At 42.6% G+C, this 57671-nt stretch carries 54 protein-coding genes and 2 pseudogenes (2 of these 56 running past the window's edge); 52 read left to right on the forward strand and 4 right to left on the reverse strand.

Annotated elements, in window-relative coordinates:
* The 9 genes and pseudogenes from cobM to G625_RS0102680 all read left to right on the forward strand — a co-directional run.
* Positions 1–666, forward strand: the 3' portion of a protein-coding gene (gene cobM / locus G625_RS0102640; RefSeq protein WP_029199880.1) for a precorrin-4 C(11)-methyltransferase. 108 nt of this gene lie to the left of the window's left edge; 666 of the gene's 774 nt are visible here — the last part of the coding sequence; its start codon lies off the left edge, out of view; the stop codon is at positions 664–666.
* A gap of 179 nt (positions 667–845) precedes the next feature.
* On the forward strand, positions 846–2027 hold the full coding sequence (locus tag G625_RS18035; protein WP_049895620.1) for a cobalt-precorrin 5A hydrolase: 1182 nt from the start codon (positions 846–848) through the stop codon (positions 2025–2027).
* 66 nt (positions 2028–2093) lie between these two features.
* Positions 2094–3278, forward strand: a complete 1185-nt coding sequence (locus tag G625_RS0102650; protein ID WP_029199881.1) for a hypothetical protein — start codon at positions 2094–2096, stop codon at positions 3276–3278.
* A 209-nt stretch (positions 3279–3487) separates the two neighbouring features.
* Complete coding sequence (cobJ, locus tag G625_RS0102655; RefSeq protein WP_029199882.1) at positions 3488–4246, forward strand: precorrin-3B C(17)-methyltransferase; 759 nt, start codon at positions 3488–3490, stop codon at positions 4244–4246.
* A 3-nt stretch (positions 4247–4249) separates the two neighbouring features.
* Positions 4250–5134 carry a precorrin-6A/cobalt-precorrin-6A reductase gene (locus G625_RS0102660; RefSeq protein ID WP_029199883.1) on the forward strand — a complete coding sequence of 295 codons (885 nt, stop codon included), beginning with the start codon at positions 4250–4252 and terminating at the stop codon, positions 5132–5134.
* A gap of 125 nt (positions 5135–5259) precedes the next feature.
* Positions 5260–6582 (forward strand): precorrin-6Y C5,15-methyltransferase (decarboxylating) subunit CbiT, encoded by a 1323-nt coding sequence (gene cbiT, locus G625_RS0102665; protein ID WP_029199884.1) that lies wholly within the window; start codon positions 5260–5262, stop codon positions 6580–6582.
* Between the two features lie 159 nt (positions 6583–6741).
* Complete coding sequence (locus G625_RS0102670; RefSeq protein WP_029199885.1) at positions 6742–9081, forward strand: ABC transporter permease subunit; 2340 nt, start codon at positions 6742–6744, stop codon at positions 9079–9081.
* Positions 9074–9790 (forward strand): annotated as a pseudogene (locus tag G625_RS0102675) (amino acid ABC transporter ATP-binding protein); the annotation flags it as partial. The gene G625_RS0102670 and the pseudogene G625_RS0102675, both read left to right, overlap by 8 nt.
* A 544-nt stretch (positions 9791–10334) precedes the next feature.
* Positions 10335–10937 carry a type I restriction-modification enzyme R subunit C-terminal domain-containing protein gene (locus G625_RS0102680; protein ID WP_029199887.1) on the forward strand — a complete coding sequence of 201 codons (603 nt, stop codon included), beginning with the start codon at positions 10335–10337 and terminating at the stop codon, positions 10935–10937.
* Between the two features lie 45 nt (positions 10938–10982).
* Here G625_RS0102680 and G625_RS0102685 read toward each other — a convergent pair whose 3' ends face one another.
* Positions 10983–11834 (reverse strand): PD-(D/E)XK nuclease family transposase, encoded by an 852-nt coding sequence (locus G625_RS0102685; protein WP_029199888.1) that lies wholly within the window; start codon positions 11832–11834, stop codon positions 10983–10985.
* Between the two features lie 156 nt (positions 11835–11990).
* Between G625_RS0102685 and G625_RS0102690 the strand changes: the two genes are divergently transcribed.
* From G625_RS0102690 to G625_RS0102705, 4 genes are all read left to right on the forward strand, one after another.
* Positions 11991–12266, forward strand: a complete 276-nt coding sequence (locus G625_RS0102690) for a recombinase family protein (protein WP_029199889.1) — start codon at positions 11991–11993, stop codon at positions 12264–12266.
* A 250-nt stretch (positions 12267–12516) separates the two neighbouring features.
* Positions 12517–12711, forward strand: coding sequence for a hypothetical protein (locus tag G625_RS0102695; protein WP_156884997.1), 195 nt, complete (start codon positions 12517–12519; stop codon positions 12709–12711).
* A 74-nt stretch (positions 12712–12785) separates the two neighbouring features.
* Positions 12786–13334, forward strand: coding sequence for a chromate transporter (locus tag G625_RS0102700; protein WP_029199891.1), 549 nt, complete (start codon positions 12786–12788; stop codon positions 13332–13334).
* Between the two features lie 81 nt (positions 13335–13415).
* Complete coding sequence (locus G625_RS0102705) at positions 13416–13964, forward strand: chromate transporter (protein ID WP_029199892.1); 549 nt, start codon at positions 13416–13418, stop codon at positions 13962–13964.
* Positions 13965–13984: 20 nt separating this feature from the next.
* On the opposite strand, the gene G625_RS0102710 is transcribed toward G625_RS0102705, so the two are convergent.
* Positions 13985–14839: a DMT family transporter gene (locus G625_RS0102710; RefSeq protein ID WP_029199893.1), complete on the reverse strand. Its 855-nt coding sequence runs from the start codon at positions 14837–14839 to the stop codon at positions 13985–13987.
* 528 nt (positions 14840–15367) lie between these two features.
* On the opposite strand from G625_RS0102710, the gene G625_RS0102720 reads away from it, so the two are divergent.
* From G625_RS0102720 to G625_RS0102785, 13 genes and pseudogenes are all read left to right on the forward strand, one after another.
* Entirely contained in the window at positions 15368–16123 is a 756-nt protein-coding gene (locus G625_RS0102720; protein WP_330364945.1) for a DUF6429 family protein, read from the forward strand.
* Positions 16124–16143: 20 nt separating this feature from the next.
* On the forward strand, positions 16144–16287 hold the full coding sequence (locus G625_RS23420; RefSeq protein WP_198014830.1) for a DUF488 family protein, N3 subclade: 144 nt from the start codon (positions 16144–16146) through the stop codon (positions 16285–16287).
* Positions 16288–16313: 26 nt separating this feature from the next.
* A pseudogene (locus G625_RS18045) lies at positions 16314–16598 on the forward strand (nucleoside 2-deoxyribosyltransferase); the annotation flags it as partial.
* Positions 16599–16671: 73 nt separating this feature from the next.
* On the forward strand, positions 16672–17364 hold the full coding sequence (locus G625_RS0102735; protein WP_029199895.1) for a hypothetical protein: 693 nt from the start codon (positions 16672–16674) through the stop codon (positions 17362–17364).
* A gap of 297 nt (positions 17365–17661) precedes the next feature.
* Positions 17662–17922 (forward strand): hypothetical protein, encoded by a 261-nt coding sequence (locus G625_RS0102740; RefSeq protein ID WP_029199896.1) that lies wholly within the window; start codon positions 17662–17664, stop codon positions 17920–17922.
* Positions 17923–18008: 86 nt separating this feature from the next.
* On the forward strand, positions 18009–18872 hold the full coding sequence (locus G625_RS20885) for a YdcF family protein (protein ID WP_198014832.1): 864 nt from the start codon (positions 18009–18011) through the stop codon (positions 18870–18872).
* 332 nt (positions 18873–19204) lie between these two features.
* Positions 19205–19357 carry a DUF6429 family protein gene (locus G625_RS22245; RefSeq protein WP_156884999.1) on the forward strand — a complete coding sequence of 51 codons (153 nt, stop codon included), beginning with the start codon at positions 19205–19207 and terminating at the stop codon, positions 19355–19357.
* 240 nt (positions 19358–19597) lie between these two features.
* Positions 19598–19822: a PD-(D/E)XK nuclease domain-containing protein gene (locus G625_RS22945; protein WP_256377616.1), complete on the forward strand. Its 225-nt coding sequence runs from the start codon at positions 19598–19600 to the stop codon at positions 19820–19822.
* 79 nt (positions 19823–19901) lie between these two features.
* Positions 19902–21488, forward strand: coding sequence for an AAA-like domain-containing protein (locus tag G625_RS0102765; protein ID WP_029199898.1), 1587 nt, complete (start codon positions 19902–19904; stop codon positions 21486–21488).
* A gap of 39 nt (positions 21489–21527) precedes the next feature.
* Entirely contained in the window at positions 21528–23198 is a 1671-nt protein-coding gene (locus G625_RS0102770; protein ID WP_029199899.1) for an AAA family ATPase, read from the forward strand.
* A gap of 55 nt (positions 23199–23253) precedes the next feature.
* Positions 23254–26043, forward strand: a complete 2790-nt coding sequence (locus G625_RS20890) for a cobyrinate a,c-diamide synthase (protein WP_049895626.1) — start codon at positions 23254–23256, stop codon at positions 26041–26043.
* 110 nt (positions 26044–26153) lie between these two features.
* Entirely contained in the window at positions 26154–26744 is a 591-nt protein-coding gene (locus tag G625_RS0102780; protein ID WP_029199900.1) for a bifunctional adenosylcobinamide kinase/adenosylcobinamide-phosphate guanylyltransferase, read from the forward strand.
* Positions 26745–26875: 131 nt separating this feature from the next.
* Complete coding sequence (locus G625_RS0102785) at positions 26876–28267, forward strand: hypothetical protein (protein WP_029199901.1); 1392 nt, start codon at positions 26876–26878, stop codon at positions 28265–28267.
* Positions 28268–28424: 157 nt separating this feature from the next.
* Here G625_RS0102785 and G625_RS18070 read toward each other — a convergent pair whose 3' ends face one another.
* Positions 28425–29045 (reverse strand): NUDIX hydrolase, encoded by a 621-nt coding sequence (locus tag G625_RS18070; RefSeq protein WP_049895628.1) that lies wholly within the window; start codon positions 29043–29045, stop codon positions 28425–28427.
* A gap of 263 nt (positions 29046–29308) precedes the next feature.
* Between G625_RS18070 and G625_RS0102795 the strand changes: the two genes are divergently transcribed.
* The 24 genes from G625_RS0102795 to G625_RS0102910 all read left to right on the forward strand — a co-directional run bounded on the left by G625_RS0102795 (position 29309) and on the right by G625_RS0102910 (position 52331).
* Positions 29309–30088 carry an adenosylcobinamide-GDP ribazoletransferase gene (locus tag G625_RS0102795; protein WP_029199902.1) on the forward strand — a complete coding sequence of 260 codons (780 nt, stop codon included), beginning with the start codon at positions 29309–29311 and terminating at the stop codon, positions 30086–30088.
* A 106-nt stretch (positions 30089–30194) separates the two neighbouring features.
* Positions 30195–30605, forward strand: a complete 411-nt coding sequence (locus G625_RS18075; protein ID WP_044931330.1) for a bifunctional adenosylcobinamide kinase/adenosylcobinamide-phosphate guanylyltransferase — start codon at positions 30195–30197, stop codon at positions 30603–30605.
* Between the two features lie 60 nt (positions 30606–30665).
* Positions 30666–31661 carry an adenosylcobinamide-phosphate synthase CbiB gene (cbiB, locus tag G625_RS18080; RefSeq protein WP_044931332.1) on the forward strand — a complete coding sequence of 332 codons (996 nt, stop codon included), beginning with the start codon at positions 30666–30668 and terminating at the stop codon, positions 31659–31661.
* 219 nt (positions 31662–31880) lie between these two features.
* Positions 31881–32060 carry a helix-turn-helix domain-containing protein gene (locus tag G625_RS23425; RefSeq protein ID WP_044931335.1) on the forward strand — a complete coding sequence of 60 codons (180 nt, stop codon included), beginning with the start codon at positions 31881–31883 and terminating at the stop codon, positions 32058–32060.
* Positions 32061–32197: 137 nt separating this feature from the next.
* Positions 32198–32416, forward strand: a complete 219-nt coding sequence (locus G625_RS0102815) for a helix-turn-helix domain-containing protein (protein ID WP_029199904.1) — start codon at positions 32198–32200, stop codon at positions 32414–32416.
* A 14-nt stretch (positions 32417–32430) separates the two neighbouring features.
* Positions 32431–33933, forward strand: coding sequence for an Eco57I restriction-modification methylase domain-containing protein (locus G625_RS0102820; protein WP_029199905.1), 1503 nt, complete (start codon positions 32431–32433; stop codon positions 33931–33933).
* Positions 33926–34843, forward strand: coding sequence for a BsuBI/PstI family type II restriction endonuclease (locus G625_RS0102825; RefSeq protein WP_029199906.1), 918 nt, complete (start codon positions 33926–33928; stop codon positions 34841–34843). The genes G625_RS0102820 and G625_RS0102825 overlap by 8 nt, the downstream gene beginning before the upstream one ends.
* Positions 34844–34847: 4 nt before the next feature.
* Entirely contained in the window at positions 34848–35012 is a 165-nt protein-coding gene (locus G625_RS22250; protein WP_156885000.1) for a hypothetical protein, read from the forward strand.
* A 186-nt stretch (positions 35013–35198) separates the two neighbouring features.
* On the forward strand, positions 35199–36365 hold the full coding sequence (locus G625_RS0102835; RefSeq protein WP_029199907.1) for a pyridoxal phosphate-dependent aminotransferase: 1167 nt from the start codon (positions 35199–35201) through the stop codon (positions 36363–36365).
* A 55-nt stretch (positions 36366–36420) separates the two neighbouring features.
* Positions 36421–37353: a DUF2156 domain-containing protein gene (locus G625_RS0102840; RefSeq protein WP_029199908.1), complete on the forward strand. Its 933-nt coding sequence runs from the start codon at positions 36421–36423 to the stop codon at positions 37351–37353.
* 169 nt (positions 37354–37522) lie between these two features.
* Positions 37523–38191, forward strand: a complete 669-nt coding sequence (locus G625_RS20895; protein WP_198014834.1) for a GNAT family N-acetyltransferase — start codon at positions 37523–37525, stop codon at positions 38189–38191.
* Between the two features lie 104 nt (positions 38192–38295).
* Entirely contained in the window at positions 38296–40074 is a 1779-nt protein-coding gene (locus G625_RS22685; RefSeq protein WP_044931390.1) for a cobyric acid synthase, read from the forward strand.
* Positions 40075–40211: 137 nt separating this feature from the next.
* On the forward strand, positions 40212–40814 hold the full coding sequence (locus G625_RS0102855; protein ID WP_029199911.1) for a cob(I)yrinic acid a,c-diamide adenosyltransferase: 603 nt from the start codon (positions 40212–40214) through the stop codon (positions 40812–40814).
* A gap of 38 nt (positions 40815–40852) precedes the next feature.
* Positions 40853–41686: a precorrin-8X methylmutase gene (locus G625_RS0102860; protein ID WP_084152736.1), complete on the forward strand. Its 834-nt coding sequence runs from the start codon at positions 40853–40855 to the stop codon at positions 41684–41686.
* A gap of 455 nt (positions 41687–42141) precedes the next feature.
* Positions 42142–43689, forward strand: a complete 1548-nt coding sequence (locus G625_RS0102865; protein ID WP_084152729.1) for an AAA family ATPase — start codon at positions 42142–42144, stop codon at positions 43687–43689.
* A gap of 149 nt (positions 43690–43838) precedes the next feature.
* Positions 43839–44267, forward strand: a complete 429-nt coding sequence (locus G625_RS0102870; RefSeq protein ID WP_029199914.1) for a heavy-metal-associated domain-containing protein — start codon at positions 43839–43841, stop codon at positions 44265–44267.
* Between the two features lie 133 nt (positions 44268–44400).
* A complete protein-coding gene (locus G625_RS0102875) occupies positions 44401–45090 on the forward strand; it encodes a hypothetical protein (protein WP_156885001.1) in 690 nt (229 codons plus the stop codon).
* Positions 45091–45203: 113 nt separating this feature from the next.
* The gene (locus tag G625_RS18090) at positions 45204–46046 is read left to right on the forward strand and encodes a Type 1 glutamine amidotransferase-like domain-containing protein (RefSeq protein WP_049895630.1); all 843 of its coding nucleotides are present in this window, start codon (positions 45204–45206) and stop codon (positions 46044–46046) included.
* Positions 46047–46048: 2 nt separating this feature from the next.
* Complete coding sequence (locus tag G625_RS0102885) at positions 46049–46339, forward strand: hypothetical protein (protein WP_198014838.1); 291 nt, start codon at positions 46049–46051, stop codon at positions 46337–46339.
* 86 nt (positions 46340–46425) lie between these two features.
* Positions 46426–47067 carry a hypothetical protein gene (locus G625_RS18095; RefSeq protein WP_044931339.1) on the forward strand — a complete coding sequence of 214 codons (642 nt, stop codon included), beginning with the start codon at positions 46426–46428 and terminating at the stop codon, positions 47065–47067.
* Positions 47068–47091: 24 nt separating this feature from the next.
* On the forward strand, positions 47092–48114 hold the full coding sequence (locus G625_RS0102895) for a LacI family DNA-binding transcriptional regulator (protein WP_029199917.1): 1023 nt from the start codon (positions 47092–47094) through the stop codon (positions 48112–48114).
* Between the two features lie 170 nt (positions 48115–48284).
* The gene (locus tag G625_RS0102900; protein WP_029199918.1) at positions 48285–49961 is read left to right on the forward strand and encodes a glycoside hydrolase family 13 protein; all 1677 of its coding nucleotides are present in this window, start codon (positions 48285–48287) and stop codon (positions 49959–49961) included.
* An 86-nt stretch (positions 49962–50047) separates the two neighbouring features.
* On the forward strand, positions 50048–51412 hold the full coding sequence (locus G625_RS20900) for an alpha/beta hydrolase-fold protein (protein WP_049895633.1): 1365 nt from the start codon (positions 50048–50050) through the stop codon (positions 51410–51412).
* Positions 51413–51623: 211 nt separating this feature from the next.
* Positions 51624–52331 (forward strand): RraA family protein, encoded by a 708-nt coding sequence (locus G625_RS0102910; RefSeq protein WP_029199919.1) that lies wholly within the window; start codon positions 51624–51626, stop codon positions 52329–52331.
* A gap of 86 nt (positions 52332–52417) precedes the next feature.
* Here the strand turns inward: G625_RS0102910 and G625_RS0102915 are convergent, their stop codons facing one another.
* The gene (locus G625_RS0102915) at positions 52418–53584 is read right to left on the reverse strand and encodes a helix-turn-helix transcriptional regulator (protein WP_029199920.1); all 1167 of its coding nucleotides are present in this window, start codon (positions 53582–53584) and stop codon (positions 52418–52420) included.
* Between the two features lie 350 nt (positions 53585–53934).
* Here G625_RS0102915 and G625_RS0102925 point away from each other — a divergent pair, with 350 nt between their 5' ends.
* Complete coding sequence (locus G625_RS0102925; RefSeq protein ID WP_084152731.1) at positions 53935–55503, forward strand: MFS transporter; 1569 nt, start codon at positions 53935–53937, stop codon at positions 55501–55503.
* Positions 55496–57671, forward strand: the 5' portion of a protein-coding gene (locus G625_RS0102930; protein WP_029199922.1) for a glycoside hydrolase family 2 protein. It continues 221 nt past the right edge of the window; 2176 of the gene's 2397 nt are visible here — the first part of the coding sequence; its start codon is at positions 55496–55498; the stop codon falls past the right edge of the window. The genes G625_RS0102925 and G625_RS0102930 overlap by 8 nt, the downstream gene beginning before the upstream one ends.

The raw sequence follows: 57671 nt of genomic DNA on the forward strand, positions 1-57671 counted from the left end.
AATGCTGAGCTCCTTAAAGTTTGCAAAAGTGAGGCAGAGATCTACGATTCCAAGGATATGAATCTTCAGGAGGTGCTGAAGGTTTTCGAGGAAGCGAAGGAAGCAGGGAAAACTGTGGTGAGACTGCACACCGGAGATCCGTCTCTGTATGGTGCAATTCGGGAGCAGATGGACTGGTTAAAGGAGAAGGGAATTGAATATGACATCTGTCCCGGAGTCAGCTCCTTTTCCGGGGCGGCAGCAGCCATCAGAAAAGAATACACACTTCCCGGAGTAACACAGACAGTTATCATTACCAGAGCTGAGGGAAGAACTCCGGTTCCGGATAAGGAAAAGCTTAGTGTTCTGGCGGCTCATCAGGCCACCATGGTACTGTTTTTGTCAGCCACACTTTCAGAAAAGATCCGGGAGGAGCTGATAGCAGGAGGTTATCCTGTGGATACTCCTGCAGCTGTGGTATTCAGGGCTACCTGGCCGGATGAAGAGGTGGTTTGGACAACTTTGGACAAAATTCCTGAGGCATTTCAGAGAGAAGAAGCAAGAAGAGCCGACGGAAATATGAAACAGGCTCTGATAATAGTAGGACGGGCAATTGATGACAAAACGGTCTATGAATATTCAAAGCTTTATGACCGTGAATTTGTTACATGTTATAGAGCCAGATAGATGTGCCTCTATGTGTCAGATATTAAGGCTCAAAAACTGCGTTAATGGATGAGAAAAGATAACCAAAGAATGACTTAAATGAAAATGTGAGTTTTTCAAGTTACGGTCAGAACATCAATCGATGAGTTTGTATACAGGGAAGTTAGTGATTATAGGAAGCCAATTAGATCTGCATCTGTATGTCAGAGATAAACGGCGAAAAACATGCGTTTATAGAGGAGGAGCAGGTGAAGGTTCAGGTAATAGCATTTACTGAAAAAGGATACAGGCTTTCAGAGGAGTTAAAGAACCGCTGGATGGAAGCGGAGAAGGAAGGACAGGGACTTTTCAGAAGAACCGGGACTTGGAGAGCAGAGAAAGGGGATAAAACGGAGGTTTGCCTTCACGCAAAGACAAATGCTTTACCGGAGATTTCTGACGCAAGGGATCTGAATGAAATAGTGGCCGCATGGTTTTCGGAGAATACCGATGCCATCATTTTCGTCGGTTCCACCGGCATTGCAGTTCGTGCGATATCACCATTTTTAGCCCACAAGTCGGAGGATCCTGCGGTACTTGTTATAGATGAAGCCGGGCATTTTGTCATATCCCTTCTCAGCGGACATCTGGGAGGTGCCAATGAGCTTACGTCTTTCGTTTCAGAACTTATTGAGGCTCAGCCTGTGATAACCACTGCGTCAGATCTGGAAGGTGCTTTTTCTGTTGATGTTTTTGCAAAGGAGAATGGCCTTATCATCACTGATTTCGGGGCAGCAAAGGAGGCTTCGGCTAAGGTACTGAGAGGTGAGAAGCTGCGTATATACAGTGACATTGGCATGGAGCATCTGAACATGAGACCCGGTATCGGTGAATATGAGCCGGTGGGGATAAATGACATTGACAAAGCAGATATCATCATAAGCTATCAGAGTAAACTCCTTGATAAGGCTGATCCGGTGGTGAGACCCTTTAATGCCATAGGTCTCAAGCTTATCGCAAAGCGTGTATATGTAGGAATCGGTGCCCGAAAGGGCGTTTCCGAGGAAGATGTTGCGAAGGCATATGATAACTGCCTTAAGTCAGCGGGAATATCCGGAGAAGCAGTCGATGCCCTGGTAAGCATTGACCTGAAAAAAAATGAACAGGGGATACTGACCTTCAGCTATAAGCGGGAGATTCCCTTTGTGACTTATACGGCGGCTGAGCTTAAATCCATGGATGGGGACTTTGCGGCTAGCAGCTTTGTGGAAAGTGTAACAGGGGTGTCCAATGTCTGCGAACGGTCGGCTGCTTATGCCGCGTCGCAAAACGGACAGGAGCGGGTTCTCGTGCACAAGCAGATATACGGAAGTGTGACATTGGCAGTTGCGGTGTCTGTATAATTTATTTAAACTATTATTAGATATTAAGGCTCAAAAACAGCGTTAATAGAAGAGAGGAGAAATATTATGAGAAAGAAAGCAGCATTGGCAGCAGCATTTTGTGTTTTTGCCTTTGGAATGGTCGGATGTCAGAAGCCGGCAACAAATGTTAATACAAATGAGGCTACAACGGCAGCAGTGGAAGAATCCACTACGGCAGCTCCTCAGGAAACTGAAGAGACTTCTCAAGAAACCACAGAAGCTGCGAAGGAAGAGGAAACAACTGCTTCGGAGCCTGATTATCCGACATTGCCCCTTCCGGAATATCATTACAACGGTCCTGAGGACTGGGCAGAGTATGCAGACGGAGTAAGCCATTTCCTTGTTGAAAACAGTTTTGGAGACGTAGCACCGGATTTAACCATATGCGTTCCTATCGTTCTAAAAGCTGATGACAGCGATCCTAAAGACGTGAAGTTATGGGGTGAATTCTATGTAGAAGGTTTCAACCTTGTAAAGACTTCCCTTCTGAATGTAAATGGAGGATCCTTCGGAGGCGTTGCGTATCTTGATACAACAAAAGGAGATCCCATAGTTACAGATTTCGATTTTCTTCAGGATGGTGCCGGCTTTGAGGCTTCTTTGGATGAACTTTTCGGTAAAGAAGGTCTGAAGGATGCATATCTTGAAGCCTCAAATGAACGTGACAAGTATCTGGCAGAAGCATTGGCAAACTATATCAACACTAACGGGCTGTACATCACCCAGTATCAGGAGTACGGATGGGCACCGGTTCCGGTTCTTAACGCACCTCCGACAAAGGATGAAGATCAGATCGTTGATTACGAAGGAAGCTACGATTATACAGCAAAGTACGATATGCGTGAAATCTGCTCCTATGAAACCGGTGAGTCGGATATGTTCTGTAATGTTGACAGCAAGGAATGGAATGAATTCCTGATCGTAGTTTATAAAGCGGAGAGTAAAGACATTGACAGTGCCATAACAGAGCTTCGCGCCGGTCTTGCAGACGAGAATGTGGATCTGGAGAGAACAGAAGACGTAACCTTCAAAGATATGGAGGGCTGCACAGTACTAATGACTAAGGGTCCATATAAGGAAGGTGACGCGGTTTATGTAGCTTATTTTGTTCCGAGGGGAGATGATCTCCTTGTAATAAAGATCTCATCTACATACAGTGAAGATGAAAAAATCCAGATGTCTACAGATGCTATCATCGAGGACTTCCTTGGAAATATGGAGCTAAAGTGATATAAAACTGTACTGCAAATCAAGATATACCCCCTTCCGGATAGACAGGCTAAACTACAAAAAGCCTGCTGTCCGGAAGGGGGCATTTTTCTTGAAGACCGTCACTTCCGGTTTCGATAAAGCTGCCGCAAGGGTGTGTAGGGGTTTTTTTGCGGGCCGGATTAGGATAAAATTATAAAATATGAATGATTTGGTTCACGGAGGGTGAAATGGGAACGGTATATGCTGTGGGATTCGGACCCGGAGATGTAAAGTATGAGACATTGGAAGCAAGGGAAGTGCTTTCCGGTGTGGATGTGATAGTAGGGTATAAAACTTATGCGGATATAGTGAGTAAACAGTATCCTGAAAAGGAATTCGTGGTTTCCGGGATGCATGAGGAAGAGGAACGCTGTAAAAAGGCTCTGGAGCTTGCAGTGTCCGGGAAGAATGTTGCCGTTATCTCCTCAGGTGACGCCGAGGTTTACGGTATGGCGGGACTTTTGTACGAGCTGTCGGAAAAGGAAAGCTACTGTGGGGTTCAGGTGAAGAACGTACCGGGTCTTTCTGCAGTTCTCAGTGGAGGAGCAGTTCTGGGAGCTCCTGTCGGGCATGATTTTTGTGTCATCAGTCTTTCGGATCTGTTGACGCCTTGGGAAACCATAGAAAAGAGGCTTAGGGCAGCAGCAGAAGGTGACTTTGTCATAGTGCTTTATAACCCGGTGAGCCACAAGAGGCTGGAGACTTTTAAGAAAGCCTGCGGGATACTCTGCGAAGGGATTCCTTCCGACAGAGTCTGCGGATATGTCAGAAACATAGGAAGGGATGGAATGAAAAGCCGGATCTTTTTGCTGTGCGAACTGGAGAAGCTTGGCGAGGAATCCGAGATTGATATGCTGACTACGGTTTTTATAGGAAATTCAGAAACAAAGATCGTGGAAACACCGGATGGATCCAGGATGGTTACTCCCAGGGGATATAAAGGATAAGAAATGCATATATTTTTATTTGGCGGAACTACCGAGGGACGGAAGATAGCGGAGCATATCGCAGAAGAGAACAGAAAGAGAGAGATTGAGGGGAGAAAAGATTTTCTTGAGACGGAGATTTTTGTTACTACGGACTACGGAGCAGGTCTTCTTCCAAAGGAAAAACATATCACTGTTAATGTAGGAAGATTGAATGCAGAGGAAATGGATGAGCGTTTTGGAACTGCGAAAAGAGCCTACAGGTACCCGATTAGGCCAAAAGTCGGAACAGATAATAATGAACAGATTGTAATTAATGAATTTTCAATAGAAGGGGTTATGAGAGAGATACCGGAAGATAAAGCCGATGGTATTTTAGTGATAGATGCGACTCACCCCTATGCTGCCGTAGCGACAGAAAATATTAACAAAGCCTGCAAGGCCTCCGGAGTCAGATGTATCAGGATAAATAGGCCGAATGCAGACTCAGGTACGGAAAGTTCTGACTTTCTATATTTCGAAAATATAAAAAATGCCGTACGATGGCTCAACTCAACTTTCAAAAATTTTCCGGAGAAACGAAAGCATATATTCATAACAACAGGTTCAAAAGAAATTCAGGAATACACTTCAATACCGGATTATGAGGAGTACTGTTATGTAAGAGCATTACCTACATTTGAGGTTATTGATAAATGCATGAAACTCGGGTTCAGAAGAGACCGGCTGATATTGATGCAGGGTCCCTTCGACGTTGATATGAATCTTGCCCAGCTGAGATATGCCTCTGCCGGATACATTGTTACAAAGGATTCGGGGAAAATAGGAGGATTTTCCGAGAAGTGCGATGCAGCTATAGAATTGGGAGTAAAGGTTCTTGTTATAGGACGACCAAAAGATTTTGATTGAGTCGAGTTATTGACTTGATGACAGTGCATGATTAATAATTTTTGTACAGTTATGTTTTATTCAAATGTAACTGTATAAAATTCAATTTAAAAGAAAGATTAAGAATCGTTTGCGAGGTTAAAAATATGAGAATTGTAAACTTAATCGGTGTTGGTCCGGGAAGTCCGGAGATGATGACAACTCAGGCAATTAAGGCAATAAAAGAGTCTGAGGTTCTGATGGGTGCGGCGAGAGCCCTTAAGACAGCAAAAGACGCGGTTCCTGAGCTGGATATAGAAATCTGTGAGGCTGTGAAAACAGATGATATGGTGGCTTACATAAAGGGTCATCCCGAGAAGAAGGTGATCTCCTGCGTATTTACCGGAGATACCAGCGTTTACAGCGGTGCCATACCACTGAAGAAAGCATTGGAACAAAATATGGGACCGGACGGTGGTGATGACTCAGAGGATGAGGACAGAGCCGAAAACTTCGAGATCAGGAATTTTGCAGGAGTTTCCAGCATCCAGTATTTCCTGAGCAAGCGCTCTGTAAGCATGGCCAATGTTAAGCTGGTAAGTCTTCACGGACGCCATAAGGACATGATTCCGTTGATCCGGGAAAACAAGTACGTGTGTGCACTTCTGGGCAGTGAAGATACGGTTTCAAAGATTTCCCAGGAGCTTGCCCGTTTTGGTTTCGGCTCTGTGAAGATCATAGTCGGAGAGAGGCTGAGCTACCCGGATGAGTGTTTTACCGTTGGAAAGCCCAGGGACATGAAGGGTAAGATGTTTGACCGTCTTGCCATCGCGCTTTTTGAAAATGACAATGCAGAAACTCCTGTCCGTTCCTATGGTATCGGAGACGATCATTTTGAAAGGGCTGATGCAGTACCTCTTACAAAACGTGACGTGAGAGCCCTGAGTCTCTGCCGTCTGGCCATAAAAGAGGACAGCATCATCTATGATATCGGTGCGGGTTCCGGCTCGATGTCCATCGAGGCAGGTCTTGCATGTCCGGAGGGAAAGGTTATCGCCGTTGAACTGAATCAGGAAGCCATAGATACCATCGAAAGAAACAGATATCAGTTCAAGGTTGACAACATCCGTGTAATCCGCGGCAAGGCTCCAGAATGCTTTGAAGAGTTTGAGATGCAGAAGCCGGGAGAGAGAAAGAATGTAGCAGATGAGGGATTGCTGCCTATTCCCGACCGTGTTTTCATCGGAGGCAGCAAGGGAAATCTCCAGAAGATCATAGATTGGGCTGTGAAGGTGAATCCTGATGTAGTCATTGTCATAAATACGGTCACTCTTGAATCGGTTTCAGAGGTTCTGGAGGTCGAGAGAAGACTCACGGATTATAACTTTGAGATGGTGGAGATACAGTCAACCGGTCTTGAAAGACGCGGAAGCTACCACATGCACAGAGCGGAAAATCCTATAACTATTACAAGAATTTCCAGGAGATAAGATCCGACGTGCAGAATTTGCTGACTGATAAGAGTTATCAAACATAGCGGAATATTATAACGGGGTGATCCAAATATGAAGCAGTAGCCATTTTCTCTGCCAATTGGTTTACAACGTTAATGAGGTGTTTGAAAAAATAAAAGGGGATAGGAGCTTGGTATGAAGAGGGGATGTTTTCATAAAGGTGATTTTTTGAAGAATCCGGTTCGTTTCTTGTTGGCAATAGTTTTTCTTTTGACATGTGTGTTTGCAGTAAGCTCATTTGCAGCAGAAGATACGGGGATCTCCGGGCAAACCGGGACAGGTGTTGCTGACTGGCGAAGCTACAACGGAAAACGTATCGGGGTTCTCACCGGAACCCTGTTGGAGGATGTGGCAAAGGAATTTTTTCCTGACAGTGAATATGTTTATATCGACAGTTATCCGGACTGCGGTGCTGCGCTGCTTTCGGGTAAGATAGATGCATTTCTTGCAGATGAGCCCAATGTAAAGACCATGCACTTTGAAGAGCCTGATATCGATTATATTCACGACAGGATAAGAGAGCAGGATGTAAGTTTTGCTTTCCGAAAGAATGATCCCGAAAGCGAAAAGCTGTGTGAAGAGTTCAATGCCTATCTCGCCAGGATAAGGACCAATGGGGTTTTGCAGCTCATGGATGACATCTGGATGGGAGTGGATGAGTACAGAAAAACTGTAGACATGTCAGCACTTACCGGAAAAAACGGGACTATCAGGGTGGTGACCACTGCTACCGATATGCCCTGGTCATACATTAAGGATGGAAAAAATGTAGGTTATGATATCGATCTTCTCGCTCATTTCTGTATGGACAGAGGTTACACTCTGGAAATCGAGGATGTGAGCTTTGCTGCCCGTATTCCTGCACTTCAATCAGGAAGAGGGGTTCTCACTACCGGGATGAATGTCACTCCCGAACGTCAGGAGGAGGTGCTTTTCTGCGATGCGACCTTTAAAAATGGAATCGTACTTGCGGTTCCCTCGGCTGATTTAAAGGGCATAAATCAGGACAAAAAGGATACTTCCACCGGCAAAGAGCCGGAGTTCAGGACATTTGATGAGCTGAAGGGAAGAACTATCTCTATGATCACAGGAGCTCCCTTTGAAAATATGATCCTTTCAAAGGTATCAGATGTCAAGGAGTTCACCTATTTCACCACCATGCCGGATATGATGCTTGCCATAAGGACCGGAAAGACGGATGCCGGGCTTATGAACAATGCAGTTGCGGAGCTTGCTGCCAATAAGGACCCTGAGCTCTGCGTTTTCCCCGAGTCTCTGGGTGATACAGCCTTTGGTCTCGGATTTAAAAAGGGAGATCCGAGACGGGATGAGTGGCAGGCGGCATTTGACAGGATCCCTGCGGAAACCAGGGATGCACTCTGGAAAAAATGGACCGGAGCGGATGACAGCCAAAAAACAGTTCCGGCTCAGGATTGGCCGGGGACGAACGGCACCGTAAATGTAGCCTGCTGTGATGCCCTGGAGCCTATGAGCTATATGGGAGAGGGAGGCGAATGTCTCGGACTCGACATCGAGACCATCCTTCTCATAGCGAAGGAGCTGGATGTTCATGTGGAGTTTACACCCATGGACTTTTCTGCAGTTCTGTCTTCGATCGGCGCAGGCAAGGCGGATATCGGATGCGGATCCATAGTTATTACGGCTGAGCGTAAAGAATCCATGGATTTTTTGGAGTATGCACCGGCGGCGTTTGTTTTCATAGTGAGAACCGCAACCCATGAAGCTCCCGTAAATAATTTCATTGACCGAATCAAAGCTAGCTTTGAAAAGACCTTTGTAAGAGAGAATCGTTACGAACTGTTCATTTCCGGAATTATCACCACCATTCTGATTACGGTTCTGTCGATTATATTCGGAACCGCTTTCGGCTTCCTTGTATATATGGGAACCAGAAATGGCAGCAAAGCGGCCAATGCCCTGGCCGGAGCTTTTGTGTGGCTCATTCAGGGCATGCCTGTTGTGGTTCTTCTTATGATCCTCTACTACATCATTTTTGCCAAGGCCAAGGTTTCGGGAACGGTTGTTGCGGTGATAGCATTTACACTTGTGTTCGGCGCAGGGGTTTTCGGAATGCTGAAAATGGGTGTCGGAGCTGTGGACAAGGGACAATCCGAAGCTGCTCTTTCCTTAGGTTACGGGGATATAAAGGCATTTTTCAGAGTCATTTTCCCACAGGCCATACCACATTTCCTTCCTACCTATAAGGGCGAAGTGGTTGCCCTTGTAAAGGCAACCGCCATCGTAGGTTACATTGCCGTTCAGGATCTGACAAAGATGGGAGACATAGTGAGAGGCCGTACCTACGAGGCATTTTTCCCGCTTATCGCAGTGGCGGTTATCTATTTCATTCTGGGGGCAATGCTTACAGCGGTGGTTGATAAGCTGGAGGTAAACATTAATCCAAAGCTTCGTAAGAAGGAAGATATACTTTCGGGGGTGAAAACTGATGATTGAAGTAAGGAATCTTAAAAAGGAATATGACTCAGTTACTCCTGTGAATGACGTGAGTTTCGATATCAATGACGGGGACGTGATCGCTGTCATCGGACCTTCCGGTACAGGAAAGTCCACACTTATACGATGCATAAATCTTCTGGAGAAGCCGACGGGCGGGAAGATAATATTTAACGGTGAGGACATCACTGCTCCGGGATGTGACGTCAAAAAAGCCAGACAGAAGATAGGGATGGTTTTTCAGTCCTTCAATCTTTTCGGACACCTTACCGTGATCGAGAACCTGATGCTGGCGCCCATGGATCTTCTGGGAAAGAGCAAACAGGAGGCCTACGATAAGGGCATGGAGCTTCTCAGGCGAGTGGGGCTCGGAGACAAGGCTCTGAGCTATCCGGATGAGCTGTCAGGCGGACAGAAACAGCGAGTGGCCATCGCGAGAACTCTGTGTATGGATCCTGAGGTGATACTTCTGGACGAGCCCACCAGTGCCCTGGATCCGACCATGGTATCGGAGGTTCAGTCGGTTATCAGAGACCTTTCCAAGAGCGGAAAGACCATGATGATAGTTACCCATGAGATGAACTTTGCCAGGGCGATATCCAACAGGGTTTTCTATATGGATGAGGGAGGCATTTACGAAGAAGGTACTCCGGAAGAGATTTTTGAGAATCCAAAGAAGGAGCTCACCAGAAGATTCATCAGGAGACTCAAGGTTTTCGAGGCTGAGATCGACAGCAGAAACTATGATTTTATAGGTTTCGGAGCGGAGCTTGACAGATATCTCCTGCAGAATGATGTGAAGTCTTCTGATACGTACCGAATACGCCTCGTGATAGAGGAGGCAGTGCAGCAGATACTGATTCCGAAATATACTGAACCCGACATCCATGTGACAGTGGAGCATTCCATGCAGGACGGCGGTACTGAAATAACTATCTGCTACAGTGGCGAGAGATTTGACCTGAGAGATACCGACAATAAGCTTTCCCTGTCAATGGTTGAAAACACAGCAGAGAAGATAGAATACAGCTTCCGTGAAGGAGAGCCACGACCGAATGAAGTGAAGATCAGGGTCAAGAAGGATTGATGGTGAAGGAAATTCGAGAAAACAATGAACCATAAGCATTATGATGTTGATATAGTCAAACACACAATGACAGAAGAAAATTGAATTTGCTCATAATTGAGGAGATAGCTGAAGAAACTACTTCTGAGTAGATATCACTTAAAAGATTATAGGGACAATAATTATCATGAACGGAAATACTTTATCAAAAATCAAACTAAAACTTAATGCCGAGGGACTAAGCTACAAAAAGGCATCTGATTTTCAAGGGGTGTTATTTACACAGATAGACCCTGAATATGCAGATTATCTGCATAAGGAACAGCTACATCCTTATAGTCAGTATATATACAATAATGATGGTGTATGGAATTGGTGTATCAGCACCTTAAGTTCCGATGCATATGCTCACATAATTGAGCCTATACTAAAGCCTGATTTTCAGCATTTCAAAATAATAAATGGCAACATAGATGTCGACATTAAAGATACTCCTATTGGAAGACTTGTTCGGAAAATTGTTGGTATGGATAGAGCCGACGTGAATGAAGCGTTTAGCAAATTTCTGTCGGATGAAAAACTTAATGTTAATCAGATAAGATTTGTTAATCTCATCGTTGACTACATAGTTGCCAATGGAAATATCGAAGACGACAGGATTCTAATGAATGAGCCATTTAAATCTGTTGGCAGTATGCCGGTATTGTTTAAGGATAATATGAGCACTGCAAGAGATATTTTGAGCATCGTAGAGATTATTAAGTCGAATTCTGAACAGATTGCCTTATAAAAATGATTTTGGGGATTGTTGAAATACAATCCCCTTATTAACTTGTTACTTCTGAAGCTGCTTTGCTATGATTGCACGTTCCTTGCCCTTAATCTCAAGAGCATTCAGTGCCTCTTCAAGACTGCACTTCATATTCTTCATCATGAGCTTGATGTTATTTATTGTTGTCTGCTCGGCTCTTTCATCTGCGACCTTATCAGCTAACTTAGTAAATGATTCACACATAGCATCACGTCCTTCCTCTGTTTCCTTGAAATGCCTGACCCCATCAGCAAGTGGCTTGAAATAAATATTATCAGCTTTCTTGCAATTAAAGTCATGCGCCAGTTTACCAAAATCATCCTTGCCACGATATTTACCGTTCACGTAAATAATATGGGCGCCATCCTCAAATGCCTCGCCTGTTTCTCTAACGGTCTTGTCTACATGATATATCGGCTTATTTGCATTAAACTTATCATGCTGGCAAATAAAGATAACATAGGTATCTTTGATAATTTTGAAATCCTGCCTTTTCTTTAAAAGCCTAGAGTCCATCATACTCTGATGGTATCTTGCTCTCTTTATATGCGAGCCCCCGGTACTTCTTTGAACCTCAACATCAAAACGAACTCCATGATTATCAACCGCAACTATATCAAGTCTTATGTTTCTGCCACCAGCGTATGCGCTCTTGAGTTCCACCTGCCCCTTCACACGCTTAACTTTGATGTCATCTCTTTCAAGAATTATCTTTAAAAGCAGTTCAGCCCCCTCGATATTCCCATCAAAGACCTTACTCATTAAATCATCATCAAAAAGTGTTAAGCCATCTATAGCCTTTTCAAGTTCAGCATTTATCTGTTCACTGAGCTCTGTCGTGGAAACAACTTTTTCTTTATCTTTCTTTTTTGCCATACACACTCCTTCAAGTTAATAATAACACTCTACCACAAGCCTTACAATTATCAAAGAATCGATTTAATGCAAACTTTATAGGTAAATATTGAGGCAGCAAACAGCGACCTCAAGGTCAAAAGCACAATCATCTCTCCGGATAACTGCGCTTTCTTTGTGGCTCCTGAACACGTTCATGTTCTTTCTCCTCGGCAGAGCGCACATACCATCGTAGATGGTCTCTCCAAAGAGGATGAAGATAGCCGAGAGGGGGAGAGTCAGAGCATATCGCATCAGCGTGAGATCATAGAGGGATTCTGCAAAAAGAAAGGATGGAGAGTAGAGGACGTTTATGTTGATGAAGGCTATTCTGGGTCGACTTCCAACAGACCATCATTACAGAGATTATTATCAGACATGGCTGCAGCCAATTCTGTGGCAAAGGCTATGTGATCAAGAATTCTATATAACTTCTACGTAGGAAGTAGCTATTATTCTACCTACTTCCTACACCATAAAAATTTCCATCAAATTAGGTATAACACAGGCGATTACCAGGGATGCGATTAATGAAGGCTATACTTTTTCGGGCAGTTTTTTTGAGAGCTTAAGCCGATATGTGTTACCGAAAGCATTATGCTTAGATGAAGGTGATGATGATGCACAGGCAGGCTATGAGTTCATTTTTTCAAAAATGAGGCGGATGAGAGAGAAGATGCTTGACCAAAATGCCGGGTATGGATACAAGTATACCTGTGATATTTTCTCCGATATAGGCATTAAACCACCGCTCATGCTACTTGGTACAGAAGAAGCAAACCGGATTGCAAATGAAGAAGAGGGTAAAAGGATCAGGGAGTACATGGATGGGTTCTATGGAAAGATTACAGGTGAGTAGGAATATAGGCTTGTTGATTGTCAGGTTTCGATGGTATCATTGTGAATGTTTATCACTAAAAAAGAGGAGCAAAAATGATTGAACTGTTCTTAACCTTTGCAAAAATCGGAAGCTTTACCTTCGGGGGAGGGTACGCCATGATCTCCCTTATCGAAGACATTTGCGTAACAAAAAAGAAATGGATAACTCATGATGAGATGATGAATATGATTGTCATCGCGGAGTCCACCCCGGGCCCCATCGCCATAAACTGCGCCACCTTTGTGGGCTATAAAATAAACGGATTAAAAGGCGCCTTTGCCGCGACACTTGGCGTAATCCTTCCTTCATTTCTGATCATATATATCATCTCCTGTTTTTTAAGCAATTTTATGGAGATAAAAATAGTTGCCGATGCCTTCAGGGGCATCAAGCTTGCAGTGGGTCTTTTGATTTTCGATGCCGGAATAGGAATGCTTTCAAAAATGAAAAAGAAGCCTTTTCCCATCATTATTTTTTCTTCATCAATGCTGCTGATGCTTTGTTCGGAGCTTCTGGGATTTAAGGTCTCCACAGTTATCATGATGATGACGGCGGGTTTGATCGGTCTCATCTGCAACAGTTTACAAAAGGTGAAAAAGTAATGCTTTATGGAACTAAACAACCTTCCGTGTCAGATCCTTTTTACTCACTTATACCTGCACTAAAGAAAGAGAAACCAACCTATGATATATCTTGAACTATTACTGGGATTTCTGCAGATAGGAATATTTGCATTTGGTGGAGCCTATGGTGCAATTCCTCTCATACGTGACGTGGTCATGAACTATGGATGGATCAGCGAGGATCAGCTCACCTATATGATTGCCGTAAGTGAAAGTACACCCGGTCCTATCATGGTGAATATGGCCACCTATATAGGAAGCAGTCAGGCCGGGATATCCGGTGCCCTCATAGCAACTACCGCTGTCGCTTTACCGTCATTTATCATAATACTTATCGTTTCAACCATACTGAAGAATTTTACGGACAATCCGCATTTCCAGGCAGTGCTCAAAGGCATTAAGCCCTGCATCATCGGTATCATCATATCCACAGGGCTTTATATGATCATAAATAACTGCCGTTCCGTAGATGGCCTTAGCTATGTGAATATCCTGATAACACTGATCCTTTTTATGTTTATGCTGCTGCACAAACGCTTCCTGAAGAGGAAGGCTTCCCCCATACACCTTATAATATTTGCGGCAGTACTGGGTATAGTATTTGGATAAACATGATCATCACTGCTTTATTATCTTTGATTGTATAAAAACATCACAACTGCTGCACCGATAATCAGGAAGTATCCCACTACGCTCCAAAGATCCGGGATATCACCGAACAGGAGGAATCCGAAGACTGCTGCCCAGAGCACCTGAGTGTAATCATAGACGGAGATTTCCTTTGAGGGTGCATGACTGTAGGCAGCAGTAACAGAGAACTGTGCTGCCGTTGCGGATGCTCCGGCAAGGAGAAGCATAGAGAGCTGATGCATACTCATAGGATGATAATTTATTGCAATATAGGGCAACACCGAAAGGCAGGAAAATGCAGAGAAAAACAGCACTATAGTTGCGCCCTTTTCTCCCCGGAGCCCCGCCAGCCTTACCAGGGTATATGCAAGACCTGCTGTGATGCCGCCCATAAGTCCCAAAACCGAACCCAAAAGATCCATATTGTCGGGTGAAGGCTTCACCACAAAAAAGCAACCCGTAAATGCTATCAGGATGATCAGAAAGTGTATGGGCTTCAGCTTTTCCTTCAAAATGAAATAAGAAAAAATGAGGACCATGAAGGGCGCCATCTTATTCAGTATCGAAGCATTGGCCAGGGGCAGATGATCCACTGCATAAAAGTTACAGAGTATACCGATGGTTCCGAAAAAGGATCGTCCTAAAAGGACCGGGAGGTTCCTTTTTTGCGGGTGGAAGCCCTCACTGCTTTTTATCAGCATGATAATGGCTACAAACACAGCCACCAGATTTCGGAAGAAGCTTTTCTGTATGCTTGGCACGTCACCCGAGAGACGTACAAATATGTTCATGAGATTAAAGAAAAAAGCGGAAGAACAGATATATAGTATTGCTATTGATTTCTTCTTTTTCATAAGGCCTCCTGTATCGTGAATACCTTATATATTAATCCAGTGATGATCCCCTGACAATTCATAGGAAGGCTGGAAGGATCTTTACTGGAATGACCAAACTTATCAGACAATTAACAGATGATAATCATGGCTACGAATACTCAGATATAGTAATATTATCATTAAAAAGCGAAAAAGATTCTATAATGAACGAAGTAACCAAAATTTCAGGAATACCTATTACACGTGAGAAAAGCAATTCATCTATACTGTTTACAACCGCTAGCAAATTCAAGGGATTGGAAAGCAGGGGTGTTATTATCAAAAACGTACGATGTTAACAGGATTGGGGAATTAAGTAAGAGTTGGGGAAGTATTATCAAATCCTTATAGAAGCAGATTATATAGCAAATGCTACGGAAAACGGGTACAACCGGGAAAACATCGAGAATTTTATGAGTAAAATAATGAAAACAGAAAGCGGAAAAAGACTGGCACAGGACATATTTTGTCTGTAAGAGAAGCCATACTTGAAAGGATAAAGGAAAAATGAGAACACGGGAAGAAGCAATAGATGACATGATACTGGCACTTATGTATCTTACACGTTTTAACGACGGAGAGGGCAGGCCCTTCAATGAACTTGCGTGGAAGAACTATGATTTTGATGCGATGGATAGACTTGATAAGGAAGACCTTATCATTAATCCAAAGAATAGGTATGCATATCTTACGGAGAAAGGCCGTGAGAGGGCAAGGCGGATGCTTTCGGAACTAGGTGTCAAAGAACCGGGGATATATAAACGTTTTGAGTTTTGTGAAATCAAACCTGAGTTATCAGATGAAGTTGTGAAGATCGAACAGATATGCTTCCCTCCAAATGAAGCATGCACCCCGGAACATATGAAGGCACGTATCAAAGTTGCGCCGGATCTGTTTTTGGTGATTAAAGACAGGGAAAATGATGGAAAGATTGTAGGATTCCTGAACGGCATAGCAACAAATGAACGTATATTCAGGGATGAATTTTTCACTGATGAAAGTCTTCATGAGCCTGATGGAGAAACAGTAATGATTATGGGCCTTGACGTCCTTCCGGAGTACAGAAAAATGGGCCTTGCCAGGGAACTTGTATTTAACTATTGCAGGAAAGAACAGGCTCGCGGACGGAAGAGACTTGTACTGACATGTCATAAGGAAAAGATAAAAATGTACAGGAAGTTTGGTTTCTATGACCTGGGAGAGTCTTCATCCAAGTGGGGCGGTGAAAAATGGCATGAGATGGAGATAAGGCTTAATTTCTAGATGAATTGAGGCGACAATGTATGTACAGTATCAAGACTAAGAGAATTTACGAAGCGCCAGAGGAAAACGACGGGATAAGGATACTTGTTGACCGGCTATGGCCAAGGGGAATAAAACTTCTTAGGGAAGATGGTCGTATTTATTTGAGCAAACGAAGTTCTTAAAGTGTTGAAAGACCGAAGAAGAAAAGGGAGAGATGATCTTCGATAAGGACTGCAGCGAGGTTTTGAAAGCAGATATCTTATTCATGAATCTGGATGGCAGAGTTCCTGATGAGGGGGCCTGTGTGGAACTTGGTTTAGCCTATGCCAATGGCAAGCGTTGTTATGGTATCAAAACGGATGCCAGATCTGTAGAACTTGACCTTGATCTCAACCCTATGATCAGTGAATGTTTCATCGAACTGTTTAAGAACTATGATGGAGATGCCCTGGTGGAGGAACTCGAGAAATACCTGTCGGAAAATGAACTGTAGAATAATGAAAACAAAAAATGGAAAAGAATGGCACAGGGCATAGTAATGCCAAGGTGTTAAAGGAGATGTTGTTATGAAAAAGAAATGTATCATGATAATTGCAGCCGCTGTTGCTGCATCGCTTTCTGCATGTGTAGGCAATAGCAGTATCGCAGTACCTGAAGCAACTACCCCGGTAGAATCAACTGTTGCCGAAGCAATCGATGAGCCTTCGACTCAGTCCGGCGCAAATAGGCCTGAGGACGAAACAATACCTGAGGAAAAGATCGATATCGATATAAGTGACTGCAAGGATTTTGATCAGGTTATCGATAAACTCGCAGCTGATATGGGATATGCTGAGATAAAGATGGGTGGTACAGATGTGCTGCTTGTGACTCCCGGAACATTTAAAGGTGATGATCAAGGTACCAGAGCTGCTACTATAGCAGAGGTATACTGGATCGATAAAGATAATAATTTAAAAGATGGTGGGCATGTCAGATCCGGAGGCACTGCGAATCCCCTCACTGCCGCAGGAGATTACATTTATGCCAGCGGACATCATTATGTAAAGAGATATACATTAAAGGATGATAGCCTGATGATCGATCTGGAGGCTTCAGAAAAGTTTGATGAGAAGGGTAATGTCACCTATTACCTCTATTCAGAACTTCGGGATGTTGATGCAGAGGCTAATGGAGAAGTTAAAGACGATTCTGCGCTCAATGATTTAAATAAAGAAATGTGGGAAGCAGATATCATCGGATTTACTGTAAAAAAGTAAGTAACAATAGGTGAAAATGCATTACACAAAAATCCTGATTTTGAGAATATACCGTGCTTCAGATAATGAGCATTATCACCTGGTCATGGCTTTGGGTATTTAGCCCTTTGTGGCTAAGTATGGCTCTATGCTTTATTCTGGTGTTAGTGGCGTTAGTCCATGGTTTAATAATGCGGTGAGTTGTCTGTAGTGATTTGGATAAAGTCTGAATTTGTTATGTAAAAGTTTAAACGAGGAAAATATGATGAAAAGCTATCGTTTTTCAGAGCTAGTGGAAAAAGAAAAAGCATACGGGAAATGCCCCCGGGCAGCACAATCAAACGTATAGAGGAAAGAGCCTACTTCATGCAGGATCATGCCTGGGTAAAGAATAAAAAGCCGAGGCTTATAGAGGATGCCCATCCTCATTTCCATTATGTCTATGGTATTGGCGATAAGGCGCTGGATGTTTCGCAAGCTTACGGTGTAAGTATTGCATATTCGGATATCAGTGATCCCTCTGCAGGTTACCACCTCAGGTATTTGTATACAGGTAAAGATGTCGAGATCCCGGATTGACAGAATGCCATGGTCATCAATTAAGCAAATTCAAGTTTGTAAGAGGCAAGCTCTTGATAAAGTCATCAAATAATAATATGAAACACATGATTAAATATATATTGATGCTCTGCATTGTTTTTTCTCTTTCAGGGTGTGGGAGCAGGAACGATAAAACATCTTACGATCCAAATCTTATAGAAAATATTGTCGAAGAAATGGCAGTGGATTACGGTACCTACGGTGCGGAAGCAAATGACAGGATAGGAAAACTGTTGAAGGATTTGACCGATGCAGACAAAGTTACAGGAGCGCGGTGGAATGAAATCATGGATTTATGGAGTTCCGAGGAGCTTGGTCAGCCACTCCATTACGATATCTTGCCGGATGGTCTGCCCGATACGGATGAACTCTGTATCGTTGTTCTTGGTTTTCAGCTGAATCCTGACGGAACAATGGAAGAGGAACTTGTTAAGCGCCTTACCGTTGCTCTTAACAGTGCAAAAAAGTATCCGAATGCGTATATTGTCTGCACGGGAGGCGGAACAGCTTCCGAAAACGAATCCGCTTCAGAAGCCGGTGAAATGGCGAAGTGGCTTATTGAACAGGGAATTGAGAAAAAGCGTGTCATTGTGGAGGACAATTCCATAACCACTGCTCAGAATGCCATTTTCACCTATGACATTTTGACATCTCTCTACCCGTCAGTAAAGAAACTTGCAATCGTGTCGAGCGACTATCACATTGCGACAGGGGAGTTGCTTTTTAAGGCTGAGTCGATCCTCAGGGCTAATGCTCCGGGTAATGAAAAACTTGAGGTGATCTCCAATGCCGCATGGAAGGCACCTTCCGGATCGCTTTCTACCATGTTTCAGGCAGGAGCGCTTATAGAGCTGTTCGGGGACGTGGAAACGGCTTTCGATATCTATTATGACAATTATGATATCCACGGGCTGCCTCCGCTTCATTGAGATATTATACAGATTAAGCATAGTTAGTATCTGGAGGAAAGATTGTGACAATAGCAGAGGTTTTGAGAAAGATGATTGCTTATTCCAATGGCAACATCCATGACAGTGACCATCTTATCCGCGTATGGACTTATGCAAAAAACCATCGGAGAATTAGAAGGGATTGATAAGGACACACAGTTTATCCTTGAAGTTGCCGCGATCGTCCATGATATTGCATGTCCCATTTGCCGTGAAAAGTATGGAAATACAAACGGAAAACATCAGGAAAAAGACTGGCACAGGACATATTTTGTCTGTAAGAGAAGTCCAGCTTGAAAGGATAAAGGAAAATGAGGACACGGGAAGAAGCCATTGATGACATGATACTGGCACTTATGTATCTTACACGTTTTAATGACGGGGAAGGCAGGCCCTTCAATGAACTTGCGTGGAAGAACTATGATTTTGATGCTATTGAAAGGCTTGATAAGGATACTTGTTGACCGGCTTTGGCCAAGGGGGAATAAAGAAAGAATCAGCGGCAATTAATGCATGGGAAAAGGAAATTGCGCCATCTAATTCGGTTTGTACTATCTTATCATAAAGGCCGGTAGTCCATATCAGGATCCGACAGAGGAACTTCGAATTCAGTACGCAATCAATATGGGTATCGGGGAAACGCTTATTGGAAATGGATTTTTAGTATTTATCCTGGGACTCATTGGAAGAATAACCGCATTTGTATTGGGGCGAAAGATAAAAAGGACAATGCTGTCATCATAGAGTTTAAATCAAAGCGCAGAAGTGAAAAAGGAAATACTCTTGAAGAGCTTTGCGACATGGCATTAAAACAGATAGAAGACAAAAAGTATGAGTCAGAGCTTCTGAGCGCAGGTTATGATAAGGATAAGATAAAGAAGTTCGCTTTTGCGTTTGAAGGCAAGGAGCTTCTGATAAAAGAGGGCTGATACATTTTTAGAATCATATGAGATTGAATAGCTACAAGAATGTGCATAAATAGCATATTCAGGAAAGGATAAAGCTGCGATGAAGTCATTTAATACAAGTGCGGTATGCATACCTGAAAAACACTATATGGTGGATCTCTCCGAGAGGGTGAAGGAAATAAAGAAGATGGTTGATGCAGGTAAGTATTTCACCATCAACAGGGCGAGACAGTATGGAAAGACAACAACGCTCAATGCACTTTCCGGATATTTAATGCCGGAGTATTTGGTATTGAATCTAAGCTTTGCGGCTATCGGTGCCGCAGGTTTTGAAACAGAAGAAGAGTTTGTAAGGGCATTTATTCGTCAGATAAAACGACGAATAAGATCAGGCTTTATAATTCCCGGTGATATCAAAGAACAATTTGAAGATTACATGGCAAGAAAAGTTGATAAAGCTAAGCTTGATGAAATGTTTGATACGTTGCTTGACTGGTGTGATGAGTCTGATAGAAAGATAGTCCTGATCATAGATGAAGTTGATAGTGCAACCAATAATCAGGTATTTTTGGATTTTCTTGCGCAGCTTAGGGACAACTACATAAACAGAGATACTATGGGAATAAAGACATTCCAATCTGTTATCTTTGCAGGTGTCACGGATATTAAGCATTTGAAGAGTAAGATACGCGAAGAGTCTGATGCAAAACAAAACAGTCCGTGGAACATAGCCGCCGATTTCGATATAGACATGAGTCTCTCAGAGGCCGGAATCAGGGGAATGCTTGATGAGTATGAGGGAGACCATCATACGGGCATGGATACAGCGGAAATTGCAAAGCTAATCCATGATTATACAAGCGGATATCCGTTTCTTGTGAGCAGGATATGTGAACTGATTGATACCAGGATATCCCAAAGCATGAGTTTAAATGAAGCCTGGACCGCAAGAGGCATGGATGAAGCTGTTAAACTGATTCTCAGCGAGAAAAATACGCTATTCGAGTCATTGACAAAAAATCTCAATAACTATCCGGACTTAAAGGCATCGATCCGAAGCATCCTGATGGAAGGAACGAGACTGACCTGGAATGTAGATCAGGAAGACATTTCTATGATGCAAATGTACGGACTCATCAAAAATGATCATAACGTTGTGCGGGTGGCAAATCGAATTTTTGAAACGAAACTGTACAATCTGTTTCTTTCAGAAGAAGAATTAAAGAGCAATGTTTTTGCCCGGGAAGGTGATCTGGCCAAAAATCAGTTTATCATGGACGGAAAGCTGAACCTGCGACTGATTCTGGAGAGATTCATCGTGACCTACACAGATATATGTGGACAATTGGTTGACAGATTTAAAGAAAAAGACGGAAGGGAACTGTTCCTTCTGTACCTGAAACCGATCATCAACGGAACAGGAAACTACTATATCGAAGCCCAGACACGAGACATGACAAGAACTGATGTCATAGTGGATTATCTAGGGCAGCAGTACATAATTGAGCTGAAGATCTGGCGTGGTGAAAGATATAATACTGAGGGCGAGAAACAGATACAGGAGTATTTTGATTACTGGCACCTTGATACAGGATATATGCTGAGCTTTAACTTCAATAAAAACAAAGAGCAGGGCGTGAAGCGCGTCGAAATATGTGACAAGGTACTGTTTGAAGGAACGTTGTGAAATGAATCGGAAAAATGAATCGGGAAGAGGTGTAATCAGATGTTAAAGACAGTCGGACTTGGAATACAGGATTATGAAAAGGTCATAACTGAAAATGCTTTTTATGTTGATAAAACCAGGTTTATTTCTGAATGGTGGAAAAGCAGTGATGATGTAACATTGATCACCCGTCCCCGACGTTTCGGAAAAACACTGATGCTGAGCACAGTGGAGAAGTTCTTCTCGGTGAGACAGGGAAACAATGAGGAACTCTTTAAAGGACTAAATGTTTCCGAAGACACAGAGATGATGAAGGAGTGCGGCAAGTGGCCGGTACTCTTCGTTTCCTTTGCCAATGTTAAATCAGATACTTATAAGGGAGCATTACAGCAGTTTAACATAATCTTCAGTAAACTCTTATCTGCCTTGGAATTCATGAAGGGTAAGTTTAGTTCTGCTGATTTGGATTTTTACAATAAGATTTGTATCGACATGGATCCCGGAATAAGCTCAAGCTGCCTTGGGTATTATTGTAAGTGGCTAAGTGATTATTATGGAAAAAAGGTCATTATCCTGATTGATGAATACGATACACCTATGCAGGAAGCCTATGTCAACGGATACTGGGATGAAATCACCGGATTCATGCGGAATATGTTTAATGCGACATTAAAAACAAATCCGAACCTTCAGAAGGCACTTTTGACAGGGATCACAAGAGTCAGCCGGGAGTCATTGTTTTCTGACCTTAACAATCTGAAAATTGTGACGATTTCATCGGAACAGTATGCTGATTCATTTGGCTTTACCGAGAAGGAAGTGTTTGAATCACTTGATGCTTATGGATACGGAGCCGAAAAGGAAAAGGTGAAGGCGTGGTACGATGGGTTTAAGTTCGGAAGTACTGAAGGAATATATAATCCATGGTCCATCATTTCATTTCTTCAGACCGGTAAATACGAGGCTTACTGGGCCAATACAAGCTCCAATTCACTGGTGTCAAAGCTTGTGAAAGAAGGAAGTGTTGAGATAAAGAAGTCCTTCGAAAACCTGCTGCAGGGAGGTAGTATCAAAACAGAAATAGATGAACAGCTTGTATTCGGAGAAATGGACGGAAATGAAAAAGCTGTGTGGAGCCTTCTTTTTGCCAGCGGATATCTGAAGCCGATATCTGTAGAGGGGGAAGGCAGTAAGGCTATATACAGTCTTAAACTTACAAATCATGAAGTTAGGGACAGCTTTGATCTTCTTGTCAGAAGATGGTTCGAAAAATCTGATGCATATTACGGCTATTTCGTAAAGGCTCTTCTTGAAGGAAACATAGACGACATGATGGATACCCTTTCGGAAATCTGTGAGGATATGATAAGTTCCTTTGACGGAAGCGGAAAGTCTGCTCCGGAAAACTTCTACCACGGGCTTGTGATAGGGCTTCTCGTGGAGCTAAGAGGCAGATATGAGATAAAGTCAAACCGTGAAAGCGGTCTCGGCCGTTATGATGTGATGCTGCGCCCGAAAGATAAAAAGGACAATGCTGTCATCATAGAATTTAAATCAAAACGCAGAAGTGAAAAAGGCAAGACTCTTGAAGAGCTTTGCGACATGGCATTAAAACAGATAGAAGAAAAAAAGTATGAGTCTGAACTTCTGAGCGCAGGTTATGATAAGGATAAGATAAAGAAGTTCGCTTTTGCGTTTGAAGGCAAGGAGCTTCTGATAAAAGAGGGCTGATACTTTATCGGATTATATGTAGAACCGGAAAGTATAAGGGATTTATCAAGACTATATGAAACAAAGCATTGTAATTACGGCAGATAAAAGCGGTTCAGGTAAGACCACATTGACCTGTGGTCTTATTTGTGTTCTGAAAAAAAGAGGGCTTAAGGTGCAAAGCTTTAAATGCGGTCCCGACTATATAGATCCGATGTTTCATAGAGAAGTTTTAGGTGTGCCTTCTTCAAATCTTGACAGTTATTTTGTTTCCGGGGAAATGCTGGGAAGACTTTATACCGAAAGGGCTGAGAAGGTGGATATTTCTGTGATTGAAGGAGTCATGGGTTATTATGATGGGCTCGGAGGTGTGTCGACGGAGGGCTCCACCTGGGAGATAGCCGATATTGTCGATAGTCCGACAGTGCTTGTAATGGATTGCAAAGGTGCAAGTGTTTCCTTAGCGGCGCTCATAAGGGGAATGCTGGAGTTTCCGAATCATGCTGCAGGAAAATATGATTCCGGAATTCGCGGCGTTATTTTGAACAGAGTATCCCCGATGTTTTATGAGAGGCTTAAAGGGGTTATTGAGGAGAACTGCCCTGAAATAAAAGTTTTGGGTTACATGCCGGAGATGAAGGACAGAAAGATTCCATCGAGGCATCTGGGACTTATCGAGCCGGGGGATATGGAGGATTTCAATTCATGGATAGAGGCTGTCAGTGAACAGCTTGAAAAAACAGTTGATGTTGACGGTCTTTTGGAGATTGCCGGAACAACGAAATCCGGAAAGCTGACGGAAGAAAAGATTTCTGAGTTTAAGGCTTCTTACTATACCAGCCAAACCTCAAGAGAAGATGATTCAAAGTACAAACTGAATACTAAGATAAAGCTTGGAATAGCCGAGGATGAAGCTTTCAATTTTTACTATCAGGAAAACCGTGAGCTTTTGGAGAATATGGGGGCAGATATAGTGACCTTCAGTCCGTTACATGACGAGAAGCTGCCTGAAGATTTGGATGGAATCATCATCGGAGGCGGATATCCTGAGCTTTATGCGGATGAACTTTCTGCCAATGCTTCCATGAGAGAAGCATTGGCCGCAGTCATAAAAAGCGGGTTGCCGGTTATTGCAGAGTGCGGCGGGTATATGTATCTGAATAACTCGATAAAAGTATCTAAAGAGGAAGCTTTTGATAAAAAGGCGGCTGATAATGAAGATGCCGCCAGGAACAGTACAGAAACAGAAAAAAAACACCATATGTGCGGAGTATTCACCGGAGATGCAGAAAAGAAGGAAAGGCTTGTCCGTTTCGGTTATATTTCCTCAAAGACTAAGGCTGCCGGTCTGTTTGGTGAAGCGGGTACAGTTCTTAAGGGTCATGAGTTCCACAGATATGATTGTGAATATAACGGGGATGGATTCGTGCTGACAAAGCCAAAAGCCGGAAAGCAGAGAAACGTCTTAAATTTTGAAAAGAAGGATGATAGTGTTGGAACCGGAAGTTCCGCTTCATATGAAGGAATATTCTATGGAAAAACCATGTCCTGCGGCTGGCCCCATTTTTACTATTACAGTAATCCGAAAGCGATTTTTAATTTTATGAAATGTTGTGAGAGATATCATTTTGAGCGGGAGGCTCAGAAAAAGTGGGACGGGATAGCGAAGCCTATCGACAGTCTCGGGGTTCTTGAAAAGCAGGTTGTAAAGCTTTGCGGGATGCAGAGAACCCTTACTCCTTCAATAGATAAAAAGGCTCTGGTAGTGCTTTGTGCGGATCATGGCTGTGTGAAAGAAGGGGTGACACAGACTGATAGTTCTGTAACGAGAAAGGTGGCAGACAGCTTTGTAAAGGGGATAACAACCACGGCAATCTTTGCTGAGAAAAACGGAGTTGATGTATATACTATCGATGTGGGGATGGTAGGACCGAGATATAGCGAGGGAGGCGCCGGAGATACCGAAGGTAAGAATAAATATGAATCGGTAAAAAATACTGAAGATAAGTCTGATTCGGAATTCAATCATTATTCAGAAAGACTTTGCCGGGGTAAAATAAACGACAGACGTCTTCAGGACGGCAGCGGAAACATAGCAGTTGAACCTGCCATGAGCCACGAAACCGGTGAAAAGGCATTGCAGCTCGGTATGGACATCGTTCGTGAGCTTAAGGAAGCCGGTTATCAGATCATTTGTACAGGAGAAATGGGAATCGGGAATACCACACCAACGGCAGCATTACTTGCTTATTTCATGGGAAGCAGTGTGGAAGAGGCTGTGGGTCACGGAGCCGGACTCAGTGAAGAAGGGCTAAAGAGAAAGCAAGAGGTAGTAAGACGAGCGCTGGAAAGACTGAAAACAGAATCGGTTCCCGGAAATAGTTATATCGATGATTCAATCAGTAAAGTCGGTTCGAATGACAGTTGTGATAATAATGGTTCAGCAAAAGAGAATCATGGTAATTCCGAAATGCCCGAAATCACCTCGGAAGCAGCGAAAGAAGCATTGTTCCAAATTGGAGGCTTAGAGATAGCTGTCATGGCCGGAATGTTCCTTGGCGGGGTTAAATATGAGGTACCCATAGTGATTGACGGTATCATCTCAACAGCAGCGGCCCTCACCGCCTATATGATGGATGAGAGAGTAGCGGACTATGCATTGGCATCTCATGTATCTAAGGAAAAGCTGTCACGAAAAGCCCTTGAGAAAATGGGCCTGCGTGCCATAATCGATGCTGAAATGTCTCTGGGAGAAGGTTCCGGAGCAGTACTCTTTATGCCCATACTATCTTCTGCGGTAGAAGCCTTTAACCGAATGGGGACCTTTTCTGATATAAAGGTAGAAGCGTACCGGAGATTCCAATGATTCAGGAATGCTGAAGCAGGCATGGTAATATGATTTTATATCCGCAACATAGAAAATGATATAGGGCAGAAATAATGTTATTTAGTGGTTATGACAGAGAGGCTTAAATAATGTACTATTTGGTGACCGGTGGTGCCGGCTCGGGAAAATCTGAATATGCGGAAGAACTGGCGCTTTCACTGGTGGATAAAGACGACCACCTTTATTACATAGCCACCATGTATCCCTACGATGATGAAGAAACGAGAAAGAGGATAGAGAGACACCGGAACCTGAGAGCGGGAAAGGGATTCGTTACCATTGAGCGACCTGTTGAGATATCGAAGGTTTTGGATGAGATAAAAATATCCGGAAGTGTTGCTACAAAGGATAATTCAGTTCAGGATTCGATCAGCTTATCTTATATCTGCCGGTATTTGAAATCTTCAGTAGTTCTTCTCGAGGATCTCACCAACCTTTATGCCAATGAGTGCTATCAAACCAATGGTCATCCGCATGAAATCATTGAACCGCTGAGGGAGCTTTCCGCTAATGTCAAAGCCCTTATCGTTGTCACCAATGAGCTATACTGTGACGGCAATCAGTATCCGGAAGAGACTGTGGGATTCCTGAGAGAGCTGGCATTAATAAACCGGAGCATAGCAAAAGATGCGGATAAAGTTTTTGAAGTTGTGGCAGGTATTCCTGTCGGTGTAAAATAAATGCCTTAAAACAATATGTCAGCATCTGATATATTGGAGAGATTGGGCTTTAAAATGATTTTTTAAGTTAATTTCCTGGTCAACTATAGTTTTGTATCAAACCTATGCTTGCCTGACTCATGGAGGTAAAAATGAATGAGATTGTTCCTGAGAGAATATCACTATACAACATCATCGCAGAACTATGCTCTTATCTGGAGTCTGTCGGTAAAAATCATTTCATCTTCTACAAAAGTCTCTCTGATAAAGAATTAAGGCGTATTGATGATCGTATCGTGAATGATACATTACTCAGTTTGAGTGAGAAAGGAAAGTATCTTCCGGTTTTTGAGCCGGATCTCAGTCCTGAGTACATTGATAAACTCCATAGCTTTAAAGAAAAAATATTCGCAGAAAATGACAAAAACGCTGTCATCAGATTTTTACAGGCACTGGATGAAACGGTTTCGGTGCTTCTTTATGATGAACGTGAAATCCTTGAAGGAAATAAGGTTTCCTCGGAAATCAATACCAACAGAGAATCCACGGGAATAGCCCTGTTTCCAAAGATGAATTGTGTCTGGTCAAGAAAAAACAGGCAGACATTTTCCTATAAACGGATAGACAGTTATCTCAGGTATCTGCTGGTAGTTCAGGATATTCCCGGAATAGAGGCAGAGCATGTATTTATAAAAAAAGGATCATTTCCCATATTCGATAAAACCAAAAAGCTTAATGTTGCAGCTTCACCTCTTAGCGCAAAAACCAATTTTGATCTGAATTATCATGGTTTAGGTGATTATCTGGTTTTTGACGTTAAATATAATGAATCCCGTATAAAGAGTGATAATGCTTTGGTCTGGAAAAAGATCAAAGAAGCGGGGGAACATGGTAGTGAGCTGATAGTTTTCCCGGAGATGCTTGGAAATCCCGTGATGGAGACGTTTATCCGGGATAAATTGAGCACATTGAATGACGGGCAGCTTAAACATATTCCTGCACTTATTGTTTTGCCCTCCTGCAGCGTGGAAGGACTGAATTATTCTCCGGTTTTGGACAGATATGGTCACGAGCTTACAAGACAATGTAAACATAACCCGTTTTTTCATAAGTTAAAACAGGGAGAGTACAGGGAATATCTGAGACCAAATAATAAGATAACCATATTTCATTATGAAGGCTTAGGTCGTTTTGCTGTAATGATATGCAAGGATTTCCTGACCAATGAGTATATGGAACGTATAATGCGTGCATTTATGCTTACCATGATTATATCTCCGGCATATTCAACGGGATCTCATGATTTTAAGCTGTCCCTGGATTTATGTGCACATGATGATTGTAATGTCATCTGGGTCAATACCTGTGCGGCGCTGATACCCGGCAAAGAAGATAATTTCGAAAATATCGGATATATCAGAAAGAGAATAAACAGATACCGGAGTGAAGAGGAGTCTACTTATCGGATGAAATCCTGCAGGAAACTGCGGATGGGTGGATGTGATCATAACTGTATTTATTATGACAGCTTTGGAGCAATATAAAAAAGGACTCCAAAGTTCCGGACGGTTTCCCAAGAAGATAAAAAATCGCCGATCAGAAGAGTTGAGGCTTTTCTGACCGGCGATAATATTTTTGATGATCAGGCACGAAGGATCTTTTGTTTTCTGAAAACATGAAAGGTCAGAAGATATCGTAAATTTATCTCAGTCGTCCCGGTCCGAAGTCATCCTGATACTCATAGAATTTGTTCAGAGAAAGATCTCCGTAAACCCAAAGGAAACAAAAGAGCTGTACTCTTGCAGACATTTTTGCGGTCTTAAGGAGCTCTTTTACATCCTCTTTGCTAAACCATGCTGCATGGATTTTCTCGACGTCCGACTCACTTTCCTGTATTTCGCCGTCAACGATGGCTATAATGCAGGAAGTGGATTCGTTGGAAATACCAATGGCATTAAAGCTGCTTGCCAGACGCACTATACGTTTTACGAAATGAAGACCGGTTTCCTCCAGCAGCTCACGCTTTGCAGCTTCTGTAGGAGTTTCGCCTTCATCCATGAGGCCTGACGGGAAATTATATACCCAGTCACCTACTGCCGGACGGAACTCCCTGTTGAGCAGAATACTATTATGGTCACGGGAAATACCGATTATGCTGACAGTTTTGGTTCCCCAGTTGGAAAGCTCCTCCAATGATGTGATATTCGGATTTCGGCTGGCCATTTCATAAGTAATTTCTTTATGATCACCGGTTTCATAATAGACATCATACCTGTGAAGAAAATTTCCGCCTGCAATGTGCTTAATACCTTTGAACTCCATATTAACCTCCCCATTATTTGATAATGTCACATTGTTTAGTAGTTGGCTGCTTCAGCCTGAAAAAAGTTTCTTTAAGGGTTGAAACAACCGGGATATAAATATCTTTTGATCACGAATCCCAAGGGCTTTACTTGGACTTATACTTCATAATATATATAATAAACTCATATGGCCTAAAAATATACCTAAAAATAAACGGTTTGTTAATTTTTTATCACCGACATATTTATTATGTGTTGAGTTTATAGAGGAGAACCGGTTAAATGACAGATTCATTTATTATCGCTTTTTCAACCTATTCAAGGATCCCCATGCCGAAGGCAGACTGGAATGAAAAGAGCATGAAGTACGCCATGTGCTTTTTTCCTTTGGTCGGGGTGGTAATTGCGTTTCTGGAGCTTTTTATATGGAGGCTGGCAGGATTTCTCCAAACTTATAACATGATTACGGCATTTTTTTTGCTTTTGGTTCCTGTGGCAGTGACAGGAGGCATACATCTTGACGGACTTTTTGATACAGAGGATGCACTTCACAGCTACGGTGACAGAGAGAAGAAGCTCTCCATATTGAAGGATCCTCATGTCGGAGCCTTTGCAGTGATCTTTGGGGTAATGTATATGCATGGAGCCTTTGCACTGGCAACGGAGACAGATATAGAGGCGCTCATTTCTGTGTGTTTCGGTTTTGTGATTTCAAGAGAGCTAAGCGGACTCAGTGTTGTCAGCTTCCCGAAGGCAAAAAAGGACGGAATGGTCAGTGAGTTTTCAGATAGTGCGGATAAGAATGTAAAGACTGTGCTTCTGGCAGAGCTTTTAGTGACGGTTCTTTGTATGTTTTTGTTTTGCATATTTGGGAATATTGAGTTTGCGTATCCGGCAGTGACATTGGCAGCAGCAGCTGTTTCATTTCTGAGATATCGATACAGGATAGTGCCTCAGTTTGGAGGAACCACAGGGGATCTGTGCGGATATTTTCTGTGTAATTGCGAGTTTTTGATTTTACTGGCTAACATACTTGCTTCGAAAATCATAGAGTTTTTTTAGAGCTTAAAGCAGATATGTATGGACTTACGTAAAGCTTTTAGATGAGTATCATTATTTTGCAGAACGAAATTCAGAAATCAGAACGATTCCGGTGCATGGAGGAAATATGGTTCTTATAATAGGCGGTATGTGTCAGGGAAAGCATGACTTTTGTAAAAGCGAATTTCCGGATGCTGAAGTGATAGAGCATTATGAAGAAAGGATTCGTGAGGAACTTGGGAAAGGAAAGGATCCGGTTTCGGAGGCGGAGAAGTGGCTTGATGATATATCAGCCACTATGGAAATTGATGGTACTGATTCAGCCATTCATTTATCCATGGATTCTGCAAACCGGTTTAAGGAACAACTTCCACGGGAACTTGTCATCATCATGAATGAAGTAGGATCCGGGGTTGTACCCATGGACAAGGATGAACGGGAATGGCGTGAGGCAGTTGGAAGAGTCAGTTGCTCGTTTGCTAAGAGAGCTGACAGAGTTTATAGGTTACTGGCAGGGATTCCTCAGAGATTGAAATAACATTATCGAAACACATCAGGATGACTTGAAATATAAAACATAATTTAGACGGGAAATAAAATGTACGAACGAATAATAATACTTATCATGGCACTGATCCTTGATCTGGTTTTCGGTGATCCTCATAATTGGTTTCACCCGGTCATGGCTATGGGACGGGCTATAGAGTGGCTTGAGAAGATACTGAGAAAGGTGCTTGGGATTTCCGAAGAGGCTGAGAAGGACATAGTGAAAAAGCGCATTGCAGGTGGGATACTTGTGGTTATAATGCTGGTGGTATTTACGTTGATACCACTTATCATAATTCACATAAGCCGCATGTTTGGCGAAAACATTTCCTGTGCCATAAGTGCTTTTCTTGCATATCAGATGCTGGCCATGAAGCAGCTGAAAGTTGAGTCAATGAATGTGTATAAGGCACTCCAAAGAAAAGACCTGAAAGGTGCCCGGGAAGCAGTTTCCATGATAGTCGGAAGAGATACCAAACGACTCAATGAGTCCGGTATCGTAAAGGCTGCAGTGGAAACCGTGGCTGAAAATGCCTCCGACGGAGTTGTAGCGCCACTCCTTTACATGATGGTTTTCGGAGTTGCCGGCGGCTGGTTCTATAAGACTGTGAACACCATGGACTCCATGATCGGATATAAAAACGATAAATATCGATATTTCGGAACCGTCGCTGCAAAACTTGATGATGTGATGAATTTCATTCCCGCGAGAGTGACCGCACTTTTCATGGTCATAGCCTCAGCTTTTCTTAACCTCAACTGGAAAAATGCCTTTAAAATCTGGATGCGCGATGCAAAGAAGTCCACAAGCCCAAACTCCGGACAAACAGAAGCCGTTATGGCTGGAGCCCTGGGGGTAACTCTCCTTGGTGATGCCTGGTACTTCGGAAAGCTCGTAAAAAAGCTGGAAATCGGAGATAAGCTTCGTGAGATAAAGCCGGAGGATATCGAAACTGCTAACAGAATGATGTATCTCTCGGTATTCATGATTTATGTTGTAGGGATACTAATTATGAGAGAGGTAATGGTGAGATTTGGATTGGTATGATTTTCTTTTGGGTAAAAAAATCGATTATTAGGTGATATTTTTAATACTTGTATACACTATATCAATGGTATACATTAAATAGAAAATAGTCCATGATTTTGGTTTTAACCGATTGGAATTCCAATCGGTTAGATACAAACGCGGAAGACTTATATTTACTCCAAAGAAGTGGATTGAAAGAATGCAAGACAATGAAATATGGCAGATATGGAGGTACCAATGCTGATTAAGGAGTTGAGAAAAATCACCGGACTATCGCAGACTGCTTTCGCAAAAAAGTTTCATATTCCTGTTGGAACGCTATCTCATTGGGAGCAGGGAGTAAGAACTCCACCAGACTATGTGGTATATATGCTTTCACGAATTATATATTTGGAGCGAGAGCGGTATCAAAAATAATATAAATAGGATAATATGAAAAACAAGACTGATTCTTGCTATAGCAAGAATCAGTCTTGTTTTTGAGATGGTTTAACTTTATAATGTGATATATAACAAAACGACATACAAGATGTGGATACAAGAAAGATAATAATATGAGCATTAGTTATAAAAAGCTTTGGAAATTATTAATAGATAAAGATATGTTAAAAAAAGATCTCCAAAGGGAGGCCGGAATTAGTTGGGCATCTGTGACCAAGATGTCAAAGGGTGAAGTGGTTGGTACAGAAATACTGATGAAAGTATGTAAAACGCTTCATTGTGACATTGGCGATATAGTTGAATTTATAGAAGATAAGAATATAGATAATTGAAAGAGTTGAAATATATGAGTTTACTTGAGTACACAAAGAATCAAACAAAAGTTTTTTTGGATAGTATGCCAAAGAGCTTAAGGAAGAAGAAGGGTCAGTTTTTCACATCTATCGAAACTGCCGAATTTATGGCCGGAATGTTTGACATTTCGAAGTGCGGAGATGTAGTCTCTGTTTTGGACCCCGGAGCAGGAACAGGAATTCTATCTATAGCATTTGCGGACAGATTATTGAAAGAGCGACACGATGTTTTTTTGAAGATAACGTGTTATGAAACAGACGTAGATGTTTTACCGATATTAAAGAATAATCTTGATTATCTTCAAACTAGTAATAGTGATAGGGTAAGTTACCGTATTGTTGAAGATGATTATATTCTTTCACAGTGTAATGATTTTCAAGGAAATCTATTGGCGTCAGATAATCCTAAAAAATATGATTTTATAATAGGCAATCCTCCATATCTAAGAGTAATGAGAGATAATCCGGCTGCATTAGCTATGCCGCAAGTGGTTCACGGGGCACCTAATCTATATTTTTTATTTGCCACCATGTCCCTTTTTAACTTAAAGGATGGTGCGGAAATGGTATATATCATTCCCCGCAGCTGGACATCAGGAGCATATTTTAAGGCATTTAGAGAGTATCTTTTAAATAACGGAAAGATAGAAAATATCCACTTGTTTGTGAGTAGAGATAAGGTATTTAATGCAGAACAGGTTCTACAGGAAACAATGATTGTAAAGATAAAAAAGACTGCTGTAAAGCCGGAAAACGTGTTGATTACATCAACTAATAGTAGCTCTGATTTTGATAATATTTCTGAATTGACTGTTCCATATGATGCAGTAGTTTCTGGTGATGAATTGTATGTATATCTTCCTACTAATGAGTATGATATAAATGTGATAAAGAAAATAAATATGTACCATTCAACTATGCCGGATGAAGGATTAAAAATGAAGACCGGTATTGTTGTAGATTTTCGTCAATGGGAAGAATTGAGAAAAGAACCAGGCGAAAACATTTTGCCACTTTTTTACAGTCAACATATTCGTGACGGTAGGGTAAATCACCAACCGTCAGGAAAAGAATATGATTGGATTATTGATGAAAAGCCGGGGTTAATCCAAAAGAATAAGAACTATGTTTTTATTAAGAGATTTACAGCTAAAGAGGAACGTCGTAGGTTGCAGTGTGGCGTTTACTCGCCGTCCGATTTTAAAGAATACGAGTATATAGGGACTCAAAACAAGATTAATTTTGTAGATAAAACAGATGGAACTGAAATGGATTCACAAACAACTTATGGAATATATGCATTGTTGAATTCTACTCTGTTTGATATGTACTACAGAATATTAAATGGCAGTACGCAAGTTAATAGCACAGAAATTAACAATATCCCAATACCTCCTGTTAAATTAATAAGGGAAATAGGAGAGCAGGTGTTACAGTCAAGAGATCTGTCGACAGATAATTGTGATCGCATTATTTCGGAGGTTGCATATGCCTAAAATAGAAGAAGCAAAAAAGTTTCTAAATGACATTGGAATGCCTAAATCCCAACAGTCAGATCTGTGCGCTTTAACTATACTGGCAATGGCTGACATTAAACCAAACGATGAATGGAAGAATGCAACAAATACGTGGATTCGTATTCATGATATTATTTCGTTTGTGAATCTGTATTATGGGACAACTTATGCAGAAAACAGCAGGGAAACTATTAGAAAGAGTGCATTGCATAATTTCAGGACAGCTGCATTGATCGAAGATAATGGGGAGTCGACTAACAGTCCAAATTATAGGTATAGGATAACGGCGGAAACATTAAAGGTTATAAGTGGTATTGGGGCAAATCAAGAAACGGAAAGTATAAAACGTTTTTTAGCATATCATAAAAGACTTGTGGATTTATATTCTTCGAAAAAGAAAATGACCATGATACCTGTTAAAATAAATGGGGCGGAGTTACTTTTTTCATCAGGTAAGCATAATGAATTACAGAAAGCAATAATTGAAGAATTTGCACCACGATTTGCACCCAATTCAGAGTGTCTTTATGTTGGAGATACAATTCAAAAAGATTTAGTTAAGAATGTTGAAAAACTGAAAGAGTTGGGATTTGAGATTACACTGCATGATAAAATGCCGGATGTTGTCCTATATAGAGAAGAATGTGATTGGATTTATTTTATAGAGTCGGTAACTTCTGTTGGACCTATGGATCCGAAAAGGATAATTGAAATTTCTGATATGACATCAAAGGTGTCATCTGGGAAGATTTTCGTTACGGCCTTTTTGGATTTTGCAACATTTAAAAAGTTTGCAGATTCTTTGGCTTGGGATACTGAGGTTTGGATTGCAGATGTGCCTGATCATATGATTCATTTTAATGGTGATAAATTTATGGGACCAAGATAAGACTATGAGTATTGCCGAAAATGAGATAAATCAATTAAAGAAAAAGATATCGGAATTGGAAAATGAGAACCGGCTTTTGAAGGATCGACTTTCAGAAGCCGGGATTTCGTATGCAGATATAATCAATGCTGAAGACTTTTATAAATCAGAGAAGTATAATCCAGAATGAAGATGTAGACAGGCTTATCGATATTCTTTGATGGAGTATTGTCAGGCATATCTTATTAATGAAAATGGTGTTAGTCGTCAAATGGTGTGTGCTTGTAACACCATGAAAATATACAGAAAGACGGGTTTATCCATCGGAAGATCCGATTTCAAGTTTGTATAATAAACTACATTTGGGAGATTTTAATTGAATTACAATCATGGCGGAGACATATACGGTAATAAGGTGATACTGGATTTCTCTGTGAATATCAATCCCCTGGGGATGCCTGATAGTGCGAAGGAAGCTGCTTTAAGGGGAGTGGAGCAAAGCACCGGATATCCCGATTGGGAGCATAGAGAACTTCGGAATGTACTATCGAAATATCTCGATATACCCGGAGAAGATATACTTTTTGGCAACGGAGCTTCGGATCTGATCTATCGACTTATGATGGTGCTGAAGCCAAAAGAGGTTCTGGTTTCGAACCCATCATTTACTGAATACAGATCAGCGGCGAAAAAAGCCGGTGCAAAGGTTCTGGACTATATTCTAAGAGAAGAGGATTCCTTTAGCTTTACAGATGATACAGTGGCTGCATTTGTTGATAGAATAGAGCACCTGGCAGCAGGGTCTGTCGTTTTTTTGTGTAATCCCAATAATCCGGACGGAAGTATCATTCCGAAAGAGAAGTTGATCCAGATATGTGAAGCGTGCGAGAAGCGTTCTGTTTGGCTTATAGTGGATGAGTGCTTTCTGTCGTTTTGCGGGAAAGAAAATGAACTCACCATGCTTCGAAGAACCACTGATTCCGACCGGGATTTGAGCAATGAAATTTCAGATATAAAAGCCACCGATTTCTGTGGGGTTAAAGCTGTGAAAAATGATACAACAGAAAGCATTGAAACACATTTGGTGGTTCTTCGTGCCTTCACTAAAATATTCGGAATTCCGGGGCTTAGGCTTGGTTATATAGTGACGGAAAACCACGGTCTTATCCGGACAGTCAGGGAAACCATGACCCCCTGGGATATCAATGTTCCCGCACAGATGGCAGGAACTGCAGCTTTAAAGGACGAGAGTTTTATCGAGGAGACCAGACGTACTGTGGTTCAGGAAAGAAAATATCTGATATCTGAGATACAGAAGAACGGACTTGCGGAAAAGATTTACAACCCGGATTCCGAAGCAAATTTCATATTGTTCAGAGTTTCGCAGAAAGATATAAACCTGAAAGAGAGGCTTCTTGAAAAAGGAATCCTGATACGTTCCTGCAGGGACTTTGTGGGACTTGATGAGAGATATTTCAGGATATGCGTGAGGACACACGAAGAAAATCTTAAATTGATAAATGAATGGAGCCAATTAGATTAGCATCTGAATGTCAGAAATAAAGGTTGAAAAACATGCGCTTACAGAGGAGATTAAAATGAATTTGGATTTTTTTATACCCGGGTCATACGATGCTGAAAGAATAGCCCCTTTTTATTATATGAGACCCAATAAGGCATGTGACAGCGGTGTAATCGATACTTTTATCTGGAGAGACCTTTACGATGTCCGGGTCTCGATAGCAGATGATAAAGCGTTGCTGTTTCTGATGAACAGTGATGGAGAGTACTTTTCGGCTATGCCTTTTTGTAAAGAGGAAGATCTTAAATACTATTTTTCGGTCATCGAAAAGTATTTTAACGAGGTTTTGAAGAAGCCTTTAAAAATGTATCTCGCTGACGAAGAAGCGGTAGAGACATTGGCCTTAAAGGATGATCCGCGCTACTATGTGAAAGAGGAATCTGATCTCAAGGATTATCTTTATAAAGGAGGTGATCTCAGAAATCTTTCGGGTAAAAAATTTCATAAAAAGAAAAACCTGGTGAACAAGTTTTTCAGAGAATATGAAGGAAGATGGGAATACAGAACACTCCACTGCAGTGACAGGGAAGATGTTCTTGATTTTCTTGATAAATGGTATGAAAAACGCACAGAAGACGAAAGAGAAACAGGAGATACTCTGGAATATGAAGTTACAGGTATCCATGAGATGATGAAGGAATGCTTTTCTCTTAAAGAATTCAGAGCAGGCGGAATCTTTATAGACGGTCACCTTCAGGCTTTCTCACTGGGAGCTTTAAATCCGAGGGAAAAAATGGCCTGCATAGCTATAGAGAAGGGTAATTCCGAAATACCCGGTATTTATCAGGTTATAAACCAGCAGTTTCTGATTCATGAGTTTCCGGATGCAGATATTATAAACCGGGAGGATGATATGGGGCTTCCGGGACTCAGAAAAGCAAAAGAAAGTTATAATCCTATCGGCTATGAAAGAAAATACATGGTACTTCAGAAGGACTTTAAAGGCTGATATGAAGTATTAACACCATGAACTCACCGTACAGCAGTGAGAGGATGTGGGGAAGCTCCCTGTGTTAATGCTGATTTTTATCAAAGTATCGGAGTGTTGACAGACCTCAAAGAGCAATGTGCAGAATTGATATATCCGGAGGTGCCATAGGGACATGGGAAATATCTGTATGAACGGAATTTATGTATTAACAGAAAAAGATCAGAAATATGAAACAAAAAATCTTTATGAGGAAGTCTTTCAGGATGACAAGGGACCGTTTTCTGACTGGTACTATGAAGACAGGTGTCGTGACAACGTCATAGTATGCAGGAAGGAGAATGGAGAAGCTGTTGCCATGGCGCACCTGAATCCATTCACTGTTGGCGGTAAAAACGGACAAACGGCTGAAATATATTACATATATGCTGTGGCTACAAAAAAAGAATATCGCCACAAGGGGTATATGACGGATGTATTAAAAAAGAGTTTTGAGATACTTCGGGATAAGAGAGTGCCATTTTGTTTTCTCATTCCGGTTTCGGAGTCTCTTTACCGGTCTTTCGGGTTTTATACGGTTTCCAAATTTACATTTGAGCGTATACGGGATTTTTCCCGGGTCGTTGCAAACTATGATTTATATATTATGGAAGATGAGAATTATGTCAGAAGAGCCCGTAAAGAGGATGAGTTATGTGAAAACCGTGAGGATGGTCTCCCGAAAAATCCAAATATCATGGTGAAGATCATTTCCAAAAAATCTTTTGTAAAATTCAGTGGTCTTTCTGAGGATGCTAATGAAACCGAAATAATAGACTGGCTCAGAAATCAAAGGATCTATATAGCAGAAGCTGTGTGATGAGATACAGGTATCCCGATGCAATAAGAAAAAACGGGTAGTCTCAAGTTGAAGATTTGAAAGGGCAAAGGATTTTGGAACAGAAGAAAAAAGCTAAAGCGATCATGATACAGGGGACCATGTCCAATGCAGGAAAAAGTCTCATTGCGGCAGGACTTTGCCGTATCTTCAGGCAAGACGGGTACAAAGTTGCGCCCTTCAAATCTCAGAATATGGCTCTTAACAGCTTCATAACCGATGAAGGCCTCGAGATGGGCAGAGCCCAGGTGGTTCAGGCGGAGGCAGCCGGCATTAAGCCATCAGTGCTGATGAATCCCATACTTTTGAAGCCGACAACGGATGTCGGGTCACAGGTTATCATCAACGGAAAAGTCAGCAGCAACATGACCGCAAGGGAATATTACAGGCATAAAAAAGCTCTCATACCTGTTGTGAAAGAAGCCTATGAAAAGCTGGCTTCGGAGTATGACATAATCGTAATAGAGGGAGCCGGAAGTCCCGCGGAGATAAACCTTCGGAACGATGATATCGTAAATATGGGCATGGCGGAGCTTGCGGATGCGCCGGTTTTGCTGGTAGGTGATATCGACAGGGGCGGAGTATTTGCGCAGCTCTACGGAACCATAGCGCTGCTTGAAGAGCAGGAGCAGGCGCGTATAAAGGGGCTTATCATCAACAAATTCCGCGGAGATAAGACTATACTTGATCCGGGTCTCGATATCCTGAAGGAAAAAACCGGTAAGGAAGTTCTGGGAGTAGTGCCTTACATGGATGTGATGATAGATGATGAGGACTCGCTGTCGGAAAGGCTGAATGTACAAAGGAGCCCAATTACAGCTTCAAAAACCGGTGGAAACAGAGAATCGTGTAATGATCGTGATAAGGCGGTGAAATCCGTTGGTAACTGTCATGATGATATAGAATCATATTTCAGTGATTCCATTATCGATATCGCTGTCATCCGTCTGCCCCGCATCAGTAATTTCACGGATTTCACGGCGCTTTCAATGGAATCGGGAGTTTCTCTCAGGTACGTTTCCAATGTGAGAGAACTCGGAGAGCCTGATGTGATCATTATCCCCGGAACGAAAAGTACCATCAGAGATATGGAGTGGCTGAGAGCCATGGGGCTTGAGGCAAAGCTGATGCAAAAGTTTCATAAGGGAACGCTCATCATAGGAATCTGTGGTGGCTATCAGATGCTTGGGGAAAAGATCATCGATAGGGTTGGTGCGGAAACGCTTGTAACCGAAAATGAAGTTCCCGAAAACACAGTGATATCAGAAAATCACATGCCAAAAGACAGTCTAAAAAGACCTGATGGATCGGGAACAGAAACAGAAAGAACCGAAGCTGATGATTTATACAGGAAGAAAGGAACAGAAGTAAGGGGGCTTGGTTTCCTGTCGGTAACCACGGAGTTTTCGGAAGAGAAGACCCGAACCGGAGTGACATTTGAACTTCAGGGCTTAAGCGGAGAGTTCGAGACATTAAACGGAAAAACAGTTACCGGATATGAGATTCATATGGGAAAAACCAGAAATCTTGCGGCATCAAATAGTTTACACGCCGATGTATCAAGGCATGATAGGACAGAGAGCATAGATATCGACGTAAAACCTGATTTAAGGAATGGTCTTTTTGCATGCTGTGGTAATGTTTTAGGCACATATGTTCATGGCTTCTTTGATTCTGATGAACTTCGAAAATCATTCCTGGATATGCTTTACAGAAAAAAAGGAATCGATCCGGATAAAATGGAGCTTTCGGAGCGAAGCTATGAGGACTTCAAGGAGGCACAGTATGACAAACTTGCTTCAATTTTGAGAGATTCATTGGATATGGAGAAGATATATAGTATGATTCAAGAAAGTTGTAATTGAAAACTGTAACAATGCAGCCAGTGGACCATGGGGACGGAGTTAGTGGTTCATTTTATGGAGAAATGAACCACTAACTCCGTTCTCATGGTCCACCGGCTGAACTGTTATTTTATGTACAGAATTGTATAGGCTTACAGATGGTTCACATTTATCATGGCAATGGAAAAGGGAAAACTACTGCGGCGGTAGGAGCAGCCGTCAGGGCGGCAGGACACAACATTCCTGTGGTATTCTGTCAGTTCCTTAAGGACGGTATGTCCGGAGAGATCAGTATACTTGAGAAGATACCGGGTATACTGGTTCTTTTTCCTGAGCATTTTTACGGTTGGACCTCAAATATGACACCGGAAGAACTCGCTGCCACAAGAAAAGACTGTGACGAGATGTTCGGTAAGGCTATCAGAACCATGACCATGATCCTGCAAAATCAGCCAAAGGCACTGAAAGCCTTTGAGGAAAGAAGAAAAAAATCCGGAATCATAACCAGGGAAGAGCACAGACCGGATATAGTGGCTCTTTTTGTGTTTGATGAGATTCTTGATGCCGTAAACAAAGAACTTCTGGATCAGGACATGCTGGCAAGGTTTCTTCTTCAGCTTCCCGAGTATGTGGAAGTGATCCTGACGGGGCGTAACCCGGATATCACCATTCTGTCCATGGCGGATTATGTGACGAATATGGTAAAGGACAGGCATCCTTATGATGACGGGATTAAGGCAAGAGTCGGGGTGGAGAAATAGTGGGCATGTCCGGATTTGAAAGTATCGGGGAAAAAAGTATGGATAAAATCCAGCCACATATAACAGAATTGTTTGATGAAGATTCAGATAAAATTGATTCCGGAAAATCAGGTTCCGGCAGGATCAGGTTTGAACACGTTGAACCAAGGGACATAGAACGACGGAGCATGGAAATCATCCGGGAGGAGCTTTCCCGCAGGGGTGTCAGGCTCCCTGAGACGGAGGCACCGGTGATAGAGAGGTGCATCCATACCTCCGCGGATTTTGATTATTATGAAAATCTGGTTTTCTCCGCTAATGCAGTAGAGCGGATTAGAGCTGCACTTTCGGCGGGAGCTGTCATAGTTACCGATACTGAGATGGTGAAAGCTGGCATCAGTAAGGTGACTACGGCAAAATACGGTTGTGAGATTCGTTGTTTTATGTCGGACCCTGAGGTGGCTTCGGAAGCAAAAGCAAAAGGTGTAACAAGGGCTACGGTCAGCATGGAACACGCCGCGATACTCGCAAAGCAACTTCCGATAACAGAGATATCTGTTCAGAAAAAATCAAAGGAATTTATTCCTTCATCGAACACATCAAAAAATAAGAGTGGATCAAAAGGCTCATTTTCCAATATCATTTTTGCCATCGGCAATGCACCCACTGCCTTGATAGAACTGGAAAGGCTCATACGTGAGGAAAATCTGAGACCTACGGGTATCATCGCCGTTCCCGTTGGCTTCGTAAATGTTGTGGAAGCAAAGGAGCTTATCTGGAAGCTGAGAAAATCAGATAATACTTCAGACATTCCCCTGATAGTCGCAAGAGGCAGAAAGGGAGGCTCCAACATCGCTGCGGCAATAGTCAATGCCCTGTTGTATGGAATGTAAAAGTTCAGCCGGGGCATAAGCATCATAGCAGGAGCGATTATTGCCTTTTGATTGACTTCATTTCTGTATTGCCTCATCTGAGTCATGCAATGATAGGTGTCTTGAATGACTCAAGTTATAGTTTTAGATATATGAGTCATTTAAAAGGCTGAGCCTGAATGACTCAAGTTATAGTTTTTGTTATATGAGTCAACATTTTTTGAAATCCTGTTTGACCGCAATTTAAAATAATCCAAAATGGGTCAAGCATGTAGTATTGAATCATTGACTCAAATATGTTTTTTTCGTTAATGAGTCAATCGAGCCCCTGTTTTGATATGACCTCAACTTGCATTATTGGATATTGGGTCAAACATGAGTACTTATCATGTTGACTGCAAATACGGAAAACAGAAAAGAAGTCAACTGATGATACATTAATCGGAAAAAACCATATATATATCACGAGGTATTCCATGGCAGACAGAATTTTTGATTTCAACAAAATAGAAGAGAGCAAAGCTCCTAAAACAGGCTCAGGCGATGAGGGATCTTTAGTCACCTGGCAGATAGTGGAAACAGATGAGAAGGAATTAAGTGCAGATTCACCCATTATGGTCCTTTCCGAAGAGATGGAAAAACTTCCAAAGCATGCAGCAGGAGTTTTCGTGAATCCCATAAGGGGGACATCATTTGCCTATACGGAAGGAAAAGTTGAAGCAGATGTAAGCGGCAAGGATAAGGATGGCAGGGACCTTAATCACCATATCCTTAAGATTGATAAAAGGTTCATTGACCTTGAGAAGTGGCTTGGGGAGAATCATGTTTCAGTAAGGCTTAGCGGTGAGAGCAGGGAGGAAGGCTATTGTGTTTACAAGATCCGGGCTGTGACTCCCGACGGGAAAAACATTCAATCCGACAGAGACAGCTTCCTCCAGCTTATCATTGAGAGGCTTAAAGAAAGCAAGGCTCCTGACGATGAGGAACCAAATGATGAAATGACTGAGGTCGGACATCAGGATCTCAGAGATATAAATTCCATGCTGAATTTCCTTGCCTGCGCTAAGAAAACACTTCCGAAGAACATGCAATCCTGGGCGGACAGAAACATTGACCTTATCAGGTCCAAGACCATCACCCCTGAGGAGCGACGCCACGCGGAGAGAGCTCTCCAGATGGTTCTCAACATTCAGTGGAAGGGCGAGTATTTTGCAGCCATCGATCCCGTCAGGGCACGGCAGATCCTTGATGAAGAGCTGTACGGCCTGGAGAGAGTGAAGCAGCGCATCATGGAGACCATCATCCAGATAAACAGAACCCACACGCTGCCTTCCTACGGACTTCTTCTTGCGGGGCCGGCAGGTATCGGAAAGTCACAGCTTGCCTATGCGGTAGCTAGAATTCTGAGACTTCCATGGACCAGCCTCGATATGAGTGCCATCCATGACTCTGAGGCGTTGACCGGAAGTCCACGTGTTTATGCCAATGCCAAGGCCGGACGCATAATGGAGGCATTCTCACAGAGTGGCTCAAGCAATATAGTTTTTATCATTAACGAGCTTGATAAGGCCGATCAGAACAGCATTAACGGCAATCCGGCGGATGCCCTTCTGACACTTCTCGATAATATCGGTTATACGGACAACTACATTGAGTGCCGCATACCGACAAACGGAGTTTATCCTGTGGCTACGGCCAATGACAAATCACGTATATCAGATCCCCTTATGAGCAGATTTGCGGTCATAGACATTCCGGACTACACCCCGGAGGAGAAGAAGATCATTTTCCAAAAGTTCTCGCTGCCTAAGGTTCTTAAACGCATGGGTATGAGACCGGAGGAGTGTGTGGTGGATGACAGAGCCATAAGCGTGATTCTTGAAAAATACAGAGATACCACCGGATGCCGCGACCTGGAGCAGGCGGCTGAGCATCTTGCGGCTAATGCTCTATACCAGATTGAAACCACAGGAGTGGATACGGTGACATTTGACGCACATACCACCAGGAGGCTGTTGTTCTGATGGTTAGCCTGAGTTATATGTGACTTCCATTCGGCAGAAAACAGCTTGATGATATCACAACCATTTTTGTATAATGATTTTATCCGGGGAGAAACTGACCATATCAGTTCTTCCATAGCATCGGGTTTTTTGAGAGCATGAGGTTCGAAATGAAATTCACGATTAAAAATGAGTTGGAGAACAGAATACGTATACGCCTGAAGGATGGAAAGCTGGATTACGTCAAGGATCAGAGACTTTCCTATGCCATTCGGAAAATCAAGGGCGTAAAAGAGGTTCGCGTATATAGAAGGACTGGTGGTGTTGCCATTAGTTTTGATTCCAAAGTTCTGTCAAAAGACAAACTGATATCAGCATTGGAGAAGATCAAGCTTAAGAAAATATGGGTTCCAGAAAATGAATTTGTCGATGAGTCAAAGATAAGTCTGGAAGAGATAAAAGAAAGGCGTCTTACTCCGGAAGCCAAGAGAAGGATAAGGGAAAAAATCGCGCTTGAGACTATGGCGGATATACTTTTGCCTATGCCGCTTCAGGTGGGATACCACTTCTTCCAGCTGGTAACACTGAAATCTCTGTAATACTAAAAAATGGTACGGTAAATGTCCGAAACGTTTCTGCTTAGGGATCAGATAGGCATTTGCAATAAAAGAGAATAAAAAAATTAAAGAGAAAGGGCCCGACGGTGGATGCCGGCGGGCTTTGATTGTTAAAATGAATAATTCTAAACTCAGAACAGCGTTGTTTTTGCATATAATCATTGTATTGATGGAAATTATCATAACCAACTATGTATATGCGACCCGGAACGGATTGGAAATGTTTTATCACTATACGGAAGTATCAAATTTCCTTTGCTTACTAAGCAGTGGGGCGTTTGTGCTTTTTATGCTGCCGGCGCTTTCCAAAGGGAGGACAAGCGGGTTTGTTTCCACCTATATGATGCAGCATTATAAGGGATCCGACGAGCTTCCTGCCTGGCTCATTACCGTGAGATATGTGGTTGTATGCAGTCTGATGCTGACATTTTTTATCGTACTTGCAGTACTTGGACCAAAAAAGGGATTTGATGAGGAGCTGTTCAGCGGTGTTCATCCATTAGACCACTTCCTCGTACCATTAATATCTCTGTTTTCATTTTTATTTTTGGAGGATAAGGCGACACTTCCCAAGGCTGCACCCTTTTGGGCTTTGATACCGACAGTGATATATGCGGTGATAATGCTTATATTAAACGCTGCCCGCATCACCGTGGGACCTTACTTTTTCCTCCGTGTATATGAACAGCCGGTCATCAAAACCATAATCTGGGTAGTGGTTGTTATGGGAATAAATTATCTGCTGTCATGGCTGGTTATGAAGGCTTATAATGGCAGGGTAAAGGCAGATAAAAGGAACGGATGAGAGAGTCATTGACACGTTAACGGTCTCAAGAAGAATAGATATATTCATAAGAGATGATTGGCGGAAATCAGTCTTTATAGAAGATGAAAACGAAAAAACAGCAGGAGAAATAAATGATTTTATATATGACTTCAACCCCCGGTGGTTTTGACCGCCGTACAGGGTTACCGGAAAAGCTTGATAACAGAAATCAGTTTGTGGACAGGCTTAAGAATGACTGGAAGGACCACAGCAAAGGTCTTCTCATTTCCTCGGATCCTAAAAATTCCGAGATGAATACAGCCATGGCACAGACCTATCTTGATGCCTTCAATAAATCAGGGCTCAGTATGGATTCCATAGACGTGCTGGACGCAAGAGATGAAAAAATCGTTGAGATACTCGCAATCTACGATGTGGTGATCCTTGCGGGAGGTCATGTCCCCACGGAGAATGCCTGGTTCCATAAGATAAAGCTTAAGGAGTGGATCAAAGGCTTCAGGGGAATAGTTATAGGAGTAAGCGCCGGTACCATGAACTGCGCAGACATCGTATACGCACAGCCGGAGCTTGAAGGCGAATCAAAGGATGCCGGTTATAAGCGTTTTCTGGAAGGCCTTGGGCTTACGGATACCAATGTTATCCCTCATTACGATCAAACTATTGATGCCATGCTGGATGGGAAAAAGCTGTTTGAGGAGATAACCTATCCGGATAGTACAAACAGAGCTTTTTATTGCCTGACTGACGGAGCCTACATTAGAAAAGATACAGTTACAAATAAAGAAATGCTATATGGAGAGTCATACCTCATAGCAGACGGGGAAATCGGACTTATATGTAAAAACGGAGGGGAGTTTGAGATACCCACTCGTGTAGATGTGAAAAAGCCTGTGCTTCTTGCGGCAGTGACATTAACCCTTGGAGGACTGATAGGAGCGACAATTACCAGATATTTTATAAAGCATGAGGAGTAATTATGGACGTTGAGACAGTAATGTCAGCCCTTCGTCAAAAGGCGCTGAAGGATGGAGAATTTCGAAAAGAACTTTTGGCGACGAAAAAGGAGAAGAATCCACTTGCTGCTTTCTGCGAGATAGCAAGGCGGGAAGGTTACGAGTTGTACGAAATGGATATCCTGACCTACGGAGAAGAGTTTTATGCGGCCATAAAGAGATCCACAAACGGTGGAGGAGAAAACTCCCCGAAGCTGGAAGGTCAGGACGATTATTATGATATGTTCATGGCAGAGCTTCAGAACTTTAAGTAGTCTGCCGCAAAGTATTGAGTTTCAGGGTAATGCTGACTTATCGGTGTTTTCCCGGAATAGTTTACAGAGTGAAGAATGGAGATATTATGAGTGTTAAGATGGAATTTCCCGACGAATATATGGAGATACTTAAATCCTATGCTGAACAGAATGAAGTGACGGTTGAGACTGCCATAGCTGATACACTTGAGTTTCTGGAGCTTAAAAATGAGACCTTTGATCATTACCGCATAGCGGTGGAAGATCCGGAATCATACCTGAATGATGCTTCGGAGCTTAATGCAAAAGCCATCAGGCAGATCTATATGGATCTTTTTGGTGAAGATACAGTGGGAGATATGATCCACTGTTACTACAATCCTGATAAACTTAACGTCCTTCTTATGGATATTGTTTATGATGATTCTGTTACATTATGGAATATAGTCGAAATGTTCCATAACAAGATTCCGGGATTGGAATTCAGTGAGAATATCCTTTCTCTTTTCTATGTTCATGATCGTTTTGACGGTAAGCATGATAAGATCGTTGAACTGATGGAGTGGATGCTGTCAGACCATGAGGATGATGGTTTCGAGACCGCCGGATACTATGAATCGATTTACGATGAACCTGATGATGAAGAGTTCTTTGATGACGATGAGTACTATGAGGATTTCGATTCAGAAGAAGACTATGATGACGAAGATGATGTCGAAGACGAAGGCATAAACGTAAACGAAGAGTAAGCATTTATTACGTGACAATTAGAGATGATCAGGATAAAAGATATCGCTGAGATGTGTGGTGTAAGCACAGCTACAGTATCATACGTGATACACGGAAAACAGGGAAAGGTATCGAAAGAAGTCAGAGAGAAGATAGAAGCTGTCATAGCCGAGTCCGGTTACATTTCCAATCAGTCGGCACTTTCACTTGTCAGTAAGAGTTCCGGACTTATCGGTGTTGCGGTTCTTAACCTTGGTGAAAGCAAAAACATTATGGCTGATCCTTACTTTGGTGTTTTGTTTTCATACCTCGAGAAAGAATTCAGAAAAAATGATAAATACATACTGATGCTACTTGATCAGTCGGTGGATGTCATCTTAAGGGATGCAAGACGATGGAATCTGGATGGACTCATACTTTGTAACCAGCTTAAGGATATGATGATAGAGGTCAGCAGTCAGTTTTCGAAGCCGGTGGTTACCATAGATGCTTCATTTGAATATGAGTATGACAAGCTTGTTCAGATTTTTATAGACGATTTCAACGGTGGATACATCATGGGGCAGTATTTCCTGAGCCTTGGCCATAAGAATGCTGCCATGATAGACGACAGTGATCTCGAAATAAACCTCCACAGATGGAGAGGATTCCGGCAGGCTTATATGGAGAGTGGTATCGTGCTTACAGAAGACTGTCATTACATCATTGATATCAACAAAGAGAAGATCCGGGACGGACTTAACAGGATACTGCCTGAGATAAAAAAGCACAGTGCTGTTTTTTGTGTTTCCGACAATTATGCTCTTCAGCTTATCAATCATCTTTATCAGAACGGTATGCGGGTACCGGATGATATATCTGTTGCAGGATATGACGATATTCCTTATTCAAGTTACTCCAATCCGGAACTCACTACTATAAGACAAAATGTAGAGGAAAAGGCGGTGACTGCTGTCAACAGTATGATGAGGATGCTTTCGGGAAAAACTGTAAAGCACAATGTAAAGCTTCCTGTAGAGCTTGTGGTGAGAAAGTCATGCCGTGAGGTCTGGAGGTTACGCGAATAACCTTTGACGTGGAGCTTGATATGGGTTAATTTAGTTTCACTAAGGTTATTCGAATAACTTACGTTACTTATTGTTTATAAAAAGCTATGACTATATGCAGTATAAAACATACGAGAGCATATAAGTAAACTACATTTACTGACGGCAGATTTTAAGGAAGCGGAGGAAATATGGACAAAAAGTGGTGGAAAGAAAGTGTTGTATATCAGATCTACCCGAGATCGTTCTGTGATTCCAACGGAGATGGAATAGGTGATCTCAAGGGAATCATAAGTAAGCTTGATTATCTTCATGAGCTTGGGATCAATGTTATCTGGCTAAGCCCTGTTTATAAGTCACCTAACGATGACAATGGCTACGATATCTCGGATTATCAGGATATCATGGATGAGTTCGGAACACTTGAAGATTTTGACATTCTCCTGAAAAATGCCCATGACCGTGGGATAAAGATAGTTATGGATCTGGTGGTGAACCATACTTCTGATGAGCATAAGTGGTTCGTGGAAAGCAGATCCTCGAAGGACAATGATAAAAGAGACTTTTATATCTGGCGTGAGGGCAGGGATGGTCAGGCTCCGAACAACTGGGGAAGCAGTTTCTCCGGTTCGGCGTGGGAGTATGATGAAAAAACAGATATGTACTATCTTCACTGTTTCTCAAAAAAGCAGCCGGATCTCAACTGGGATAACCCGAGAGTGAGAGATGAAGTTTTCAGGATGATGACCTGGTGGTGTGACAGGGGTATAGATGGCTTCAGGATGGATGTTATCTCTATGATCTCAAAGGTTGAGGGTCTTCCTGATGGACAGGTAGATGCCAACACCGGTTACGGCGGACTTGAAAACACCACAAACGGACCTCATGTACATGAGTATCTGAAGGAGATGAATAAAAGGGTCCTTTCAAAGTATGACATCATGACAGTTGGTGAGTGCGCGGGAGTTACCATAGAAGAGGCTGAGAAGTATGCTTCTCTCGATGGCTCGGAGCTCAATATGGTGTTCCAGTTTGAACACGTTGGTCTCGACTATGATGAGCATGGAAAGTGGACTGCCAGAAGATACGATCTTCGTGAGTTAAAAAAGAACCTCAGTAAGTGGCAGACAGAGCTTGAAGGTAAAGCATGGAACTCACTCTTCCTTGACAATCATGACCAGCCGAGAATCGTCTCGAGACTTGGGGATGATTCACCGCTTTCAGCTAAGGCTATCGCCACTATGCTTCACTTCATGAAGGGAACACCTTACATATATCAGGGCGAGGAACTCGGCATGACAAACTGTAAGTTCGGCTGCCTTGAAAATCTGAGAGATATCGAGGAGATCAATGCATATCATGAGCTTGTAGACAGCGGAAAGATGACTCGTGAAGCCATGATCGCCGGCATTGAAGCAAAGGGAAGAGACAATGCCAGAACTCCGATGCAGTGGGATGCAAGTGAAAACGCAGGCTTCACCACCGGAACTCCGTGGATCATGGTGAATCCAAACTATAAAGAGATCAATGCTGAAGCTGAGCTTAAGGATGCTGATTCAGTTTTTAACTACTATAAAAAGCTTGTTTCCCTGAGAAGAAAAAGCGAGTGGTCGGATCTTATCGTATACGGCACTTACAGGCTTCTGGATGATGAAAGCAGCGAGATCTTTGCCTACGAAAGAGAACTTGATGGCAGAAAGCTGTTTGTACTCTGTAATCTCAGTGACAGGGAGATACATTATCACAACGATGCTTTCAGGAAAGCGAATGTTCTTTTGATCTCAAATTGTGGAGAGGCAGAACTAAGTGAGGAGATGAAACTTTCACCTTGGTTTGCTGCGGTATGGGAGGTTTTAAGTTTCGTTTAAGGAAAATGTTGTAACATGTGCATCACGGAAAACGAAAACTGCTGCGTGATCAGCAGAATACAATATAAGATATGAGGAGAAATGAAATGTTCAAAAAACCTTTAGCACTGTTACTTGCTTCATCCATGATCTGCACTTTGGCAGCTTGTGGAAACCAGACCACTGTTGACAAAGCGCCTTCCACCCAGGCAGCAGAAGAAAAGAATACAGAGGATCAGGAAGCAGATAAGAAAGAAGAAACATCAGTTGCAGCGAAGGAATCACAGGCTGATGCTGAAAAGAGTGATATCACAGCAGCAGGACTTGGCGCAGTAGCGAACACCCTCGCTGAAGATGAGGAGAGTCTGGTATCGACTTACGCGAGTAAGTTTGAGCAGAAGACATTTACAGATGAGGAAACCGGGCTTTCCATAACATATAATCTGTATCTTCCTGAAGGATATGATGAAGCTGCTTCATATCCTATGGTGGTTTTCATAGGTGATTCAACCTGCGCAGGTGACGATCCCACTTATTCATTAACACAGGGACGAGGTGCTCTTGTCTGGGCTACAGAAGAATGGCAGAGTGTAAATCCTACCATCGTAGCGGTTCCTACATATCCTGAGACTATCCTTGATGATCACAATGGATATACCACAACAGAGTACGTAGAACTTACAAAACGTTACATTGACTATATGTGTGAGGAGTATGCAGTTGATGCTGAGAGGATCTACGGTACCGGTCAGTCAATGGGATGCATGACTACATTGATCCTGGCATCAGAGTATCCCGATCTTTATGCTGCATGTATGTTTGTAGATGGTCAGTGGGATATAAGTGCTCTTTCAGGACTTAAGGATCAGACCTTTGTATACTTTGCAGCAGAGGACGATATAAGTGCCTGGAGCGGAGCTCAGGAAGTGATGGAAATGTTTGATACTGACGGTGTTTCCTATGAATATGTACAGTGGGATGGCACATGGTCTGTGGATGAACTAAGTTCTGCGGCAAATGATCTGTTTAGTGCAGACGAAAATCAGTACTTTATCTCATGGAAGACAGGTACAATCGATGCCGGTAGTTTTATGATGGGAGGAGCAGAAGGCTCTGGTAGCGGGCAGAAACCGGCTGCTAGTCAGGCTCGATCAGAGGATCAGCAGTCAACGGAAGGACAGGCTCCGGAAGGCAATCAGCCGCCGATGAATGGACAGGCCCCTGACGGCAATCAGCCACCGATGGGTGGACAGAACTCCGAAGGTAATCAGCCGCCAATGAATGGACAGACCTCAGACAGCAATCAAACTCCAATGAGTGAACAGGCAGCAGCTGATGGTCAGGAGACATCCGGAGAAGCCGGGCAGCAGAGCGGAAACAGCCCTATGGGTGGCGCCGGATATCATATGGCATCCTTCGACTATGCCTATAATTGTGTAGCTGTTATGGAATGGTTGTTTACACAGAAGTGAGGAATATAATTACCTTACTGTGACAGAAGTTGAAACAGTGTAAAGATGTAATATAAAAAAGCATGCTGGAGAATATCCGTTATATGGGTAAACTCCGGCATGCTTTTTAGTGTATTTGATATAGAATCGTTTCGCGCTTTGCACTTCTGACTGTTATAATATTTATACACCTTAAAGCTACAGCAACTACAGAAAAGGAGATTAAAACGATATGATCAATTCATGTGCACCACTTTTAGATGAAAAAATAATCAAACGGGCAGAGAATTTAGGTGTGGCCCTTTTGCTTGATGGTGTAAAAAAAGCAAAAATTGATATTCCAAACGGCGGGTGTATGGACGCAGAAGTTATGCCGGTTGACAGAGGCATGACGGTGGTGGGGACAGCATTGACAGTAGAGACTGATAATGGAGATAATTTCCCGATCCATGTAGCCAGCTATAGTTTTGATGCAGAGGGCTATGTCATGGTCATCGATGGCAAGGCTTATGATAAGAGAGCATATTTCGGCGATCTCATCATGGGTGCCTGTCAGGCAGTAGGCTTCAAGGGGATGGTCATAGATGGGTATACACGTGACAGAGACGGTAATATCGAACTGGGATTCCCGGTATACTCAAGAGGATTTATGCCTTGCGGACCTATCAAGAAGGACGAAGGAAATATCAATACACCTATCACCTGTGCAGGGGTTAAGGTTGTTCCTGGAGATCTGGTAGTGGGTGATTCGGACGGTGTATGTGTGATCCCTAAGGAGCATATCGAGACTGTCCTTGCCGCAGCGGAAGAAAAGAAGGAGTATGAAGACAACCGAAGAAAGACCATTGCGGCATATCGTGAGGCCAAAAAGAATGGAACTGAACTTCCTCAGCTTGCGCCGAAGTGGGTTCTGGATATGATAAAGTCATCTGTTTCATAGCCCTGAAGGATACTAAATCCTTTATTGAGGGTTCTGTTGACTACTTTCCAAAAGCAGTCAATAGAACCGTCTGCAGATTTGTTATTTCACAACCGATTGCTTTTTCTGTATTCGGTAGGTGTCATACCGGTTTCTTTCCGGAACAGTTTCACAAAGTAATTGCTGTCCGGAATCCCCACAGTTTCGCTTATTTCTTGAATGCTTTTGCCTGTGCCTGAAAGAAGGGTGCAGGCTTTTTTGATTCTGATGGACCGGAGATAGTTCATGGGACTTGTACCGGTTTCTTTTTTGAATTCAGACATAAAGTGACTTTTGGATATTGCGAGTTCACTTGTGATATCCTCGATGGTTATGTCATTTTTGAAATTGCTGTTCAGAAAGAAAATGGCATTTGTAACCACAGCACTGTGAGCCTCAGAATGGTGCTCCTTTATGGCATTGCAAAAATTTACGACCATTTTTTCTTTGCTTGCAAGTATTTTCTCCAAGTGCCGTTCCCGGAAAACTTCTCTGGTATTTTGTCCTGATATTTTATCTATGATATAAGCCGGAAGGCCGGCATTCATGGCGGTTATTCTGAGAGTGGTTCTCGTGATGGCACAGCCGATACGTTCATTTTCTATGGTAGAACCGAGCTCCTTCATGTATCTTACGTCACTCTGCATCCTATCGAGATATCTGAGAGCGGAACTGCTGTCACCATTTTCCACACTTCTGATAAACTCTTTTTCATTGGCATATCGCAGCTGCAGAAGATCGATACCGGTCTTTTGTTCTTTTGCATGATCTTCATATACCTGCTCCATGGCAAATGTCTCCGGATCTCGCAGAGAGTAGTTTTCTTCGTGTCCGTATACAGTGTCCAGAAAACATCTCACTATGTGTTCGGCCCGTTCCTTACTTATATTAGGAAAATGCTCACGATATCTGAGATAATCTTCGATCTGAAGATTTTTGATCCCATGTGCATTTATGATATGTGACGCATGCATTTTGGTATGGATGAGAGAGGTAAAGGGACCAAAAAGCATAAAGCTGTCGTCCAACATAAAGACTATGATCGAAATATGAAAAATATCTGTCAGGAGATAGAGAGTATGTTTTTCAGCACCGGATCTCATGGTCATAAGCGCGTCAGGTGATAAAATAAGTTGTAGATCACTAAGCATATTTTCGCGGCTGAATGCTTCTGCCTCAGAGAAATCATTAATAGTATAGAATCTGACCTGAAATAGTTTTTGTATGAGCTTCATACAAGTTTCCATAGAAGCAGTTTGGGGTGAAGTCATCTCAGTTGAAGATGCCTCAGATGAAGCTATTGCTGATGAAGTTGTTTTAATTGCATGTGAATTATTTATCATATTTGTAGTAAAAAGTAATATCGTTCTAAAGCAAGGACTATAGTTCTATATTCATTATACGACTGATGGTATGATGATGCCAACATTAAAAAATGTTGAACTTCAAGTGGTAAAGAAGTGAGTGATATACAGAGACAGAATGGGGCAAATGATCAATGATCGTTGTGCAGGCATAAACTTGGTTCATTTGCCCCTCATATCACTGTAGACCTCATCATCATTCAGTAAATTCAGGAGGGGCTATGGAAGCGGCAATGCGGAAAGAATCGGAGATTGGTATGAAGGAAGGGGTTGGAGAGACTATGTCACAGGACAAGTACCAAAAATATATAAAGGAAAATGGCATACACAACGTTCCTGTATGGAGGATAGTTGGTTTTTCCGGAGCCAACATGGCGGTCAATCTGTACATGGGTCTCACTATGATCATGTCTTTTTATCTTAATGGATATGTGGGTATGGCAGTTATACTTGCATCAAGTTTTTCAACTATAACAAGACTTTGGGATGGTGTAACTGATCCTATCGTTGGATTTTTTGTTGACAGATTTAAAGAAAAGGAAAACTTCGGTAAAACCAGACTGTGTCTTGTTATGGGCGGTCTGCTTCTTTTCATAAACAGTTTTCTCATGTTCAATGTGACTGACAGACTTCCGGAAGGAGCATTGAGGCCGGTTTTCTTTATATTCTTTACAGCCATTTACTACATAGGATATACATTCTTAAATATCTCAAACCATGTGGGTAATGTCTGCCTCACCAATGATCCGGCCCAGAGACCGATACTTTCCATCGTTGGTACGGTTCTTGTTCGTGTCATGAGAGCTGTGATGCAGATGGTAGTTGCGGGACTCGCCGTTAAATACGGCTCCATGAAGAGCGCCGAGCTTTTCCATGAGTACTGGCTGATCGTAGCAGTCATCGCTACCATCGGAATAGTTGTTGCTTACATTTCCATCGCACCAAAGGATGTACCTGCATTTTCAGAGACCAATTCCTCAGGAAAGAAAAATATCAGGTTTTCAGATTATCTTGATGTGTTAAAAAACAACAAGCCACTTCAGATGCTCATCGTTGCAAGAGCCACAGACCAGTTCTCAAATACCTGCAAGACAAGTGCAATCCTGCTTGTACTTTACGGCATTGTAGTTGGTAACTATGAGCTGTCAGGAGGCTGGACCCTCTACACAACCATCGTAGGGCTTTTGATGATGGCACTTGGTATCGGTGCGATCGGCGCCAAACTCGGTCTCAAGAAAGCTATGCAGATAGGTTCCTGGGGTGTGATCTTTTTTGACACCATCGCCATATTTATCTGGATGGTCATGGATCCGAAGACACTGAGTCTTCCGGGATTTGTTAATGGCTATGGCGAGGCATTCAGTGGCTTTACCGCATTTACAGTGGCACTTTTCCTTGTGACTGTTATAGGCGGTGGTTTCCAGATGATCACAAGCTCCATCATTCCTCCGATGATCGCGGACGTTAATGACTATGAAGCCTCAAGAACAGGAAAGTATATTCCGGGTATGGTCGGAACAGTTTTCTCATTTATGGATAAGCTGATCTCATCCTTTGGACCGACTTTTGTAGGTATCGGATTTGCGCTTATTGGTTTCAAGGAAGCATTTCCAGATCTCAATACTCCATACAGCCGGAGCCTCCTGCTGATCGCCATAGTTTTCTACTACGGCCTTGAGCTTTTGGGAGCAGTGTTTAATGTCATCGCCATGAAATATTACGACCTTACACCGGAGAAGATGAAGGCGGTAGAAGCCAGAATTGATGAAATGAGGAAAGAGAATGCATAAGATACAGATAAACGAAGGTTGGCAGTTTAATAAAATCCCTGATGGAAACATCAGGGATTTAAGTGGTTTGACAGGGGATTCAAAAGTTGTTTATAGCGATGTCATTTCGTCAGAGAGTGATGTCATGAACGCTCTGGGTGTAAGGGACTCAGGTGAAAATGCTGGTATCGGGGAAAGAGAAAACGAAGCATTAGCAGACATCAACAGAGCAGAGAGCTTTGTGACGGTGGCGCTTCCTCACACATGGTACAGGGATGATGACCCTTACAGGGGACTTGTGCTGTATCAAAAGACCATACAGATCAATCCTGACTGGAAACATGTTTTTGTGGACATTCCGGGAGCAGATCAGCATGCGGTTGTTCTGGCAGATGACCGTAAGATAGGAGAGCACAGAGGTGCTTATGGAGCATTTCGCTGTGAGATACCTGAGGAGCTGCTCGGCCATAAAGAAATAAAGTTAAGGATATTTCTGACAAATGTTCATGACGAGGGTATCTCACCTCTTACAGGAGACTTCACTGTGTTCGGAGGACTATACAGGGGTGTTAATCTTCTGGTGACAGAACATGAAAGCTTTTTTGATCCGACCTATTACGGCACAAGTGGTGTGATATTAAGGACTGGCTTTGATGGAAATACCGGCATTTTGAATGCGGAAATTCATGCACGCACGGATAAAGAAGCTGAGATAGTTGCGGAAATCACAGATCCTTTCGGTACACTGCTCACTGATGTGAGATCAGAAGAAGTTGATTCAGAAAGTGCCAACACTCACGCATCAGGCTCCATAAATTGCAGTATGGTCTTGACCTTCCGCATCCCTGATGTAATCCTGTGGAACGGAAAAACCGCTCCCAATCTATATAAGGTAAAGATGAAGTTTGTACGTGCAGGAGAAACTTTAGATGAGGTGGAGCTTGAGACCGGATTCAGAGATATTACTATAACTGCGGACAAGGGACTGTTCCTTAATGGTGAGCATATAAAGATAAACGGTGTTGCAAAGCATCAGGATTTCAAGGGCTGTTTCAATGCAGTGAGCCGGGAGAATATCGACAGGGATTTTGAACTCATCGACGAAATAGGTGCCAATTCCGTAAGGCTGTCACATTATCAGCATCCTCAGTATACCTATGAGACCGCAGACAAAAAGGGTTATCTCGTATGGGCTGAGATCCCTATGCTCAAAATGACGGACAGTGAAGAACTGAAAGCTGATGCAGAGGAGCAGCTTAGGGAACTGATACTTCAGAATATCCATCATCCGTCCATCTACTGCTGGGGAATCCAGAATGAAATCGGCATGTTCCGGGATGCGGAGTTTATGCATGAAGAGCTGAAAAAAATGCAGCAGCTTTCCCATGAACTGGATCCGTCAAGACTTGTTACGGCTGCCAATCTTTATACAGTTAAGTTTAAGAGTAAGCTTAATTCTGTTACGGATATGATCGGCTACAATATTTACTTCGGATGGTACTATGGGGAAATGCAGGATTATCGGGATTATCTCGACAGATTCCATAGTGAGCGGCCGGAGATGCCTCTCGGTGTAAGTGAGTATGGTGTTGATGCAAACATCAGGCTGCACAGCGAGGTGCCCATGGTCAGAGATTACTCAGAGGAGTATCAGGCGCTCTATCATGAGACCGTTTATCCTATTTTCGAGAGCTGGGATTACCTGTACGGTAGTTACGTTTGGAATATGTTTGACTTCCATAGCGGACTTCGAAATGAAGGCGGGCAGAAAAATATCAATGCCAAGGGCCTCGTGACCTATGACAGAAATACCAGAAAGGATGCATTCTACTACTACAAAGCAAAGTGGTCTGAGGAAAAGTTTTTGCATATCTGTTCCAAGAGATTCGTAAACAGGGCAAAAGAGAGTATCGAGATCAAGGTTTATACCAATCTCAGCGATGCGGTGCTTTATGTTGATGAAAAGGAATTCGGCAGTGGTACGAATGATGGTAACGGCAGGATCGTATTTTCTGATGTACCTCTTCACGAAGGAGAAAACCGGATAAAGGTAGCTTCGGAGGGGCTTACGGATGAGTGTGTTTTCGTCCGTGTAGATTCAGAGGATGAAAACTATCGTTTACCGGGCAATAATGCAGGACAGGCGGTAAAAAACTGGTTTCTTTCAGATGATGATGTCGTAAGGGAAG

Origin of the sequence: Oribacterium sp. NK2B42 (assembly GCF_000424445.1) — a bacterium.
In the GTDB taxonomy this organism is placed as follows: Bacteria; Bacillota; Clostridia; order Lachnospirales; family Lachnospiraceae; genus Oribacterium.

Coding starts and splice junctions, on each gene's coding strand:
- G625_RS20885 (WP_198014832.1), top strand. CDS start 18,009: ATGATTAAATATATATTGATGCTCTGCATTGTTTTTTCTCTTTCAGGG.
- G625_RS0102695 (WP_156884997.1), top strand. CDS start 12,517: ATGAGAGAGAAGATGCTTGACCAAAATGCCGGGTATGGATACAAGTAT.
- G625_RS0102770 (WP_029199899.1), top strand. CDS start 21,528: ATGTTAAAGACAGTCGGACTTGGAATACAGGATTATGAAAAGGTCATA.
- G625_RS22245 (WP_156884999.1), top strand. CDS start 19,205: ATGAGGACACGGGAAGAAGCCATTGATGACATGATACTGGCACTTATG.
- G625_RS0102685 (WP_029199888.1), bottom strand. CDS start 11,834: ATGGCAAAAAAGAAAGATAAAGAAAAAGTTGTTTCCACGACAGAGCTC.
- G625_RS0102740 (WP_029199896.1), top strand. CDS start 17,662: ATGCCCCCGGGCAGCACAATCAAACGTATAGAGGAAAGAGCCTACTTC.
- G625_RS18075 (WP_044931330.1), top strand. CDS start 30,195: ATGGTTCTTATAATAGGCGGTATGTGTCAGGGAAAGCATGACTTTTGT.
- G625_RS18035 (WP_049895620.1), top strand. CDS start 846: ATGTCAGAGATAAACGGCGAAAAACATGCGTTTATAGAGGAGGAGCAG.
- G625_RS0102925 (WP_084152731.1), top strand. CDS start 53,935: ATGGAAGCGGCAATGCGGAAAGAATCGGAGATTGGTATGAAGGAAGGG.
- G625_RS0102885 (WP_198014838.1), top strand. CDS start 46,049: ATGGACGTTGAGACAGTAATGTCAGCCCTTCGTCAAAAGGCGCTGAAG.
- G625_RS20895 (WP_198014834.1), top strand. CDS start 37,523: ATGAACGGAATTTATGTATTAACAGAAAAAGATCAGAAATATGAAACA.
- G625_RS0102700 (WP_029199891.1), top strand. CDS start 12,786: ATGATTGAACTGTTCTTAACCTTTGCAAAAATCGGAAGCTTTACCTTC.
- G625_RS0102865 (WP_084152729.1), top strand. CDS start 42,142: ATGGCAGACAGAATTTTTGATTTCAACAAAATAGAAGAGAGCAAAGCT.
- G625_RS20900 (WP_049895633.1), top strand. CDS start 50,048: ATGTTCAAAAAACCTTTAGCACTGTTACTTGCTTCATCCATGATCTGC.
- G625_RS0102670 (WP_029199885.1), top strand. CDS start 6,742: ATGAAGAGGGGATGTTTTCATAAAGGTGATTTTTTGAAGAATCCGGTT.
- G625_RS0102705 (WP_029199892.1), top strand. CDS start 13,416: ATGATATATCTTGAACTATTACTGGGATTTCTGCAGATAGGAATATTT.
- G625_RS18090 (WP_049895630.1), top strand. CDS start 45,204: ATGATTTTATATATGACTTCAACCCCCGGTGGTTTTGACCGCCGTACA.
- G625_RS0102915 (WP_029199920.1), bottom strand. CDS start 53,584: ATGAAGCTCATACAAAAACTATTTCAGGTCAGATTCTATACTATTAAT.
- G625_RS0102680 (WP_029199887.1), top strand. CDS start 10,335: ATGAACGGAAATACTTTATCAAAAATCAAACTAAAACTTAATGCCGAG.
- cobJ (WP_029199882.1), top strand. CDS start 3,488: ATGGGAACGGTATATGCTGTGGGATTCGGACCCGGAGATGTAAAGTAT.
- G625_RS0102785 (WP_029199901.1), top strand. CDS start 26,876: ATGAATGAGATTGTTCCTGAGAGAATATCACTATACAACATCATCGCA.
- G625_RS0102875 (WP_156885001.1), top strand. CDS start 44,401: ATGAATAATTCTAAACTCAGAACAGCGTTGTTTTTGCATATAATCATT.
- cbiT (WP_029199884.1), top strand. CDS start 5,260: ATGAGAATTGTAAACTTAATCGGTGTTGGTCCGGGAAGTCCGGAGATG.
- G625_RS0102840 (WP_029199908.1), top strand. CDS start 36,421: ATGAATTTGGATTTTTTTATACCCGGGTCATACGATGCTGAAAGAATA.
- G625_RS0102735 (WP_029199895.1), top strand. CDS start 16,672: ATGAAAAAGAAATGTATCATGATAATTGCAGCCGCTGTTGCTGCATCG.
- cbiB (WP_044931332.1), top strand. CDS start 30,666: ATGTACGAACGAATAATAATACTTATCATGGCACTGATCCTTGATCTG.
- G625_RS0102710 (WP_029199893.1), bottom strand. CDS start 14,839: ATGAAAAAGAAGAAATCAATAGCAATACTATATATCTGTTCTTCCGCT.
- G625_RS0102815 (WP_029199904.1), top strand. CDS start 32,198: ATGAGCATTAGTTATAAAAAGCTTTGGAAATTATTAATAGATAAAGAT.
- G625_RS0102660 (WP_029199883.1), top strand. CDS start 4,250: ATGCATATATTTTTATTTGGCGGAACTACCGAGGGACGGAAGATAGCG.
- G625_RS0102825 (WP_029199906.1), top strand. CDS start 33,926: ATGCCTAAAATAGAAGAAGCAAAAAAGTTTCTAAATGACATTGGAATG.
- G625_RS18095 (WP_044931339.1), top strand. CDS start 46,426: ATGAGTGTTAAGATGGAATTTCCCGACGAATATATGGAGATACTTAAA.
- G625_RS20890 (WP_049895626.1), top strand. CDS start 23,254: ATGAAACAAAGCATTGTAATTACGGCAGATAAAAGCGGTTCAGGTAAG.
- G625_RS0102765 (WP_029199898.1), top strand. CDS start 19,902: ATGAAGTCATTTAATACAAGTGCGGTATGCATACCTGAAAAACACTAT.
- G625_RS0102780 (WP_029199900.1), top strand. CDS start 26,154: ATGTACTATTTGGTGACCGGTGGTGCCGGCTCGGGAAAATCTGAATAT.
- G625_RS0102855 (WP_029199911.1), top strand. CDS start 40,212: ATGGTTCACATTTATCATGGCAATGGAAAAGGGAAAACTACTGCGGCG.
- G625_RS22685 (WP_044931390.1), top strand. CDS start 38,296: ATGATACAGGGGACCATGTCCAATGCAGGAAAAAGTCTCATTGCGGCA.
- G625_RS0102795 (WP_029199902.1), top strand. CDS start 29,309: ATGACAGATTCATTTATTATCGCTTTTTCAACCTATTCAAGGATCCCC.
- G625_RS0102650 (WP_029199881.1), top strand. CDS start 2,094: ATGAGAAAGAAAGCAGCATTGGCAGCAGCATTTTGTGTTTTTGCCTTT.
- G625_RS22250 (WP_156885000.1), top strand. CDS start 34,848: ATGAGTATTGCCGAAAATGAGATAAATCAATTAAAGAAAAAGATATCG.
- G625_RS0102860 (WP_084152736.1), top strand. CDS start 40,853: ATGGATAAAATCCAGCCACATATAACAGAATTGTTTGATGAAGATTCA.
- G625_RS0102895 (WP_029199917.1), top strand. CDS start 47,092: ATGATCAGGATAAAAGATATCGCTGAGATGTGTGGTGTAAGCACAGCT.
- G625_RS23420 (WP_198014830.1), top strand. CDS start 16,144: ATGTACAGTATCAAGACTAAGAGAATTTACGAAGCGCCAGAGGAAAAC.
- G625_RS0102900 (WP_029199918.1), top strand. CDS start 48,285: ATGGACAAAAAGTGGTGGAAAGAAAGTGTTGTATATCAGATCTACCCG.
- G625_RS0102910 (WP_029199919.1), top strand. CDS start 51,624: ATGATCAATTCATGTGCACCACTTTTAGATGAAAAAATAATCAAACGG.
- G625_RS0102820 (WP_029199905.1), top strand. CDS start 32,431: ATGAGTTTACTTGAGTACACAAAGAATCAAACAAAAGTTTTTTTGGAT.
- G625_RS0102870 (WP_029199914.1), top strand. CDS start 43,839: ATGAAATTCACGATTAAAAATGAGTTGGAGAACAGAATACGTATACGC.
- G625_RS18070 (WP_049895628.1), bottom strand. CDS start 29,045: ATGGAGTTCAAAGGTATTAAGCACATTGCAGGCGGAAATTTTCTTCAC.
- G625_RS23425 (WP_044931335.1), top strand. CDS start 31,881: ATGCTGATTAAGGAGTTGAGAAAAATCACCGGACTATCGCAGACTGCT.
- G625_RS0102720 (WP_330364945.1), top strand. CDS start 15,368: ATGAGAACACGGGAAGAAGCAATAGATGACATGATACTGGCACTTATG.